The organism is Xenorhabdus stockiae, assembly GCF_002632825.1.
Lineage (GTDB): Bacteria > Pseudomonadota > Gammaproteobacteria > Enterobacterales > Enterobacteriaceae > Xenorhabdus > Xenorhabdus stockiae.
The window spans coordinates 1-57,671 of sequence record NZ_NJAJ01000021.1 but is presented as its reverse complement, the minus strand read 5'-3'; the positions used below and the strand labels follow the sequence as shown (position 1 = coordinate 57,671).

Annotated in this window: 47 protein-coding genes and 2 pseudogenes (1 of these 49 running past the window's edge); 10 read left to right on the top strand and 39 right to left on the bottom strand. The window is 46.1% G+C overall.

Features of this window, described 5'->3' with window-relative positions; translation table 11 throughout:
- The 3 genes in view from lsrD to lsrA are tightly spaced (at most 5 nt apart) and all read right to left on the bottom strand, a layout consistent with a single transcriptional unit that may run on beyond the window.
- Positions 1–164, bottom strand: partial view of an autoinducer 2 ABC transporter permease LsrD gene (lsrD, locus tag Xsto_RS12160; protein WP_280176246.1) — the 5' end (the start) only. The gene continues 835 nt to the left of window position 1, outside the view; only the first 164 of its 999 coding nucleotides appear in the window; it begins with the start codon at positions 162–164; its stop codon lies beyond the left edge, outside the window.
- Positions 161–1,189, bottom strand: a complete 1,029-nt coding sequence (gene lsrC / locus Xsto_RS12155; protein ID WP_422646198.1) for an autoinducer 2 ABC transporter permease LsrC — start codon at positions 1,187–1,189, stop codon at positions 161–163. The genes lsrD and lsrC overlap by 4 nt, the downstream gene beginning before the upstream one ends.
- 5 nt (positions 1,190–1,194) lie before the next feature.
- Positions 1,195–2,694, bottom strand: coding sequence for an autoinducer 2 ABC transporter ATP-binding protein LsrA (lsrA, locus tag Xsto_RS12150; protein WP_099125233.1), 1,500 nt, complete (start codon positions 2,692–2,694; stop codon positions 1,195–1,197).
- 384 nt (positions 2,695–3,078) lie between these two features.
- Between lsrA and lsrR the strand changes: the two genes are divergently transcribed.
- A complete protein-coding gene (gene lsrR, locus Xsto_RS12145; RefSeq protein WP_099125218.1) occupies positions 3,079–4,149 on the top strand; it encodes a transcriptional regulator LsrR in 1,071 nt (356 codons plus the stop codon).
- A gap of 166 nt (positions 4,150–4,315) precedes the next feature.
- The gene (gene lsrK / locus Xsto_RS12140) at positions 4,316–5,908 is read left to right on the top strand and encodes an autoinducer-2 kinase (protein WP_099125217.1); all 1,593 of its coding nucleotides are present in this window, start codon (positions 4,316–4,318) and stop codon (positions 5,906–5,908) included.
- 55 nt (positions 5,909–5,963) lie between these two features.
- Here the strand turns inward: lsrK and Xsto_RS12135 are convergent, their stop codons facing one another.
- Positions 5,964–6,350, bottom strand: a complete 387-nt coding sequence (locus tag Xsto_RS12135; RefSeq protein ID WP_099125216.1) for an acyl-CoA thioesterase — start codon at positions 6,348–6,350, stop codon at positions 5,964–5,966.
- A 377-nt stretch (positions 6,351–6,727) separates the two neighbouring features.
- A complete protein-coding gene (locus tag Xsto_RS12130) occupies positions 6,728–7,957 on the bottom strand; it encodes a Tm-1-like ATP-binding domain-containing protein (RefSeq protein WP_099109244.1) in 1,230 nt (409 codons plus the stop codon).
- Positions 7,958–8,204: 247 nt separating this feature from the next.
- On the opposite strand from Xsto_RS12130, the gene Xsto_RS12125 reads away from it, so the two are divergent.
- Positions 8,205–8,837, top strand: coding sequence for a TetR/AcrR family transcriptional regulator (locus Xsto_RS12125; protein WP_099125215.1), 633 nt, complete (start codon positions 8,205–8,207; stop codon positions 8,835–8,837).
- Between the two features lie 154 nt (positions 8,838–8,991).
- Here Xsto_RS12125 and gorA read toward each other — a convergent pair whose 3' ends face one another.
- A complete protein-coding gene (gene gorA, locus Xsto_RS12120) occupies positions 8,992–10,344 on the bottom strand; it encodes a glutathione-disulfide reductase (protein WP_099125214.1) in 1,353 nt (450 codons plus the stop codon).
- Between the two features lie 165 nt (positions 10,345–10,509).
- Positions 10,510–11,352, bottom strand: coding sequence for a 23S rRNA (adenine(2030)-N(6))-methyltransferase RlmJ (locus Xsto_RS12115; RefSeq protein ID WP_099109429.1), 843 nt, complete (start codon positions 11,350–11,352; stop codon positions 10,510–10,512).
- A gap of 211 nt (positions 11,353–11,563) precedes the next feature.
- Between Xsto_RS12115 and Xsto_RS12110 the strand changes: the two genes are divergently transcribed.
- Entirely contained in the window at positions 11,564–11,917 is a 354-nt protein-coding gene (locus tag Xsto_RS12110; protein ID WP_099125213.1) for a DUF1090 family protein, read from the top strand.
- Positions 11,918–11,955: 38 nt separating this feature from the next.
- On the opposite strand, the gene Xsto_RS12105 is transcribed toward Xsto_RS12110, so the two are convergent.
- From Xsto_RS12105 to Xsto_RS12095, 3 genes are all read right to left on the bottom strand, one after another.
- Positions 11,956–12,498, bottom strand: a complete 543-nt coding sequence (locus Xsto_RS12105; RefSeq protein WP_099125212.1) for a hypothetical protein — start codon at positions 12,496–12,498, stop codon at positions 11,956–11,958.
- Between the two features lie 614 nt (positions 12,499–13,112).
- Positions 13,113–13,469 carry a hypothetical protein gene (locus Xsto_RS12100; RefSeq protein WP_099125211.1) on the bottom strand — a complete coding sequence of 119 codons (357 nt, stop codon included), beginning with the start codon at positions 13,467–13,469 and terminating at the stop codon, positions 13,113–13,115.
- Positions 13,470–13,515: 46 nt separating this feature from the next.
- Entirely contained in the window at positions 13,516–14,373 is an 858-nt protein-coding gene (locus tag Xsto_RS12095) for an NAD(P)H-hydrate dehydratase (protein ID WP_099125210.1), read from the bottom strand.
- A gap of 285 nt (positions 14,374–14,658) precedes the next feature.
- Here Xsto_RS12095 and Xsto_RS22190 point away from each other — a divergent pair, with 285 nt between their 5' ends.
- Positions 14,659–14,871: a transposase gene (locus Xsto_RS22190; RefSeq protein ID WP_422646197.1), complete on the top strand. Its 213-nt coding sequence runs from the start codon at positions 14,659–14,661 to the stop codon at positions 14,869–14,871.
- A 54-nt stretch (positions 14,872–14,925) separates the two neighbouring features.
- Here the strand turns inward: Xsto_RS22190 and Xsto_RS12085 are convergent, their stop codons facing one another.
- The 6 genes from Xsto_RS12085 to Xsto_RS12060 form a co-directional block, all read right to left on the bottom strand.
- Positions 14,926–15,216, bottom strand: a complete 291-nt coding sequence (locus tag Xsto_RS12085) for a hypothetical protein (RefSeq protein WP_099125209.1) — start codon at positions 15,214–15,216, stop codon at positions 14,926–14,928.
- Positions 15,217–15,627: 411 nt separating this feature from the next.
- On the bottom strand, positions 15,628–15,912 hold the full coding sequence (locus Xsto_RS12075) for a hypothetical protein (protein ID WP_244590390.1): 285 nt from the start codon (positions 15,910–15,912) through the stop codon (positions 15,628–15,630).
- A gap of 128 nt (positions 15,913–16,040) precedes the next feature.
- Positions 16,041–16,217, bottom strand: coding sequence for a hypothetical protein (locus Xsto_RS21435; protein WP_169926640.1), 177 nt, complete (start codon positions 16,215–16,217; stop codon positions 16,041–16,043).
- 174 nt (positions 16,218–16,391) lie between these two features.
- Positions 16,392–16,754, bottom strand: coding sequence for a hypothetical protein (locus Xsto_RS12070; RefSeq protein ID WP_244590389.1), 363 nt, complete (start codon positions 16,752–16,754; stop codon positions 16,392–16,394).
- A gap of 102 nt (positions 16,755–16,856) precedes the next feature.
- Positions 16,857–17,237: a hypothetical protein gene (locus Xsto_RS12065; protein WP_099125207.1), complete on the bottom strand. Its 381-nt coding sequence runs from the start codon at positions 17,235–17,237 to the stop codon at positions 16,857–16,859.
- Between the two features lies 1 nt (position 17,238).
- The gene (locus tag Xsto_RS12060) at positions 17,239–17,754 is read right to left on the bottom strand and encodes a DUF3990 domain-containing protein (protein WP_169926639.1); all 516 of its coding nucleotides are present in this window, start codon (positions 17,752–17,754) and stop codon (positions 17,239–17,241) included.
- 559 nt (positions 17,755–18,313) lie between these two features.
- Here Xsto_RS12060 and Xsto_RS12055 point away from each other — a divergent pair.
- Complete coding sequence (locus Xsto_RS12055) at positions 18,314–18,514, top strand: hypothetical protein (protein WP_099125205.1); 201 nt, start codon at positions 18,314–18,316, stop codon at positions 18,512–18,514.
- A 391-nt stretch (positions 18,515–18,905) separates the two neighbouring features.
- Here the strand turns inward: Xsto_RS12055 and Xsto_RS12045 are convergent.
- A pseudogene (locus tag Xsto_RS12045) lies at positions 18,906–19,424 on the bottom strand (tyrosine-type recombinase/integrase); the annotation flags it as partial.
- Between the two features lie 95 nt (positions 19,425–19,519).
- Between Xsto_RS12045 and Xsto_RS22185 the strand changes: the two are divergent.
- A pseudogene (locus Xsto_RS22185) lies at positions 19,520–19,615 on the top strand (SymE family type I addiction module toxin); the annotation flags it as partial.
- A 163-nt stretch (positions 19,616–19,778) separates the two neighbouring features.
- Here the strand turns inward: Xsto_RS22185 and Xsto_RS12040 are convergent.
- The 22 genes from Xsto_RS12040 to tssB form a co-directional block, all read right to left on the bottom strand.
- Positions 19,779–20,162, bottom strand: a complete 384-nt coding sequence (locus Xsto_RS12040; protein WP_099125203.1) for a hypothetical protein — start codon at positions 20,160–20,162, stop codon at positions 19,779–19,781.
- 252 nt (positions 20,163–20,414) lie between these two features.
- Positions 20,415–20,795 carry a hypothetical protein gene (locus Xsto_RS12035; RefSeq protein ID WP_099125232.1) on the bottom strand — a complete coding sequence of 127 codons (381 nt, stop codon included), beginning with the start codon at positions 20,793–20,795 and terminating at the stop codon, positions 20,415–20,417.
- A gap of 1 nt (position 20,796) precedes the next feature.
- Positions 20,797–20,973 carry a hypothetical protein gene (locus Xsto_RS21425; protein ID WP_169926638.1) on the bottom strand — a complete coding sequence of 59 codons (177 nt, stop codon included), beginning with the start codon at positions 20,971–20,973 and terminating at the stop codon, positions 20,797–20,799.
- A 190-nt stretch (positions 20,974–21,163) separates the two neighbouring features.
- Entirely contained in the window at positions 21,164–21,544 is a 381-nt protein-coding gene (locus Xsto_RS12030) for a hypothetical protein (protein ID WP_099125202.1), read from the bottom strand.
- 18 nt (positions 21,545–21,562) lie between these two features.
- Entirely contained in the window at positions 21,563–26,263 is a 4,701-nt protein-coding gene (locus Xsto_RS12025) for an RHS repeat-associated core domain-containing protein (RefSeq protein ID WP_169926637.1), read from the bottom strand.
- 13 nt (positions 26,264–26,276) lie between these two features.
- The gene (locus tag Xsto_RS12020) at positions 26,277–26,732 is read right to left on the bottom strand and encodes a DcrB-related protein (RefSeq protein ID WP_099125201.1); all 456 of its coding nucleotides are present in this window, start codon (positions 26,730–26,732) and stop codon (positions 26,277–26,279) included.
- Between the two features lie 42 nt (positions 26,733–26,774).
- Positions 26,775–28,892: a type VI secretion system Vgr family protein gene (locus tag Xsto_RS12015; RefSeq protein ID WP_099125200.1), complete on the bottom strand. Its 2,118-nt coding sequence runs from the start codon at positions 28,890–28,892 to the stop codon at positions 26,775–26,777.
- Between the two features lie 26 nt (positions 28,893–28,918).
- Positions 28,919–30,280 carry a VasL domain-containing protein gene (locus Xsto_RS12010; protein WP_099125199.1) on the bottom strand — a complete coding sequence of 454 codons (1,362 nt, stop codon included), beginning with the start codon at positions 30,278–30,280 and terminating at the stop codon, positions 28,919–28,921.
- A 79-nt stretch (positions 30,281–30,359) separates the two neighbouring features.
- Positions 30,360–33,893 carry a type VI secretion system membrane subunit TssM gene (tssM, locus tag Xsto_RS12005; protein WP_193756905.1) on the bottom strand — a complete coding sequence of 1,178 codons (3,534 nt, stop codon included), beginning with the start codon at positions 33,891–33,893 and terminating at the stop codon, positions 30,360–30,362.
- Between the two features lie 68 nt (positions 33,894–33,961).
- Positions 33,962–35,443 (bottom strand): type VI secretion system protein TssA, encoded by a 1,482-nt coding sequence (tssA, locus tag Xsto_RS12000; RefSeq protein ID WP_099125198.1) that lies wholly within the window; start codon positions 35,441–35,443, stop codon positions 33,962–33,964.
- A gap of 5 nt (positions 35,444–35,448) precedes the next feature.
- Positions 35,449–36,138 carry a type VI secretion system-associated protein VasI gene (gene vasI, locus Xsto_RS11995; protein ID WP_099109461.1) on the bottom strand — a complete coding sequence of 230 codons (690 nt, stop codon included), beginning with the start codon at positions 36,136–36,138 and terminating at the stop codon, positions 35,449–35,451.
- On the bottom strand, positions 36,135–36,929 hold the full coding sequence (locus Xsto_RS11990; RefSeq protein ID WP_099109462.1) for a Fis family transcriptional regulator: 795 nt from the start codon (positions 36,927–36,929) through the stop codon (positions 36,135–36,137). The genes vasI and Xsto_RS11990 overlap by 4 nt, the downstream gene beginning before the upstream one ends.
- Positions 36,929–39,649 carry a type VI secretion system ATPase TssH gene (tssH, locus tag Xsto_RS11985; RefSeq protein ID WP_099125197.1) on the bottom strand — a complete coding sequence of 907 codons (2,721 nt, stop codon included), beginning with the start codon at positions 39,647–39,649 and terminating at the stop codon, positions 36,929–36,931. The genes Xsto_RS11990 and tssH overlap by 1 nt, the downstream gene beginning before the upstream one ends.
- A gap of 9 nt (positions 39,650–39,658) precedes the next feature.
- Positions 39,659–40,438 (bottom strand): type IVB secretion system protein IcmH/DotU, encoded by a 780-nt coding sequence (icmH, locus tag Xsto_RS11980; RefSeq protein WP_099125196.1) that lies wholly within the window; start codon positions 40,436–40,438, stop codon positions 39,659–39,661.
- Between the two features lie 15 nt (positions 40,439–40,453).
- Positions 40,454–41,806 carry a type VI secretion system baseplate subunit TssK gene (gene tssK / locus Xsto_RS11975; RefSeq protein WP_099109465.1) on the bottom strand — a complete coding sequence of 451 codons (1,353 nt, stop codon included), beginning with the start codon at positions 41,804–41,806 and terminating at the stop codon, positions 40,454–40,456.
- Positions 41,807–41,808: 2 nt separating this feature from the next.
- Positions 41,809–42,366, bottom strand: coding sequence for a type VI secretion system lipoprotein TssJ (gene tssJ, locus Xsto_RS11970; RefSeq protein WP_099109466.1), 558 nt, complete (start codon positions 42,364–42,366; stop codon positions 41,809–41,811).
- Positions 42,350–43,645, bottom strand: coding sequence for a type VI secretion system-associated FHA domain protein TagH (tagH, locus tag Xsto_RS11965; protein ID WP_099109467.1), 1,296 nt, complete (start codon positions 43,643–43,645; stop codon positions 42,350–42,352). Before tagH ends, tssJ begins: the two co-directional genes overlap by 17 nt.
- Before the next feature lie 5 nt (positions 43,646–43,650).
- Positions 43,651–44,703 (bottom strand): type VI secretion system baseplate subunit TssG, encoded by a 1,053-nt coding sequence (gene tssG, locus Xsto_RS11960; protein ID WP_099109468.1) that lies wholly within the window; start codon positions 44,701–44,703, stop codon positions 43,651–43,653.
- On the bottom strand, positions 44,667–46,502 hold the full coding sequence (tssF, locus tag Xsto_RS11955) for a type VI secretion system baseplate subunit TssF (RefSeq protein WP_099120309.1): 1,836 nt from the start codon (positions 46,500–46,502) through the stop codon (positions 44,667–44,669). The genes tssG and tssF overlap by 37 nt, the downstream gene beginning before the upstream one ends.
- Positions 46,503–46,943, bottom strand: coding sequence for a type VI secretion system baseplate subunit TssE (gene tssE / locus Xsto_RS11950; protein ID WP_099109470.1), 441 nt, complete (start codon positions 46,941–46,943; stop codon positions 46,503–46,505). It abuts the gene before it with no gap.
- Positions 46,944–46,945: 2 nt separating this feature from the next.
- Positions 46,946–48,424: a type VI secretion system contractile sheath large subunit gene (tssC, locus tag Xsto_RS11945; RefSeq protein ID WP_099109471.1), complete on the bottom strand. Its 1,479-nt coding sequence runs from the start codon at positions 48,422–48,424 to the stop codon at positions 46,946–46,948.
- A 19-nt stretch (positions 48,425–48,443) separates the two neighbouring features.
- Positions 48,444–48,941 (bottom strand): type VI secretion system contractile sheath small subunit, encoded by a 498-nt coding sequence (gene tssB / locus Xsto_RS11940; RefSeq protein WP_099109472.1) that lies wholly within the window; start codon positions 48,939–48,941, stop codon positions 48,444–48,446.
- Between the two features lie 933 nt (positions 48,942–49,874).
- Between tssB and Xsto_RS11935 the strand changes: the two genes are divergently transcribed.
- The 3 genes from Xsto_RS11935 (at position 49,875) to Xsto_RS11925 (ending at position 57,299) form a co-directional block, all read left to right on the top strand.
- A complete protein-coding gene (locus tag Xsto_RS11935) occupies positions 49,875–50,393 on the top strand; it encodes an Hcp family type VI secretion system effector (protein ID WP_086954674.1) in 519 nt (172 codons plus the stop codon).
- A 716-nt stretch (positions 50,394–51,109) separates the two neighbouring features.
- Positions 51,110–52,783, top strand: coding sequence for a ShlB/FhaC/HecB family hemolysin secretion/activation protein (locus Xsto_RS11930; protein ID WP_099125195.1), 1,674 nt, complete (start codon positions 51,110–51,112; stop codon positions 52,781–52,783).
- A gap of 100 nt (positions 52,784–52,883) precedes the next feature.
- On the top strand, positions 52,884–57,299 hold the full coding sequence (locus Xsto_RS11925; RefSeq protein WP_099125194.1) for a hemagglutinin repeat-containing protein: 4,416 nt from the start codon (positions 52,884–52,886) through the stop codon (positions 57,297–57,299).
- Positions 57,300–57,671: the final 372 nt, after the last annotated feature.

Here is a 57,671-nt window from a genome sequence, read left to right as displayed (position 1 = left end):
AGCGGCAGAGCCACAATACCAATACAGATAAAGTCACTGGTACTGAACAACAACACATTGATATCCAGCATACGTGGATTGGCTATGCCAAATAACAGAATCTCCAGTACCAGCAAAATAGCGAGGGCCGTTTCCCATCCATGACGTTTAATCGCACTTATCATGATGTTCTCCTGCCTGCTTCCGATGAATGAGCTACGGGTTCATCGTCGGGTTTAAGAAAACTGGCATAACGTTGCTGACGTAGGTTCTTTTCAACGGCGCTGCGCAACCGGCCATCAAGTACCAACACCAACAGTAAAACCAGACCGGCAATAAAATCGTTCCACCATGCCGGCAACCGGAGTAATACCAACACACTGTCGATTTGTGTCAGGAAGTAAGCACCGAAAATCGCCCCTATCACGGTTCCCACGCCGCCCAGCAAACTAATACCCCCCAACACACAGGCAGCAATTGCTTTCATTTCCAGCCCGCTTCCCGTCTGATTCGGAATAAATCCAATCTGAGCCACAAATACAATGCCAGCCAGTGCCGCCATCACACCATTTGTGGCAAACGCAGCAATACGAATGTGATTCACCGGCACACCAATCTGTCGCGCCCCTTGCAGATTGTCACCGGTAGCATAGAATCCGCGGCCAAAATTCGTGATTTTCAGCATCCACGTCATTGCTAAAACCAGTAAGATCAACAACCACCCGATGAACGAGATGCCCAATAAAACAGGTCTGGCAAGTTCTTTTACATCAGCTGGCAGGCCCTCGATCCATTTCCCGCCGGTCAGCAGTAACATCAGACCCCGATATAAACCCAGCGTACCTAACGTAGCGACAATTGCCGGAATTTTCAGCCAGACCACCAGCACACCATTTACCAGCCCCGCGGCCATACCCACCAAGAGTGTTATAAGGCAGGCTATCGATAGAGGAAAACCGGCATTGAGTGATATCCCCAGCACCACAGCGCATAACCCAGTGGTCGAACCGACAGAGACATCGATATTACGCGTGAGCATCACCAGCGCAGCGCCCATTGCCAGCAACATCAGGATTTGCGCATTCGCAAAAATCATGGTGACAGTCTGGAAACTAAAAACATCGTGCTCCAGACTTCTTAGCAGGGCAAACAAACCTAAAATAGCGAGCAATGCGGTAGCTTCGCGATTGTTCTGAATAAAGGTCTGGATGAATTTCAACATAGCGCCCTCTCACCAAACGAAAGATGCATAATGGCATCTACACTCATATTGGATTTATCAAGGTGGCCACAGATTTCTCCGTGATGCATCACCAGCGCCCTGTCAGCGAGCTGCACAATTTCATCAAGATCAGAGGAGATAAGCAGAACCGCCACTTGCTGGCTGGCAATACTGCGGATCAACTGATAAATATCAGTACGCGCACTGACATCAACACCCCGTGTCGGTTCATCAATAATCAAAACAGCGGGTTTCGCCTCCAGACATTTCGCAATCAAAATCTTCTGCTGATTCCCACCAGACAAAGTACGTACCGGCTGACTGGTATGGCTGTAACGAATATTGAGTGCCCGGCGATAACGCTCAAGCACAGCGGCATCATAGGCAGGACGAGCCCAGAAAGCGTTCTGGTTGTGAGTCAGTGAACACACATTCCAGCTCAGGGAAGCATCAAGAAATAACCCCGATGCCTGCCGATCTTCCGGCAGATAAACCAGACCACACCGCAATCGGGCTGCGGTATTCAACGAATTAAGTACCTGCTGACGCAAACGGATCTCACCACTCACCACTGGCCGCAATCCATATAACGTTTCCGCCAACTCCGTACGCCCGGCCCCTACAACACCCGCCAGACCGACAATCTCTCCGCCTTTCAGTGTCAGGGAAATATCCCGGAAACCTTCACCATACAAAGCAGTCACTTCAAGCATTGGATCAGCGTGATCACCAATGTGCTGAAGATTTCCGGCATCCAACCATAACTTCTGCGTTTTTGTTAATACAGAATCTTTTACCGTGGGCGTTATTGCCTGAATGATAGTTTCTGTTGAAAAACCCGCCATTGCACCGCTAAGAGCAATCATTCCATCCCGCATCACACTGACATAATCAGCAATCTGACGAATTTCAGGTATTTTATGGGAAATAAAAATGATCCCAACCTGTTGCTGCTGTAATTCCCGTATCCGTTCAAACAAACGTTCTGTTTCGGCGGGTGTCAGGGAGGCTGTCGGTTCATCAAGGATCAGAATACGGGAATTGCGCATCAGGCCACGCATGATTTCCACCATCTGCTGATCCACTACATCCAGACTTCCTGCTGGTGCACTCAGGTTTAACCGGCAGTTCAGCTGTGTCAGCAGTTGCTGCATCCGGCTTTTACTGGCTAGGTGCTTAGGCAGGCGAAACAGAATATTTTCCTGAACAGAAAGATTGGGGAATAACAAAGGTTCCTGCGGTACCAGATAAATGCCCAATTGGTGCGCTTTAGCCGGAGTCAGCTGACTAATGGCGTTTCCTTCCATCATCAGCGTCCCTGCATCCGGCTGCTCAAGGCCCGCAATGATCTTCATCAGTGTTGATTTACCCGCTCCATTTCCTCCCAATAAGGCATGAACCTGCCCTGCCATCAGAGTGAAATCAATCTGCTTCAACACGGCTAAACCGGAAAACTGTTTAGCGATCCCTCTAACAGCCAATAGCGGTAACATAGGTAATGTATTAGCGGCTTGATTTTGTAACGAATGTTTTTGTGACGAATGCTGTTGTGATGGATGCCTTTGCAATAAATGAGTTTGCAATGAATCATTGGCGGAATTGCTTTGTGACATCATGCTACCTCAGGGTGTTTATGATTTTGCTGCTGCTTTCCGTCCCAATTCTGACACTGACTCCGATACTCAATATGAACATTTATAAGATTAAAAATCTTTTGTTCATGACTCTAATTCATATTATGAAATATTTGCAAAATTTTGATCACATTTTATGAAAAAATTAGATCTTCATTAAGATATGTTCAATTTTTGTGGAATACCTCTGGCACGACAGAGGCTTTCATGCTTAATTCTTTTTCAGGGAATAAATAAGTTGTTATGACAATCAAACCAAACAAGAAAAAATCAGCATCAGAAAAAAACGTGTCATCCGAGGATCTTCATTATTCGGGTAATGGCTATACCAGCCATAGCTATTCAGAAAATAGTTATCCAGAAAACAGTTATCCAGAAAACAGCGATTCAGGAAACAACATGAGTGAAGAAGAACTACTGGCCCGGGTTGCCTGGTTTTACTATCACGATGGCCTGACACAGGGAGACATCGGTGAATTGCTTGGTCTGAGCCGGCTTAAGGTCTCCCGTTTGCTGGAAAAAGGGCGGAAATCCGGTGTGATCCACGTTCAGATAAACTCTCGCTATGAGGGCTGTCTGGAGCTGGAAGATGCTCTGAAAAAACGTTTTAATCTGAATAAAGTGCGTGTTCTTCCCGCCCTTGAAGGCATTAACCTGAATACCCGGTTAGGTACCGGAGCGGCCCATCTACTGATGTCACTGATTGAACCCCGACAGCTTCTGGCGATCGGTTTTGGTGAAGCTCCCATGTGCACTTTACAGCATCTGAGCGGTTTTATTTCCTCCCAACAGGTACGTCTGGTAACACTATCCGGTGGTGTTGGCTCTTATATGACCGGTATCGGCCAGCTTGACGCAGACTGCCCTGTCAGCATCATCCCTGCACCACTTCGGGCATCAACCCGGCAGGTTGCCACAACATTCCGTGAAGAACGCAGTGTGCGGGATGTCATACTGACTGCCTGTGCTGCTGATATCGCCGTTGTCGGCATTGGCGCCATCAACCAGAGGCAACAGGCGACCATCATGCGTTCCGGCTATATCAGCGATGGTGAACAACTGATGTTCGGGCGCAAAGGCGCTATCGGAGATATTCTCGGTTACTTCTTCAATGCTGAAGGTGAATTGGTCAGTGATATCGATATTCATCAGGAACTGATCGGCCTCTCACTACCAGAGCTGAAAACCATACCGAATGTGATTGGTGTCGCTGGTGGAATTGAAAAAGCCGATGCCATCGTTGCGGCGCTAAAAGGCGGCTATATTAATTCACTGGTCACGGAAGAAAAAACCGCAAGGGCGATGCTGATGTGATTGTCTAATATACACAATGGATTTCAAGCAATATCACGGCAGCAAAGGAATGCAGCCAACAAAGAGGTAATTTAAAGAGACGAAGAGTATAAATTCCCGTGCCATATCGTAGTCCTTAATCAACAACCAGCAGGCTAATGAGATAACGACAAACGAGGATAGCATCATGAACCAACGCACTCATGCTCACTCATCAGGGAATTATCTGATGGCGCTTGATGCAGGAACAGGCAGTATACGTGCAGTCATATTTGATCTGGAAGGTAATCAAATCTCTGTTGGGCAGTCAGAATGGGTGCACCAGCCTGTACCGAATGTCGCAGGCTCAATGGAATTTGATCTGCAAACCAACTGGCAACTTACCTGCCAATGTATCCGGCAAGCCTTGCAAAAGGCTGAACTACCAGCCAGCGCAATTCAGGGAGTTGCGGCTTGCTCAATGCGGGAAGGGATCGTCCTGTACAATCGGAACGGCGATCCCATTTGGGCATGTGCCAACGTTGATGCCCGTTCCAGTCATGAAGTCAGTGAACTGAAAGAGCTGTACAATAATACGTTTGAATATGATGTTTATCGCTATTCGGGCCAGACATTAGCGCTGGGAGCAATGCCCCGCTTATTATGGCTTGCTCACCACCGTGCCGACATTTATCGACAAGCCAGTACGTTAACGATGATCAGTGACTGGCTGGCCTATATGCTAAGTGGTGAACTGGCCGTTGATCCATCCAACGCAGGCACAACCGGCATGTTGGATTTAGTGAGCCGCGACTGGCGCCCCAGCCTGCTGGAAATGGCCGGATTGCGTTCTGATATTCTCTCTCCGGTTAAAGAAACAGGCACATTACTCGGATACATAACAAACAAAGCGGCAGCAGAGTGTGGTCTCGACAGCGGAACACCGGTCATTATGGGAGGTGGAGATGTTCAGCTCGGTTGCCTTGGTATTGGTGTTGTCAGGCCCGCTCAAACCGCAGTGCTTGGCGGAACATTCTGGCAGCAGGTCGTTAACCTGCCGGAACCGATGACCGACCCCAACATGAACATCCGTATTAATCCTCACGTCATCCCCGGCATGGCACAGGCAGAATCAATCAGCTTCTTCACCGGCCTTACCATGCGCTGGTTCCGCGATGCTTTCTGTGCCGAAGAAAAACTGATGGCAGAGCGGCTGGGTATTGATGCTTACGCTCTGCTGGAAGAGATGGCGGCACGGGTTCCCGCCGGATCATATGGTGTAATGCCAATCTTCTCCGATGTCATGCGCTTTAAATCTTGGTATCACGCTGCGCCTTCCTTCCTCAACCTGTCGATTGATCCGGAAAAATGCAACAAAGCCACTCTGTTCAGAGCACTGGAAGAAAATGCGGCTATCGTCTCAGCCTGTAATCTGGATATCGTTGCGACATTCTCGGGTGTTCAGCCAGATTCTCTGGTTTTTGCTGGTGGAGGCTCAAAAGGCAAACTCTGGAGCCAGATCCTCTCCGATGTCACCGGATTACCGGTAAGAGTTCCCGTCGTTAAAGAAGCTACGGCTCTGGGATGTGCTATCGCCGCAGGCGTCGGGGTGTCATTATATGACTCCATGCCGGAAACCGGGGAAAGATTAGTGCGCTGGGAGCGGGAATATCTGCCGAACTCAGGCCACTGGGATGTTTATCAAAAAGCAAAAAAAGATTGGCAGGCAGTCTATGCTGATCAACTTCATCTCGTCGATGATGGGCTGACAACCTCGTTGTGGAAAGCGCCGGGTTTGTGATTTTTTTGTTGAGTGGCCTCTTATTAATCAGAGGCCAGAATAGACACGATTATCTTTAGTCTTCAACCGCATTCATCACAATTTCAGGTACAGTCGGGCGCCCATTCACTAAACAAGTAGCGACAAACGTCGCATCAGCATACACAATGCCATCAACCAAAATTTGCTGCTCAAAATTAATCCGGTTACGTTTTTCATTTCTGGCGACTTTGCAGGTCACCTCCATCTTATTCCCTTTCTGGAGGCTTTTTCTAAAACGCAGACTATATTCAATAATGACGTGCATCCGCCCGGCTTTGAATTCTTCTTCTAAATCCAGACCTAACGCTTCTTTCATAAACGCATGCCGGGTCCATTCCAGATAGAACGGATAATAAAGTCCATCAACAACACCTTGAAAATCAACGTGCTGATCGTCCACTAAATACTCTTTAGAAAACATCACAGATCCTTAAAATAATTTAACAGAGCAAATCTCATCGGAAAAAATAAGTCTTAGTTTATTGAAGACATTATTTATATTATTTCTGGGAATATTATCTCATACAACTGTGCATCCATCTCCTATCATTTTTATAATAAGAGCACAAAATTTCCAATTAATTAATAAACCGATCTGATAATAAAGTTAATTGATAAATTAAACAATAAATAAAAACACGCCTGTGGATATTTCCACAGGCGTGCCTGGTGTTGGTAATAAAGTAAATCTTCGTTTTAATTATAAATTCACACAGTTGATTATTATGTTATTTACCGCGACATTTAATTGAATCAATATCATTGAACAATGGGATTAACTAATTTATTAAGAAATTACTAAACTTTTATGCTATTTATCATTTCCTTATGTAACTGAATAACTTGTTCACAAAACTCTGTTGAATTGATGTGGTATGGACTAAAAATAAGTTTTCGTTTTTCCGTTATTTTATAATTAGTTGAAAATGACTGAATGAAAGCATTATTAGCATCTGGAGACCAGAAAACTCCACCTTCAATATCTAAAGCAGAAAAACCACCTGTTGGAATAATAAAACGAATCTCCCCTTCACAACGGTTAAGTTTTTCAGCAAGCCACATCCCTAATTGATGATTCTCTTCTCGAGTCGTCCTCATCAATGTTACCTGTGCGTTATGATGATAAAGTTGACGATTTTTATATTGTTCAGGTATTGTCGAGGAGTGTCCAAAATTAACCATGTCTAGTGCACCACAAGATATAACACATGGAGTTTTTGTCTGAGCAATACTATCAAAACGATCTTCATCACAAGCCAAAACACCACCAAAAAGATAATTGCATACCTCAGAAATTGTAATATCCAGCACAGAATGTAATAAATTACTGTCTACCAGCTTTTCCATTGCTTTACCGCCACTCCCGGTGGCGTGAAATACCAGACAATCATAATCGTTCTCTAATTTGGCAGTAATTTGCTGGACACAATGTGTTGTTACTCCAAACATAGTTAACGCTACTGCTGGTTTCTGCTGGAAATATATATCTTCCTGATCATTAAAATAAACTGATCCAGCAATCTGATAAGCCGCATTTCTCAAGATCTTTCGAGAAATAAAGTTTAGGCCTGAAACATCAGTAACTGAATACATCATAGAGATATCACTTACCCCGATATAACCTGAGATGTTACCCGATGCCATCGTTGAAACCATAAGCTTTGGTAAACCTATAGGCAAAGCCTGCATTGCAAGGGTAATCAACGCTGTGCCACCAGAGCCACCTAACCCTAGAATCCCAGCAATATCGGTTTGTTGCTGTAAATAATTACGAAAAGCAATTGCCATTGCCGCAATAGCTTCTCCTCTATCACTACAAAATACGGCTTGTTTCCCATCAGGGTGATAACCTGCAATTATCTCTGAATGAACATCTGCCTCATGAACTAACTGGTTAGGCTTTGTTGTTAAATCAACAATACGGACAACAAGACCGATTTTTTTTATTAGTTCACTTACATAAAAAACTTCTGTACTTTTAGTATCCAATGTTGCGGCAATATAGACAAATCCTTGATACTTTTTCATAAGAAGACCTTTACTCGCCACAACTCATGATGTAAAAAGCAAGAAACTATTTTTATGAGACTACAGTATCATTTATCAATCATATATAATGAGACTGCAGTCTCATTTTAAAATTTATCTAATCAATAAAGACGAGAAAGATCACAAGGACAATAATAATATTAATATAAAACAACAAGTTGATTGAATTACAAAAAATAATAACCAATTAAAAAATAAAATAATTTAATTTTAAAAGGGCTCAGTGATGCTGCCTATTCACACATTTCCGAACTATACAGGTACTCGTAAGCGTACTTATCAATTACTCATTAACACTGCTCTAACTCTATTTGAGCAAGGGATAATGCCATCAATATCAGAACTGGCTTTAAAAGCAGGCGTTTCCCGAGCAACAGCATACCGTTATTTCCCGACACAAAGTGATCTGATTGCTGCTACTGTCAATACTAGCTTAGGGCCAATTCTTACCTGGCAACCTAGAAGTGAAAAGACAGAAGAACGGATAACTGAATTGATGGATTTCGCTTATCCTCGAATGTTTGAATATGAGGTAGCACTTAGAGCTGCATTGCAAGTGTCATTACAACAATGGATAGAAAGGCGCTCTTTATCTTCTAAGCCCAGAGAAAAACAATTGGAAAGAGGGAACCGAAAAGAAACTTTATCAATGGTAACATTGCCGATGAAAAACTCCTACTCTCCTGAAATTATTGATAAGGTAATAAAATCTTTTTCTATTATTTATGGATCAGAAATTTTTTTAGTATTGAAAGATATTTGGAAGATTAATAATGAACAAGTTATTGAAATAGCAAAATGGATGGCAAAAGCTATTATGAATCAGGCAATTGAAGACAATAAGAGCAAAGAAAAATAAGATACTCCATCCACTAATAAATAGATAAAAAATTCAGTAATGATGAAATTATTCTCAGGGAGAACATCCATCTTAGCCAAAGACTAAGATGGAATGTCTTTTTGTCCAAATACCATATATGCAGTATATTCTACATATTATGACATCCACACAATTATCTCATCGTAACAAACTCTTCCGCCGCAGTCGGATGAATAGCCACTGTATTATCAAAGTCTTTTTTCGTCGCACCCATTTTCAGGGCAACGGCAAAGCCTTGCAGGATTTCATCCATACCAAAGCCTATTCCATGAATACCGACAATCTTCTCATTTTCACCAGCACAAACTAGTTTCATACGGCATGGCTGACGGTGCTGCGTCACTGCGGTATACATTGCGGTAAAGGACGAAGTATAAACTTTAACCTGATCATCACCGTATTGGGCTTTTGCCTGTGGCTCCGTCAAGCCGATTGTACCGATTGGCGGATGGCTGAAGACCACTGTTGGCACATTGGTATACTCCAGATGTTCATCCGGCTTATTATTAAACAGACGCTCTGATAAACGACGACCTGCCGCTACCGCAACGGGTGTCAGCTCCACAGCACCTGTATTATCGCCCACAGCATAAATACCTTTTATATTGGTATTCTGATACTTATCAACCTGAATATAGCCTGATTCATTCAATGCCACACCAACAGCGGACAAATTCAGATTATCTGTCGCAGGTTCACGCCCAATCGCCCAAATCAGAGTATCAACCGTCTGTTCTCTGCCATCTTGTAATTGCAGAGTCAGGCTGCCATCAGCATTTTTTATCACAGCCTTTGGTACAGCTTCCGTATGCAGAGTCGGCCCTTCATTGTTGATAACTTCCAGCAATGTATTTACGATCAACGGATCAAAAGAACGCAAAGGGGCATGTTTGCGTACAAACAGATGCGTTTCGCTACCTAATGCATTCAAAACACCGGCTATTTCCACCGCAATATAACCAGCACCTACGACAGCAACACGTTTAGGCATTTCATCCAGCTCAAAGAAGCCATCCGAGTCAATACCGTATTCCGCACCGGGAATAGCCGGGTTTTTAGGGCGGCCGCCAGTCGCAATCAATATATGATCTGCGGTAATTATTTCGCCGTTCACTTCAACAGTTTTCGCATCAACAAAACGTGCAAAACCCTGAATAACATCAACATTGTTGTTATCCAGCACACGCTCATACGAAGAATGGATACGGTCAATATAGGATGTACGGCTGGCAATCAGTTTTTTCCAGTCAAAACGATTGATAGTGGCATCAAAACCATAATCAGAGCCATATTGATGAATAGATTCCGCAATCTGGGCAGCGTGCCACATCACTTTCTTCGGTACACAGCCCACATTAACACATGTTCCACCCAGTGCTTTTGCCTCAATAAGGGCACATTTCTGCCCATACATAGCCGCACGGTTAATGGAGGCAATACCACCGCTGCCGCCACCAATTGCAATATAATCGTAATGTTTACTCATCTTAGGCACTTCCGTCTAATCAATTAACCTACTGACTACAATTTAATCGTAACGTATATTATGACAAAAAGTTATCACTATGCATGATGATTGTGGCTTTCGTTGTCATAGGCTAGAGCTATCAAATTGATGCTCCATGCTGCAATATCACGCTGAAAAATAGTCTTATTCCGGTACAATCCACTCTACTGAGTTATGCCCTGTGCCTTCAGGGATCAGTACCTGCTGTAACCAAGGCAGCACAGCTTTCATCTGCTGTTCCAGCTTCCACGGCGGGTTGATCACAATCATGCCGGATGCCGTCATACCGCGCTGATCACTATCCGGACGCACGCCAAGCTCAATCTGCAAAATTTTGCGGATCCCGGTTTTTTCCAAATCTTTAACTAAACGCTTAATCTGCTGGCGTAGAACAACCGGATACCACAACGCATAAGTACCCGTCGCAAAACGTTTATACCCTTCCAGAATACCCTTAACCACATTCTGATAATCCGACTTCAGCTCATAAGGAGGGTCTATCAGCACCAACCCACGGCGAGTTTTAGGAGGTAATTTTGATTTCAGCTGTTGATAGCCATCTTCACGCAGAACACGGGCGCGTCTGTCACGGGAGAACTCACTACGCAATAAAGGAAAATCACTTGGGTGCAGTTCACTCAGGTTAAGTTCATCATATTCGCGCAATAAGTGACGGGCAATTAATGGCGAACCGGGGTAATAACGCAAAACACCATGCTGGTTCAGAGCCTTCACAACTTTCATATAGCCTGACAATTCCTGAGGAATATCATCACGCTGCCAAATACGGGCAATCCCTTCCAAGTACTCGCCAGTACGTTCGGCATGCTCGCCACTGAGCTGATAACGGCCTGCGCCTGCGTGGGTATCCAGATAAAGGAAAGGCTTCTCTTTTTCCTTAAGTGACTCAATGATAAGGCTTTGGACAGTATGTTTTAACACATCAGCATGGTTGCCTGCATGGAAGCTATGACGATAACTTAGCATTCGATTTTCAAACCCCGGGAGAGAAATATTGATAACTTGCCTGATGGCTGATCAGACAACAAAAAAGCATTATGCCTCATTCTCGCGAAAAAAGATAAAAGCCTCCATTCTGCACCTCATCAATTGTAACTAACGTCTAATTTTCAGGAACAAATCCCGATCAGCATATAAAATTTTGAATAAGCATTTCAAATCAGACTAGGAATAGTTCATGAAGTCGAAAACTATGATCTTGGCTGTATTAGTCGTTTTCAGTATGAATATTGCCTATGCAAAACCAACTAAAGCTAGGTGCGAAAACAAACAGAAAACATTAGAGAAACAGCTCCAATATGCCAAAAATGATATGGATGAAAGATTAATTTCCGGGCTAACCAGAACACTGGAAAGCCTGAATGCAGCCTGCGAGTGGGAAAGACGCCTGAAAGCTGCACAAGAGCAACGTTCCAAACCGAAAAATAATCCAACCTCTGCTAAGCCATCATCCCAAAAAAATTCACAAGCCCGTTCAGAACAAAAAGGAAAAAATAAAATTAAAAAAGTGCAGGCCAAAAAGAAGAAGTAGACCTGCACTGAAGCACCAACCAATAGTAGGATATATATTTACAAATTTTTCTCTTTCACCTGCTGTGAATTAGAAGGAGATAGCTTATAGTAAACTTTATCGTCATCTGTGAGTGGTTTATTCTCAATCTTCATTGAAAGGATCGCATTATCTTTAGAGATCGCATAATAGTTGAAATAATTTTCTTTACCATCATAAGGATACTGAAAGTCTGGTTTCAATAGTTTTTTTTCATAAGATCTTATATAGGGATCATATTCATCTTCATAAACTACCTGTTTGTTTCTTACAAAAATAATCTTATAAAAAAAACTAGCTTTTCCTTTAAATGCCGCTCCGATAATATCCTCAATATCCTTATGCCCCATTCCTTTATCAATAATATACATTTTATCCCAATCAAAAGGGACGATTTTATTCATATCAATCAGACAATCCGTGTTTTTCTGGCAATGTCTATCAGCATAATCGATAATACCCAATTTACTGTTATTATATGATAAAGAAAAAAAGAAAACGACAACACCCAATATTAACGAAAGTGCAACAATATTATTTTTGTTGATAACGTGGAAAAGCATCATTCCCCCTTAACAATCAAACCAGATATGAGAAAAAGGTTTTTAAATTCCTAATTTGATAATCAACCAGTTAAATTTCTATATAAATTTCATCGTAGTATCACAATTCCATAATTAATCTCATTTATCGATAAAAGTAGTAAAAACATTCCTACCTGCTCTCAATCAGCAGCTTTTTTTAGTAAATACATAATGATGTTATGAGGATCTAACTTTATTTGTGGATATGGATCCACATCACTCATAGTAAGCGACAACGGCACACTACTATTTCTTGTTGTTACTGAGGATTTATAAAGTAACCAACCTCTTTTTATTATTTTCAGCATAAAAAGCACTATGCAGGGGGGGCTTTATGCAAGGGAATAGTATATTAAGTTTACTGACAATTTTTTAGGTTTCAAATAGAAAAATTTGATAAACAAATCGTAAATGAGACGAATTGTCGCTAATATAATTTAGTGGTAACTCTTAATCAATTAATTTAATTATATTTTTTTAGTTATAAAAAAACAATAAACCATTATATAAAGCAGAAGCAATAAGTAACGTTACCAATTAAACTGGTGATATTTCTAATATACATTAACGATCATAGTTAATAACACTGAAAATCAATAATTAAATACACCATTCTCTGAAAAAACCAACTTTCCATTTTTTGAAATATATAAAATCCCTTGTTGGTAAATGGTATATTTCATATTTTTATTAGTAAAACTATATCCATAGAAAGAACAGCTCCCTGTGTCACAATCTCTATTCATAGTGTGTCCTTTCATTGTCAGTGAAGTATGATCTTTCTTATTTGTCACAACAGACTCCACATCCTCGCAACTTACATACCCCTCAGGGCAAAAACTATAAATAGCAATATGATACGTCTTTGTCTCAAAAATAGTTGCATCATCTGCAAATGATACCTGTGAAAATACGAAGAGAGTACAAGCTAACAGTATTTTTTTCATCATTGTCGTCGGCTCCTTAATAGTCAGTTTTTAATTCAGCCATCATATATCAATAACTAATTATTTGATTTCTTATCTTTCTTACGTAATCAATAATCTCATGGGCGGTCAGACCTATCGGCCCAATCCCATCCGCAACCAGCATATCAGCCGCTTTACCATGTAACCAAACTCCTGCTCGTACCGCTTCCTCAAATGGAATACTCTGAGCAAGCAGACTCCCGATAATACCGGAAAGTACATCCCCACTACCAGCAGTCGCCAAGCCACTATTACCTGTTTCATTTACCCACGTTCGCCCATTCGGTGCAGCAATTACGGTTCGATGACCTTTAAGTACCACCCAGCAATCATATCGGGCACTCAAGGCCAGTGCCGAACCCAGCCTGTCAGACTGGATAGATTGGGAGTCTGTCTGTAACAGCCTTGATGCTTCTTTCGCATGAGGAGTGATAACAGTTTTGTCCGAAAGCGCAATTTTGCTTGGAAATTTTGCCAAAATATTTAAACCATCAGCATCAACCAGTACTTTTTCACCGTGATGGATATAGTTGATCATTTTCTGTATAAAACGAACCGCCTCAGCAGAAGTCCCTAACCCACAACCAATTACCCACGCAGATGGCAGTTCGCCTTCAAAAAGCTGGCTTGCTTTATTCAATATCAATTCCGGTACAGTATCTATCAGTTGGACAGCAAGGGGTTCCTGATTAAAACCGATAATAACCTTCCCACACCCACTTTTTAACGCAGCGGTACCTGCAAGAACACAAGCGCCACCCATAGTTTCTGCCCCGCCGATAATATTCAGAGTCCCGAAAGTACCTTTATGACTATCTTCAGGCCTGGGTAATATTAGTGTTGGAAACCAGCCAGATACTTGCTTTTTTTCATCCTGAGTTATCATTCATGCACCTCTCAATTTATGTTGCTCATTACCACACGACCCAATGTAATTGTATGAAAAAATAACTCTTGTTATCCGCTATTTTTAATGAGTGTGATGTGATTGATATCCCTATTCACAGGGTAAACCCCATGAGACTGAGCCTCAAGACCATAACAGACGGTCAGTTCTGGGGGCGTTAAATTACACGGACAACACGCTGTTTTACCAGACAACGTCAGGCAGTATCACACGAGCTAATGTGATTGATTTTTTTAGCAGGTCGCCAAACAAGGAGAAAAACGCCTGACATTTTTAGTGTTGGATAATGCGCGTATTCACCATGGGAGCGAGGAAAAAATCAGAAATCGCGGGTTACGAGAACACAACATGCTTTTACTTTATCTTCCTGCTTACAACCCCGAGCTGAATCTGATTGAAATCATCTGGAAACAAGCTAAATATCACACTGGCGACGTTTTATCACTTGAACTCAGGATACAATGGAGTATGAGCTAAATACTCTATTGGAAGGTTATGGTAATTAATTTGCAATTAATTTTTCTTGATTACTTATTTTTTATATATTACCGATGTATATTCTGGTGGTATATTGCTTAACCCCTCTAATAAGTCTTTTTCTTCGTCTCGCCACCAATACTCTTGATATTTATCTGGTTTTTTAAATTCATATATAGATATGATTCCAAGCAAGCCGCAAGGAGAATCCGCCATGAAATCCCAACCATCTTTTTCGGCGCAATACATATCTAACTTATTGTTATACCAAATATTATATCCTTTCTTATCTAGAATATTAAATACGGTATTTGTTACATTAGAATACTCTGATAATGCTGGCATACTTTCTCCTACTTTATAAGTTCAATAGCCTTATGGGGGAATTTCACCTTTGAATAAACCCTCCACTGCTCTTTTGGCATCTTTTCTATTTTTTAATGTACCCAGGGCATTTACTGTTTGCATAACATTTTTATGAAGAATATACGGCCTTTCACTTTCCTGACCATACTTCCAATTATGCCAACACCAGATAAACCCAGTGGATCTATGAATCCCGTCGGGTTCCCGCACCATCAAGAAACAGAGTGAACGCCAGCAAGACCAGCTCAGTGAGATTAAGCTTCACATGCGGGAGCTGATTGGAGATTATCAGGCCGGATGATGATAAAAAGCCGGAAGATCACAAGGATTTTTCAGCTTTTTGTTTCTGAGTTTAGGGAGACAGGGTTTTAATTCCATTCCCCTCTGTTATCACTCATCAATATAATCAAAACTAAATTCCGCTAGACCATGGTCTTTTCTATGTTGCTCTTCCCATTCATCAAAACCTTCTGGTTCATAAGCTGGGATACCTCTTTGCCAATATCCATGGCCATAAACTATAGCCATTGCCCATTCGTACTCAGATTCGTGACTGAGTGTCGCAAGGCTTCTACTACTATTTCTGGGGAGATAAACAGCGGGATGATTTAAAACAAGCTGTTCTGCCTCACTTTCGGATTTATTACCATATTTGACAATAATCGCTTTCAACATTTCAACATTTCAACATTTCAACATTTCAACATTTCAACCCAGGTATAAAAATTAAAAATAACCTTTTCATTGGGATTATCTTCATCTGCGAAAACAATCCCATCAATAATATTTTTTTATCAATCATGTTATGGACACTCATCAACTATTTTTCCATTAGCAATTCGTTTAACCGCAACTAAATGCGCATCAAATAATTTCGCTGATTCTGGCGTATAAAGGGCCAATTGGTGACCTTCAATTTTTGGAGGTTGACCCTTTTTAACACCATTTGGGCTTCTTAAATATGGATCGCTACCCGACACTGACGACACCCGCACCCAGCTCAGTGAGATTAAGCTTCGAATGCGGGAATTGATAGGGGATTATCAGGTAGGATGATGATAAAGAGCCGAAAGATCACAAAGATTTTCCGGCTTTTTGTTTCTGAGTTTAGGGGGTTGCGGTCTTAATCGTTTTAATCCTCTTTATCCCTGTTATCACTCATGAATATACTCAAAACTAAATTCCTTCAAATTATGTTTTTTTCTATACTGTTCTTCCCATTCCTCAAAACCCTCCGGCTCCTGAGAGGGGATCCCTTTTAGCCAATATTCATGACCATAGGCTATGAACATCGCCCAATTGTATTCAAGGTCATGACTACGTAATCCAACGGACATATAATCATCAATAGAGCTACAGACTGCAGAGTGGTTTAAAACAAGATACTCTGCCTCACTTTCTGATTTATTAGCGTATTTGATAATAATGGCTTTCAACACCTCAACCCAAGAATAAAAATTAAATATAAGCTTTTTATTAGGGTTATCTTCGTGTGTGATAATAATTCCAATCGACAATATTTTCTTTAGAAATCATTTTATGGCCTTATATTTCAATTATTATTGAATATAAAAAGCAGGTAAATAGTAATACCTGCTTGGAGCATAAAATGCACTATACTATTCATCACTATATACAAAGCAATCTTCTGCTAGTTTATGCTCCTTTATATAGTTTTCTTCCCACTGCATATAATCTTCTGGTAGCCTAGCTGAAATACCTTTTGTCCAATATTCTGGACCATAAGCTATCAACATTGCCCAATGATATTCAAGTTCATGACTAAAAAAATCAACATCTCGAAAGTTATTAATCGGCATATGGATCAGAGGATCATTCATAATAAGATGTTCAGCTTCATTTTCTGATTTTTTAGCGTAATTAACAATAATTCCTTTTAGAAGTTCAACCCAAGTATAAAAATTGAAAATTACATATTTATCTGGATATCTAACATCTTCAATCAGAATCCCATCAACAATATTTTTTCTATCAATCATTTTATTCACACTCATCAACTGGTAGTTTAGTAACTGAAACTAAATGTCTATCAAACATTTCTGCTCCCTGTTGTGAGAAAAGGGCTAATTGGTGACTTCCCCCTTCTACAAGTCTTGGTTTTTTTCCTTTTAATACTGATTTAGGATTTCCCAGCATCGGCCCATCAACTCCATCATATGGTTGGTCATATATAAGCGTCCCCTGACGCCCTTTTGTTACAATATCTGACCATTCTTGCATGCCACTATGGGTATTTAAATCAATATATTTAATATTCAATTTAGCTAATTCTGAATTTGGCACTTCAAATTTATATAAAGAAACACCAGAATCCCATTTCAGTTTCCTATAATACCAATCTTCAGCCTGCTCCCTTATTGTAGTAACATAAAATCCTCCTTGACCTTTAGGATCAAAGTCAAGTACATCACGCCCCACATTTGGATCAATTGGTCCTTTGATATTGCCCGCATGATAGAACGTCGTTGTCCCCGACGATAACCCATACGGATCCACGAACCGCACCGGGTTGTGCACGTAGCCGTACGGGTTAAACCCGCCGCCCAGGTTCAGTGGATCTTGAGAACGATTCCGGCACAGTCATACTTTTTTAAGCGATTTTTTCCTTTACTATCATCATATTAAGCAGTCACTTTTACCTGTTCCGCTCATCACCGCGAACCTAAAACGCCGATATGCACTTTCAGGATTTTTTGCCCTGTCGCTCTGATGCCCTTTTTACCCGGCAACCACCATGACCTGTGGTGCAGTATAGCGGCGGTGCCCGGGTTTGGGCATGGTGCCGAGGCGTTTTGTGGCGGATTTCTCTTTCGGCAACGGGCGAACGTCGCCCAACTGGTTTGGGCGGCGGGCGGCCGTTCTGCGGGTGCGGGCGGCATAGAGCCTGCCAGCGGCGCCCTGCGACGCCCTGGGTCACTGGCGTTTCAGATTGGGCACGGCTTTGCATGACCGTACCGTGTTTACAAGGGAAGCCCCCTGCGGGGGCTGCACGGGGCGGAGATGGCGAGCACGGGAACGAGCAAGAAGCGTAGCGACCGCGAGCCGGGCGCAGCCAGTGCAGCGGGGTTGGGGCGGGGGAGGTAAAACAGCGGAGGCCGCAGGCCGACCTGCCTACAGGGTTGTTGGCCGGACGGTGGCATGGCAGCTAAAGAAGAACACGGGTTTTTGTCGAGGACTGGCTCCGGTGCTGACAGCAGAAGGCGCAGCCTTGTGCGCCACACCCCGCGAGGCTGACCCGCGGGGGCGCCAGACATAATGTGTATTATACGCTGCGAACCGCTGCACGGTGTGGATTCGGGCAGCGGAGCCGCCCGGGTGAGTGGTGTATAATTCCCCCACATTATGTTGAGTGGGCTTTGGGCGGCCTGCACTGACTAAACGGGGACACCACAGCTTAGGCCGACCATTGCCCACGTACCCCCGCAAGCACGGGTGCTAACGAGCAGTCCGGCCACGGTCTGCCCCCGCACTGAACCCAGCAGGCTCAACGGGGATTATCGGGCTGTCTGCCTGTTCAGGGACTTTTGTCCACTGCCGGACGCTCTACAGCCCCCTGTCAACTTCAGATAATTATACTTATGTGGAGTTGACAGGGTTATGACTTAACAGGGCTACTGTCTGATATCGTGTGTTCCGCTTACTCTGTGTTAGCGGCTCTTTGGCGGCTCGGTGTTGGCGTCCGGTTGTTGATTGTCCATTTGCACGTTGCCAGAGCGTTCGGCCGGGTGGGTTTGCTGATGCACTTTCTTTAAGTGACTGATAGCCACCCGCGTGTAGATTTCGGTGGTGTTGAGCTTCTCATGCCCCAGTATCGCCTGAATATGGCGGATATCCGCGCCGTTATCCAGCATCTGCGTGGCCATTGAATGCCGGAACAGGTGACATGCCCCCGGTTTGTCCAGCCGCGCCTGTTCCCGGATAGCGCTGCCTGCGATATGGGTCAGCATCCCCAGACTGAGGGACCTGCCCTTTTGCGTGATAAACAGATACCCGCTGTCATGCTGTTCAGCCAGCCTTGGCCGGACGGACCGCGCCAGATAACGGTTTAACCAGCCCAGCGCCCGCTCACCAATGGGCACCACACGGTCTTTATTGCCCTTACCCTGCTGCACGGCCATCGTGCCCCGCCCCAGGTCAATATCACCGGGGCGCAGGTGACTCAGCTCACTGCGCCGTGTAACACGCTAATATTTAACGCGTTATGTCCGTGTTGGAGCACAGCCAGAACGCTAACCACAAGCAACTAACAAGGAGTTGAATGATGGCTAAAGCGCATTCTAAGCAAAACCGGGCGGTAAATAAAGCCGCCAAAACAGAACGTTATTACACCGTGGGATACGTGCCGCAAAACGACAAGGCCAGCGCCAGCAAGACCAGCTCAGTGAGATCAAGCTGCGGATGCGGGAACTGATTGGGGATTATCAGGCCGGATGATGATAAAAAGCCGGAAGATCACAAAGATTTTCCGGCTTTTTGTTCCTGAGTTTAGAGGGACAGGGTTTTAATTCCATTCCCCTCTGTTATCGCTCATGAATATACTCAAAACTAAATTCCTTTAAATTATGTTCTTTTCTATACTGCTCTAGCCACTCATCAAAGCCTTCTGGTTCATAGGCAGGAATACCTTTTAACCAATATTCATGGCCATAAGCTATCAGCATTGCCCAATCATACTCAGGCTCATGATTAAGCAATGCAACAGACATATAATCGTCTATAGGGCTGTAAACTGCCGGATGATTTAAAACAAGCTGTTCTGCCTCACTTTCTGATTTATTGCCATATTTGACAATAATGGCTTTTAATATCTCAACCCAAGTATGAAGATTAAAAATAACCTTTTTATCGGGATTATTTTCATCTGTAACAACAATCCCATCAATAATATTTTTTTTATCAATCATGTTGTGGACACTCATCGACTATTTTGCCATTGGCAACTCGTTGAACTGAAACCAAATGCGTATCAAATAATTTCGCTGCCTTATCAGTAAGTACCAGCAAAACCAGCTCAGTGAAATTAAGCCGAAAATGCGGGAGCTGATTGAGGATGATCAGGCCGGATGATGATAAAAAGCCGGAAGATCACAAGGATTTTTCAGCTTTTTGTTTCTGAGTTTAGGGAGACAGGGTTTTAATTCCATTCCCCTCTGTTATCACTCATCAATATAATCAAAACTAAATTCCGCTAGACCATGGTCTTTTCTATATTGCTCTTCCCATTCATCAAAACCTTCTGGTTCATAAGCTGGGATACCTCTTTGCCAATATCCATGACCATAAACTATAACCATTGCCCATTTGTACTCAGATTCGTGACTAAGTGTCGCAAGGCTTCTACTACTATTTCTGGGGAGATAAACAGCGGGATGATTTAAAACAAGATGCTCCGCCTCACTTTCTGACTTATTGCTATATTTGACAATAATAGCTTTCAATACTTCAACCCAAGTATAAAAATTAAAAATAACCTTTTCATTGGGATTATCTTCATCTGCGAAAACAATCCCATCAATAATATTTTTTTTATCAATCATGTTATGGACACTCATCAACTATTTTTCCATTAGCAATTCGTTTAACCGCAACTAAATGCGCATCAAATAATTTCGCTGCTTCTGGCGTATAAAGAGCCAATTGGTGACCTTCAATTTTTGGGGGTTGATCCTTTTTAACACCATTTGGACTTCTTAAATATGGATCACTACCCGACACTGACGACACCCGCACCATCAAGCAGCAGGATCAGCTCAGTGAGATTAAGCTTCGAATGCGGGAATTGATAGGGGATTATCAGGTCGGATGATGATAAAGAGCCGGAAGATCACAAGGATCTTCTGGCTTTTTGTTTCTGAGTTTTAGTGGAACAGAATTTTCATCGTTTTAATCCTTTTCTCCGTTGTTATCACTCAGTAATATACTCAAAACTAAATTCTTTTAAATTATGCTCTTTCCTATACTGTTCATCCCATTCATAAAAGCCTTCTGGTTCTTGAGCAGGGATTCCTTTTTCCCAATATCCATGACCATAAGCCATTAGCATCGCCCAATCATATTCAGTTTCATGGCCAAGTAATGTAACCGACATATAATCGTCTATAGGGCTGTAAACTGCCGGATGATTTAAAACAAGCTGTTCTGCCTCACTTTCGGATTTATTACCATATTTGACAATAATCGCTTTCAACATTTCAACCCAGGTATAAAAATTAAAAATAACCTTGTCACTGGGATCATCTTTATCTGTGAAAATAATCTCATCAATAATATTTTTTTTATCAATCATGTTTTTTTACTCATCATGTTATGGACACTCATCGACTATTTTTCCCCCTGCAACACGTTTGACTGAAACTAAATACTTATCAAATAATTCCACTGCTTTAGGTGTATAAAGGGCTAGTTGATGACCTTTCATCTTTGGTGGAGCGCCTTTGTATTGAAATGGAGTTGAGTTGGCTAAATAAGGTCCGCTAACACCGTCATAATTATGAACCAGTGTTCCTTCCCGGCCTTCTCTAACATATTGCGACCATTCTTTCCTATCTGCAGGTGAATTAGGATCAAAGACTTTAATATTTAATTTGGCTAACTCCGAGTTGGGTACCTCAAATGTAGCCAGTGTTGGAAGGCCTCTTCTTTTAGCCCAATCAAGCGCCTGTTCTTTCGATGCCGTCACATAAAATCCTTTTTGTCCTCCCGGATCAAAATCTTTTCCACCAGTTCCTTTTGACAGATCTATCTTCGTGCCTTCCTCAAAACGCCCCGCATGATAAAACGTGGTCGTCCCCGACGATAATCCCAACGGGTCCACGAACCGCACCGGATTGTGCACGTAGCCGTACGGGTTAAACCCGCCGCTCAGGTTAAGCGGATCAGGCGTGAGGTATTGCCCTGTTTCATGATCATAATACCGAAAACGGTTATAGTATAACCCCGTTTCTTCATCCGCATACTGCCCCATAAAACGCAGGTTGCAGTTCACATGAGCGTCTTCATGATTTCCGGCCACAGCTGGCCAGGTATCCAGCCTACCCCATGTACTCAGCCGACCAGCCCAGATCAGTTGGCCTTCTTCGCTCAGTATCTCTCGCACCGTACCCTGATGGTCACTGACGGTATAGTGCAATTTACCCCGCTCATAACGAGCCCACGGAGTTAACGCTCCCGGGGCGTATAGCCAACGGATACTACGATCATAGGCCGGTGTACCATCTGCATAAATCGGCGTTTCCTCGATCAGTTGATCACCACTCCACAGGAAATCGTGTCCGATGATAGCATCAGATTTAAGTGTCAGATCCGGCTTACCATTCAACCATCGCTGCAAATTGGCTGCTGTCAGTTTACCATCGTGGACTTTAAGTTTTTGGATACGTCGTCCAAAAGCATCATATTTATACTGCCAGCGGGAGCCATCTGGTGTTTCACAGTGGGTAAGCTGATCCTGAATATCCCAACGGTATCGCCAAATTTGAGGACGAAAACCATCTCGAAGTTCAGTTTTTTCCACTAACCGCCCATTCAGATCATAGCGGTAAGTGACATCACCACGATGCACTACTCGCCCCGCCAGTTGACGCTGTTCGACTTGCTTTAAAGCATTTTGAGCATTATTAGGTAGATGGCAACTCAGGTTGCCCTGTTTGTCATAATGGAATTCTTCTTCAAAAGCTCGGAATCCTCCAAAAGAAGCATGAATTACCTGATCATTTTGATTATAACGATAACGGGTTTGCCCCCAGATACCGTCATCAATCACCTGTACATTAAATGCACGGTCATACTGCCAGCTACGGTTAACTGCTGTTGCCTGTGGTGGGAAGTGTGGGTCATTTTGTTGCAATGTATCACGGAAAAATGCCGTAGCCCGTCCGGCTGACTGATGTTCCAATTGCCCAGTAGTCGTATAACGACTGGCCATGATGAAGCCTTTTGCACTTTCACGTACCGTTTCACGACCGAATGGATCATAGTTCAGAATCAGTGGATCATGCTGACTAAACTGGAAACGAGTAAGTTGACTCGCTCGGTTATAACTGAAGTTCAGTGTATGCTCACCCACTGTTTCCGCTGTAGGCAAGCCACTTTTCATATCCCACTGACGGGAGATCTCCCGACCATTCACCCGTTCGCCTATCAGATGCCCAGCTTCGTTATATTCGAATTCTACTTTCGCATCCGGTGATATTGCGCAGAGCAGCCGTCCCATCGGGTCATAGCGATATTCAATAAATACCCGCAGTTCACAGAAGGATTCCTCTACTTGCCAATGTTCCCGTCGACGAATTTGATCATCATCGTTGTAACAAAGACGGGTTAATTGGCCGTTTGGATAGCGCACTGAGGTACGACGACCCGCTAAATCATAAGCGTATTCCAGAGTCCGGCCAGTAAAGTCAGTTTCACGGACAAGTTGATCAGCAAAATCATATTCGTATTGGTAGGTTTCTCCCATCGCCGTCGTCACTTTTTTCAGACGAAGCGAACGGTCATAGTCAAAGTTCAATGTGGTGCCATTTGGGCGAGTCATGCTGGTCAGCAGATTAAATGGACCATAGGTGTATTGGGTAACTTGTCCTTCGCCGTCTGTCACTGCTGAAATTCGTCCAGCCTGATCATAGGTGATCTGCTGTCTGATACCATCCGGCTGAGTAACTTCGGTAACACTGCCGTTAAGGCTGGCATGGAAAGCACTGTGCTGGTAATGTGTTTTCTGCCCCAGTGAATCCGTCATACTACGCAGACGACCTAATCCATCCTGATCATAACAAGTTGTATAGCCCGTCGGCGACAACACCTGATACAACCGATGCTGCTCATACTCATAGCGCCACTCAGTCCCATCAGGCAGTATCTTACGGAGTAATTCACCATGTTGGTTATAACGATATTCCTCCCGCCGTCCCAAAGGATCAGTGACAGAATCAGGTTCACCTGCATCATTGTAATGAAAACTCCAGCTCTGACCATCGGGCAATTTGGCCTGTAATAACTGACCGTATTCATCATAATTATAGGTGAATGTTTCACCAGAAGGCTGAATCAGCTTAGTAAGCTCCCCATAGGAGCTATATTCAAAGCAGGTCCTGCGCCCCAATGGGTCAGTTTCCGACACCATATTGCGCAAATCCCACTCCATCAAGGTTTCCCGCCCCAAAGGATCAATGCTGCGTACCACATTACCATCTTCGTCATACCAATAGCGGGTACACCCTCCTTCAGGATCCAGATAGGTGGTAACACGCTCTGCATCGTCATACTGAAACTGGGCATTCCAGTAACCCTGCGGCGTACTCACAGCTACTACACGCCCATAAGTATCATAGTCAATAGAGGCATCAGACCCACTATTGCTTCTCCAGCGGGTCATTTGACCGTAATCGTTATACTCATGCCAAAGGTGATAAAACTGGAAGGTTTCACATTCCACTAAATATCCTCGGACATCATAGTGGCAGGTCACCAGCCGCTGGCGAAGCTCATCCGTGATATATTCAATTGTGGTCAGATTCTTTTGATCGTAACCAAGCAGTAATCGGTAGCCATCTGAATGCGTTATCTGTGATAACCGTAAAACTCCCTCATCGAAGGGATCCTCATAATGAAAAAAGATACGATTACCATTGCGGTCACTTATTGCAGAAATTCGTTGATAAACCCCATCTTTTTGCTCAAAACTCAGGGTAAGTTGGCTGCTACGATCAAACAAATGCAAGCCATGATCACGATCACCGAATAATAAGTAATGTCCAGCTTTCAGGTTAACCGCAAATACCTTCTTTTCCGTCACTGGGGTATGAAATGTGTAAATAACCCCATCATCGTCAGTGAAGTAGGTAGCATCACCGTCAAGTAAAAGATGCCGTGACCACCCATCTGCCCATTTAGGACCAAACAGGCCGGAAAAATTTTCTGTTGAACGGTAAGTACGTACCAAAGAAAGGGGCACAGTGCCGGGCAGAGAGAGCATCGGCTTTTGCTGCAGAAAGTCCCCTGTAGTTAAATCTACAGGATCGTTTTTACATTTTTTCTTAGAAGGAGAGCAACTTTTTGCATCCACCGATTCCTTAGGCTTGTCAGACTTAGTTACCCCTTTCTTATTACGTGGAAATGGCATCAGACCGGCGATAACCACCGCCCATTGTAGTGCTTTGTTGTTTTCCTCCATGATGGGAAGTCTGTCACCCGTTTCCTTAGTAATGGAAATCGAGCCCGCGGCGCTGTTGATATTTGCATCACAAGTAGTACGGTGTCCTAAACGAGCAATTCCCTTACCATTGGCAAATACCGTCTTTGCCCCTTCAGCAATAGCCCCCGCTCCCAGATGATCACTACATACAATAGGATCCCCAATACGGGCCACTGGCTTCCCTTCAAAATACACATTGGGTGATCCTTTTATAATAGTGCCTTTATTACTGCCATACTGGCCGATAGCGGCTCCAATGCCCGCACATGCACCACCCACAAAGCCACCAGCCGCTGCCGCGGCTGCAACGGCAACCAATGCAACACCTCCTGTTGCAACCACCAAAGCGCCCACTGCTAGCGCTGTTACCGCTCCCAGCAGTATTCCACCTAATGCTCCCCACAAACCAGCACTTTTATTCTGGTGAGCTATCGCATCTCCCTCACGAGCTGGATTTTCTCCCTCTGTCGCCACAGTGCCCATACCCATGCCTGCAGCAATTGCATGACCAATTTTATCGCCGACATAGGCACCTGCAGCACCACCAGCCATCCCTGCAGCCACACCTACAGCAAAAGGTGTAGCTGCACCGGTAGCAACAGCATAAGCCCCACCAGTTGCCAAAGTTGCCATTTCAAAAGTGTCACTTTGCAGGAATTCTAATGCTTTATCAGAGGTTGATTTTTCTGTACGCGGAGGGATCGGAGCTGGCCTGCCTCCTTGGGCAGGCGATGTACTATTGTTTGCTACAGGTGTTTGATACGGTCGTTGTACCGCCGCGGCACCCATCATCACATTCTGTGAAACACTCATGTTTCGCTCCCTGTTATTTGTTATCCTTCTGCTCATCGCGCAGCTGGAAAGTGGCCATCATGGCCTGCATCTGCTCCTTTTGGATTGACGTCATTTCTCCCTGACAAGTGCCCGTAAAAATCAACACCTGTTTTGTGGTATTCAACAACATCATTAATTGATGCACAGCCCCACTTGGAGCACGCCAGCGAAATTCGAAAGTCTCGGTTTCTAACCCATTCAATTCACCAGATTCATGAGCAATTGCCTCATAATCTTTCAGTTGTTTGCCAATCGCGGTCATTTCCCGTTCTGCAAACTGACTGAATGCCAAACCCCACGGCAAGTTGTCGCGAGAAATAGTGAAACTGGTACCGTTCTTCTCATCAGGGCTGTTCAACACCAGAATACTTGCATCCTGCCAATTAGCTGGCAGCATGATGGTGCCTTGATTGAAACGGAATGGGGACAAATCAAGTTTATCGGTCATGGTCAATCCTTGTTTTTCTGTTTTCAACAGGAAAATAGTTTTTTATTTGTTCAAGTTAATATTGCCGCCCAGCACCGTGACACCCCCAGCATTCAATTCAATACTGGAACCACCAAATGAAATTTTGATATTCGCTTTCGTCATCTGGATTGTGCCTTCACCCACTTTCAGGGAAATGTCATCCTGTGCTTCATATAGTTGCGTTCCAGCTCCGGCCTTACCTGCCACTGCTTTCACCTGTATTACATTCGCTTCGGTACTACGTTTCTGGCTAATTTTCTCTGTCAAATTACCCTGTGATACGGTTTTGTGTTCATCCCCCGTCTGAATCGTCAGCGTCCTATTGCCCTTTTCCACCACCAAGCTCTGGTTGTCTTTCACCACCGTGCTCATATCCTTCTGCGCATGCATGGAAAGCAGTTCACTGCCTTTTGCATCTTCAAACAGCAGTTCGTTATAACCTTCACCTTTGTGGGTTTTGGAACGGAATGCCATCTGGGTTTTGCTGCCCGGTAGGCCGCCCGGCGGGATGTTGCTGGCGTGATAGGTACGACCGGTGACGATGGGCTGATCCGGATCGCCGTGCAGGAAATCCACGACGACTTCCTGTCCGATGCGCGGTATCGCCAGCATTCCCCAGCCCTGTCCTGCCCACGGTTGAGTCACCCTGATCCAGCAAGAGCTTTGATCGTCGCTGCGTCCGTAACGATCCCACGGGAACTGGAGGCGAATGCGACCGTATTGGTCACAGAAAATTTCTTCTCCTGCTGGGCCGACGACTTTGGCAATTTGAGGGCCGTCAATCACGGGCTTCGGTAATGGAGTCGGACGCCAGCTCTGATTGTGGCGGATAAAGTGGAAGTGACTGTGCAGTGTTGTACCCGTATCACCACTTGCGGTTTCCCGTGCTTGCGGCTGGCTGCCTGAATGGCTCGCCCCCACGACTTGCCACGGTTGGTTAAGGTCAGGGCGCGGGTGGTTATACAGAGTGAATAAACGGCCCGGTTGGATGGCGATAGCGTTGCCACTGCCCTGTCCCATCACGGCATCGTTACGCAGAGCTTCAAGGCGGTAGCGGGTAAAGGCTTCACCGTGTGTTTCATCTTTAAAACGACCGGGATAGTCATAATGCTCGTAATACATCTCCTGTAAGGTGTCTTCCTTCATCTCTGCCCGGAATTCAGCGGGCCATGCCGGGTTTTTGAAGGTGTAGTCTTTCAGTTGCACCTGTGCCGGTCGTACCTGTGCGCTGCATGTCAGGCTGCTGATGGCTGGTTCTCCAATGGTGCTGACTTCACCGGGCTGGTAAGGAAGGACGATGCCCGGCGGTACAGAACCGGCATCATCGGCAAAGACCAGCGTATTACGGCCATTACCGCACTCGAAGAAGTAGAAAATTCCCTCTTCTGCGGTTAGGCGTTGTAGGAAATTAAAGTCACTTTCCTGATACTGCACACAGAATTCGCGCTCAGGGTGAGGGTGACGCAGGCTGAATATGACATCACGGATACCGTGCTCTTTCAGGATGGTGGTGATAATCGCCTGAATATCCAACTGCTGGAAAATGCGCGAGTTCTGTCTCAGGGTCGTGCGCCACAAGTCAGGGCGGATGCTCATCTGATAAGTGGTCTGGTGCAACCCGGTATCACCCTGCTCAAAGCGGGAAACGATCCCTGTGATACTGCGCTGCTCAACGCCATCCTGCAAAATGGTCAGCGTGGCGGTGCGATCCAGAACGGTCGGAAAGTCGATAGCAGGATCGGCACTCGCCAGCCCGACACTCAGGGTGAATGGCTGGGAAAAACTTTCATTCAGTGCGAAATCGGTGACAACAAAAGTCTGCGGCGGTAAGCCTCCGGCGGTTAACGTAAATTGCAGGCCACTGGGGTTACTGCCTCCGCCGCCCAGTAATGCGCTGGCTTGTTGCAAGGCTTTAGCCGCTGCGTTATGACCACTTGCTGCCTGCTTCGCTAATCCCTGACCACCTGATGTTCCCTGTCCGCCGGTAATTCCCTGAGTATGCGGAAGAGCCTGACCACTACTTTGTCCGCTCCCCCCCAACATGCCCGCAGCTTGCTTGGCCATTTGAGCGGCCTGTTGCCCCTTTTGCACAAGGGCCTGTCCTTTCTGCAATTTAGCTATGCTCTTCTTAATTGACATGGTATGTCTCCCTGATTGTTCGCCACTTACATGTTTGTATGTTTGGTGGCACGGTCACGCTGTTCAGTTACATGACGCAGGCGGTCATAACGGCCGAGCAGCGCGTTAAAACGGTCATCAATTTCTTTCATCAGTACAGGAGAAACAGCTTCGCCTTTTTCCGCATGAACATTCAGTTGGCGCAGCAACTCTTCCAGCGGAATTTCGCTGCCGTGGTTGCGCTGAATGTCATAAATGGCGGTTTTGAGGTAAGAAAGGGTGAAGCTGCCACGCGTGCGTTCCTGCAACAGAATTTTGTCTGCCAGCTGCTGGAGTTGATCGCGAGTGCTGTACCAACTGCCTTTTAACGGTACGCTATCGATGCGGATGGTCATCTGCTGTTGCCAGTTACGGGTAGCGTTAACTTGTTCCGCTAATTGTGGCCACTGTTTTTCTGCTGTTGCGGTCAGTGTTCGTGCAGCATCCCATGTTGCCAGTGGAGATGTTTCTGCCAAGCGCTCAAGCTGGGATGCGTAGTTTGCCAGTGTCGGCTGATACAGCCATGCCAGCCGTGAACCTGCGGGCTGTTCTGTTATGGCGTTCAGTTGCTGTTGCAGCGGCTTATAAAGTAACAGCCAGCTCCCTACCAGCACCAACAATCCCAGAAATGCCCCAATTCCAAAGCCCTGCCATGCGGTCAGTCCACGTTGTGGCTGTTCTGGAAACTGTACTCTGACCCGTTGCTGGCTTTCGTCCGGTGCAATTTCAGGTTGCGGCTGTGGTGGCGGGGAAGGTGGTGGCGTTTCCGGCTCAGATTCAGATTTAGACAGGTAAACCAGCGGCGGCATTTTCACCGGCTGTTGTGCAGGTTTCGCAGCCTGACGCGGCTTCTCCAGTTTTTTCGCTGCATTCTGGAAGAACCACAGCAGGTTCTCTACTCTCGGCAAACGTTTCAAATCAGATTGTTGTAGCTGATCAATGATGAGCTGAAGTGCCCGCTCCGCGCGGTAAATCATCCGTAGATCGCTGGCGGCAAAATCCAGCTGGCGCAGGATACTCCCCGTCCGGGTGTGGAACCATTCCAGCAAATCAGTGCGTACCTGTGGTTGTGACGGCCACAAGGCATCCCATTCACTGACGATAACTCCTGCCAACAGTTCACAGCCTTCAGTAAACCCAGCCAGACCGTTCAAGTGCATTCGGGCTAAGGTGTAATAAATCGCTGTCTGTAAATCGACGCCGTTGGTTTTGAACAGGGTCAATGACAGTGATTCCACCAGCATCCAGTTGACTTCAGGTTGTGATGGGTGACTGGTTTTGTTGATTTCATCACGGATAACGGCAAATTCCGGCAGGTTCAGCGGGCTGCCTCCCGCCCGGATAATGAGGTTTTCAGGGTGTCCGCTCATATCTGTTTTTTCTCCTTAAAAAAACCCTGCCCGAAGGCAGGGGAAGGTTTTACTTTCAAAACTAACCCACACCTTCGCCTCAATAGAGGGTGTCCGGTAGTTTGAAATGACTGAACAGCCCACCGGCAAATGGGTTGTCTGATTCGTCCACGTAGATGCGATAGGTCATCTCGCCGCCATCCACGCTGAAACGCACATCAAAAGAACCGGATTGGATGTTGGTCAGCTTGCCGCTGTTAATCAGCCGCAACTGTGCCCACGGCCCCATATAGCTGATAGAGCGCGGAGCCTGATTACTTCTGTCCGGCATCAGGGTCAGCTTGCTTTCTGTGCCTGCACGCATAGAGTTCGGCCATATCAGACGTGCAACATTGCTGCGGCCGTGGGTGTAATCCACCAGCTGTCCATCAAGGTTCAGCAAGGCGCGGCGTTTGTTACCGGTCAGGCTGACTGGCTCAATGGCAAACTGTGTGCCCAGCCCGTTCTGCGGTGAGAAGAAAGTGGCACGGATACGGTTAGCATTTTCCAGTTGTTTCAACACATCCGGACGGATAAGCGTACGACCGTCAGTACCCATCGTCAGTTTGTGTTCCACAAATGGTTTCAGGCTCTGTTTGTAGAAGGCATCAAGCGTGCCATCCGGGCGGAAGAAACGCTCAAACTCGCTTAGCGGGACTTCTTCTTTAGCATTCGGATTGAACGGATAACGGCCTGCCAGATAGGTGTTGTACTGTTTAACAACCGTATCCTGCCATTCCACTTCCAGAGAACGGACCGCTTCCATCATCACTACACGCCACGCCTGATTCGCCAGTTCTCCAACCCAGCGATTCAGGGGTTCAGGCAGGTTTTTCGCCATCTGCTGGACTTCAAAGATCGCATCGCTGTTGTTCTTATCCAGACGCATCTGCACAGCCTGAAGTGCTGATTTACCCGGTGTTGGTGAGTTTTGGATAGACAGCAGATAACGATGCAATGCCATCAGTTTCTGGTAAACACTTTGCAGCGTGCTGCCTTTATCACCATGTTCGATCAATACGCCGGTTTCCTGCGCAAAACCACGGCTGATGTCAGTCAGGAGTGTGTAATCCTGCTTATCTAACAACGCCTTTCTTTCCGTATTACTCAATGAGCTATCGAGCATCGGAGGGTTGGTGTTATCACTCAGGATTTGTAACGCGCGTTTGATCGGCTGTTCACCACTAATTACCTGTTCAATGGCATTGATAGCCTGTGGTAAATCCTCAAAGTCACGGATTTCGAGGTTATTCATCGCGGCACGCCATGTTGCGGTGTAATCCGCCAGATACAGCTCAGTGATTTCGCGCTCGATACGCTCCCGATCCGGTTCACTGTAATTGTCTTTACGTGGTGCGGATTCAGACTCTTTGTACAAACCTTTATTCTTCGCTAAGTTGAGTACCCAGCTATCCATTCCGGTCAGCTCGACCAACTCGCCGCTCTGCTGAATAAAGTAGTCCGTCAGACCCTGACGGGTCAGGAACTGAGGCACCACCAACCGTTTTTCGTTACTGGCGACAAATACACTGTCAAAACTCGGGCCAATCTGGTCACGCAGGTTGATAGGTGCTGGCAGAGTATCCTGAGCCTTGATACGCAAGTTTTGGTAAACACGCTGTTTGACGGAGAGCTTGCTCAGCTCCAGCTGTGCTTCCCGGATAGGTTTCGCAAACGGTGCAAAACTATCAATCGCTTCCTGATCACCGGCATCACGTTTCTCTTTCCAGTCGGTACGATCCAGTGCGTAATTCAGGTGGCTCAACAGCGCATCCTGCACATCACGCTGACCGTAGAAGGCTTTACTCCAGCGCTCACGCATATACTGTGCGACCAGCCCTGCATTACGTTTGCTTTTATCTTCCATCATGCGCATCACACGCAGGATTTCGAGTTTTTCCTCACTACCGGCAGGTGCCTTATTCAGGTCATCCAACAGTACGTGCATCAGGGACGGCAGGAATTTTTGCTCCAGCAGATTCAGGTAAGTGTTTTCCACTTTTTTCCCTACCAGACCGCCCTGATATAACCCCATATCTGTCAGGAACGATTTTTTCTCATGGTAATTACCGTAAGCCAGTGTTGCGTCACGGATCGGGTTCAACAGTGGCAACTGGAGGCTACCGTAATTGTCATCCCCTGTCGGAGCCGGTACGGAGAGGAATTTTTTCGCCTCTGCCAGTACTTCTTCTCCGGCACGGTAGTTTTTCTGATAGAAGTAATGCCAGCCACCCCACATTGCCAGTACGACCAGCGCACTCACGGTGGAGAAGGTGTATAACTGGCGACGGTTGCGACTCAGCCAGATTCGGTTTTCAGCGGCCAGATTCGGCTCCGCCAGTAACACGTCTTCGAACAGGGTCTGGGTAAAGAAAGGCAGAGTGTCTCCCGCAGGCCATGTCGGAAATGCCTGGGAACCGAGGTGATACTGCGCCGAGGCCGACTGCGTGAACATGTCATCCATCTGCCCGACCTGATGGGCGGAAGTCAGGTACACACCGCGCAGCATTGGGCGGTGGTTTTCATCGTTGTACAAAATGTCTTCCAGCATCTGTACGATATAGCTGTACAGCCCCTGAATCTGGCGGGTGAAACTGAACAGGGCGCTACGCTGATTAGCATCAACGCCGTTCAGCATCATATCCGGCATGGCGCCATTCAGGTTGTTCATCCACTGTTGCCAGAACTGTTCCAGCTCACTGCGCCACGCTTTTTCGTCGCGATTGTTGAGGCTGAAAGTGACACCCAGAATTTGGTCGCGCAGTTTGCGATCCAGTGACTGATACATCGCTTCAAAACCGTGCAACAGGTCAATCTTGGTCATCACCAGATAGATAGGTAACTGGCTGTGGAAAGTCAGGCGAATTTCCTGCAAACGATGATGAATTTCCCGCACGTAACGCTCACGCTGTTCGCGGTTATCCGTCATCAAACGCAGGGTATCCACGGTCAGAATGATCCCGTTAAGCGGCTGGCGCTGGCGGTTTTCTGACAGCCAGTTCAGCAGGGCTTCCCACAGACGACTGTTGATTTGCGGTTTGTCACTGTTCAGCGGAACAGGCTGGTCAATCAGGCGGCCTTTCGGGTCGATGATGACGGCTTTTTCTCCCAGCCAGCAACGCAATAACAGGGAGATATCCCCATCCTGACGCAAATATTCCGGCGCAGCAATTTCAGACAGCTTATAACCTTCTTTGATCAGCGAGGTTTTACCGCTCATCTGGCTACCGATCACCATGTACCACGGGCGTTCGTATAGATAGTTGTAAGAATCCAGATGACGCTGTAACTGAGATTTCCAGTGGTCAAGGTAACGATCCTGATATTCAATATCCATGCGGACCGGATCAACCACTTTCAATTCAACATCAAGGTTCAGTTTTTCAAGCTGGCGCAGACGACGCCACGCTTTCACACCGATCCAGCCCAGCACTCCCATAATGATGAGGGCTGTCGCCAACCAGCGGGCGGCAAGGCTTTCCAGCGGATAATCCTCACGGATTTTCAGATCAGGCCCCCACCACCAGACTGCGATGAGCAGCACGCAGGGGATAAGCGCCAGAATAAGCGCTATCGCTGCCTTAAAACGCGGCATGGATTTAAATTTCCCCACCGCCGGCAGCACCGATTTCAATTGAGCGATTGATGACAAAGAGGGCCATTTCATAGGTTAACGCTCCTGTTTGAAGCAGTATCCTTATCAAGCGAAGGGATTTTTTCAGCGCCTGTTTTTTCAACGCCTATTCTTTCAGCTAACTGCGTCAGCAGGCTGGGTTCCCATTGGGTCAGTAACATGTGTTGTCCCGTGTGTAACAAGTTCCGGTAATGCTGTTGTGCCAGTGCTGTCATGCCCGCTTCTTCAAGCAGTTGAGCATTGAGCAACTGACCATAGAATTGATCTCGAGGCTCCGTGAGCTGCTGCTGGTGCTCTTCCAGCATTTTCAGGGCGGCTTCCAGCCCTTGTTGCTGGAAACATTGCCAGATGGCTTCCTGATCAGCAGAAACCGAACCGCCTCCCGTTGATGAAGAGGGTTCAGGTGCCAGCCAGTCCAGAGTCTCTGGAGAAATAAACGGACTCATGTCAGAAAAACTTAAGGTTTTTAATACGGGTAGCCGTTCCAGAAAGGCATTCAGTTCGTGGCGAATGGACTGGGCAACATTCTTGTAGCCCAGTTGGGCTGCCGCCTGAGCAGCAATGGCATGACCATCCAGCCAATAAGGTGCAAGTGCCAGACTCTGTTCGATTTGCGCCAGCAGTTTGTTATCTGCTGTCGGCAACCTCGCCAGATAATCGGCTGTGCGATCCGCTGAGGCGGGTGCCAGCGGAGTCTTGCCCATTGCCCCCGCCATCGGCGCTGTGGTGATGGTGTGCCAGACGGCATGGCGGCGCAGACAATAACCGACCGGTGATTCCGGGTAGCGTTCACAAAGCAGATCAGAAACCGTCATCAGAGTCTGTTTCCACGCCTTGTCGCTGGAACTGTTAACGTCTACTTCCGGCATCGGCGCAGCCGTATTTTCCTGCGTAGTTCCCTGAGAAGATTGTGGTTCAGCCGGAGTCTGAGACGTTGCCGCTGCGACAGGCTGTGAAGGTGCTGCTCCGGCTTCTGGCTGACGGTTATAGCGGGTGCGCAGTTGGTCGATTTCTTTTGCGAGTTCCGGTTCACTGCTATGCCAGCACTGTGCAAGATGAGCCAGTACTCCCTGTGCATCATCCCGCTGACCTTTACTGGATTTCTCGGTAAAGCTGTTTTGGGCAGAATCAAAGCGTTTGAGCACCTGCTGCGCGAGACGACGTTTCAACACCGGTTTATTCGGCCATGCTTTTTCCCAGTAGTTTTTTACGTACTCCGTCAGCAACTCCATCGCTAAAAGCAGCTCAGCCGGCTGACCGGCATGTTGCAGGGTACGCAACAAATGCACCATCAGCCGGAAATCCTTACTGGTTTCGCTGAAAAGTTGCAGTGCCTGCCGCTGGATCTCTTCAACATCCAGCGAACCGTGTGACAGCGAGCCGAATTTAATCATTTCGCCATCGATAAATTCCCATGAGGGATCATTGTCTCCCAGTGCTTTGCCTGTCTGTTCGTCGGACAGCGGGGCCAGCAGAGAGCCGAACCAGTCAAATTGTGTTCTGATGTCCATGTCGATTACCAACGACAGGCTTCGCGCAATGGTTTCGCGGCCTGCTCCAACTGAGAAATGTTAAAAGTGATCTGACTGCCTTGTTCTGGGGTGATGGTCATATGTTCGCTGCCCATTAAGCGTTTGATTTCATCAATCCCCGGCAGACCACGGCTGGATTCCCATAAGTAACCACTCTCCCGCAGGAACCATTCGGTTTTGAACAGGGTTTTGTTCGTCGTGACAGTCACCGCACCGGATTCCGCAGGCTTAGGCAAAGCAACCTGCAAACGGGTGATGCGGTCAATACAACTGAGCATCAGAACTGGGCGCGGAGGGGGAACCCCAACAGCAGGGGTTGTCAGAATGATCCGGGTTGTGCCGTTTTCTCCCCGCGAGACAATGAAGCCAGTCGAATGGTCAGTTCGCTGCATCTCCTGCTCCATCGCCTGCCGCCACATAGGCCCCATATTTTCCAGCGTAACTGGCACAGTACCGATTTTAAGGTTATCGAATTCCCGGTCATAACATGCCAGTCGGATAAGAGGGGAGCGCTCAAAGCGACATTTTTGCAGCTCATCCAATTGTTTTTCCTGTTGTAAAACCACTTCCTGTGGTTTGGACGCTGCGGTTTTCTGTGCTTCTGCTATCTCCGCAAGTGTGGGACTGCCTGCCAATGACACCAGTAATGAACTGATAATTAAAGAAATATTCATAATCTACACCCGTATTTAGCCAGTTTGTAAACCAACGTCCGCTGGGCGATTCCCAGACTTTGCGCGATCAGTCTGGTATCGTTGCCAAACTGGCGCTGACGTTGAACTAACACGGCACTTTCAAATTCTTCTATGGCCTTTGGCAGATTATCGATGTGACTGTAATCCACGGAGATACTGCCTGCTCCTGCGTTTTTGGATTCACTCAGGGAAGCAAGCAGTTCATCCAGTTGTTTTTCTTTTTGACGCTGAACCTGAAATACCTGACGGATTTGACGTAACTGCCCACGCAGTTGTTCGAGTTCCTGCAACTTTTTAAGTCGGTGCTGCATCACGTGGCAATAAATGCCGAACATGTTTTCATTGTTGGTAAAATGACTGACATTTTCGGCAAAAATAGCCACGACACCGCAGGCCTGCCCGTTGCAGTCAAACAGTGGGATGCCATACAGCCCGCAGTTATGCGGTAGTTCGGCAATGAATGTACGGAAGTGAGGATCGTCAATGCGCGCACCGTGATTCAGGGAATCCCACACTGTGGGAGTTCCCTTGCGCATTACCTGTATCAACGGGTTATTGACGTCATCAATATCCACATACAATCGGCGTGAGCTGATTTCATCAGGTTCTGGCAAATTACAGCATTCCAGCCTGTTTTCATGGATGTTAAGCAGGAAAACCAACAGGGCATCAAAACGCGGGTTTTGGCTCACCAGCAAAAAGTGGTCAACCAGTTGTTCAATAGTGTCATCTTCCAATAACGCTAACGCGCTTTTCAGCCGCTGTTTCATTATTCTGCCTCCTCAACCTCTGCCTGAAACTCATGCTCTGCTACGGTTAAACGAATGGCACTGATCGCGGTGCCTGCGGCCATTTTCTGCAACAGCAGTAATGAAACCGGCGGTAACAGCGCGCCATCAATAATCGACTCCAGCATACGGGCACCGTTTTCAGCGCGGGTAGCGCGCAGCAGGATCTCTTCTGACACGTCATCGCTGATGGTGACTTCGGCGTTGAAGCGTTGAGTCAGCAGTTTATCCAGTCGGGCCAGTTTGCCCTGAATGATGGTTTTCAGAGTTTCATGACCCAGTGGCAGATACGGGATCACTTCCATACGTGCCAGCAATGCCGGTTTGAAGAAGGCGGCCAGTTCTGGGTAAAGCTGATCGTTGATCTGCTCAGGCTGCTCGGCATAATCCACAATGGTCTGGTAACCCAGATTAGAGGTCAGGAAGAACACGACGTTTTTACAGTCGATGATGCGCCCTTCACCGTCTGCCAGTTCACCTTTATCAAAGGCCTGATAGAACAGGTTCAATACGTCCGGATGCGCTTTTTCTACTTCATCCAGTAGAACGACGGAGTAAGGTTTCTGACGAATCGCTTCGGTCAGTACACCGCCTTCGCCATAACCCACATAACCCGGAGGAGAACCGATCAGGCGTGAAACGGTGTGTTTCTCCTGAAACTCCGACATATTGATGGTGGTGAGGTACTGACGGCCACCAAACATCAGTTCGGAAATTTGCAGTACCGTTTCGGTTTTACCGACACCACTTGGCCCTACCAGCAGGAAGGCACCCAGAGGGCGGCCCGGACGGCGTAAATCAGCGCGGGCAGTCAGCAGGTGTTTATGCAGGCACTGAATGGCAACATCCTGACCTTTGATGCTCTGCCCCAGATGAACAGGCAACTCAGTCACGATTGACAGTTCGCTCTGTGACAAGCGGTTCAGCGGAACACCCGTCCATTCAGCGATAACACCGGCAATCTGAGTTTTGTCGACATGCGGGGAAACCAGCGTTTGTTTTTTCTGAAGTTCTGCCAACTGTTCATTGAGTTCAGCCAGTTTTTCGATCAGAGACTTCACATCAGCCGGTTCAGTGACCGTTTCTTCCTGTACTTCTTCTTGCTCAGTCGCATCATGTTCTTCTGAGTTGTCAGAAACTTCATCCGCAGCCTGTTTTTCTATATCGGCATCTTGGCTGGCTTCTTTATCATCAGACAGAAGCTGGCTGCGCAGTTCGATGACCTGTTTCACCAGTTCCTGCTGCTGTTGCCAGTCGCTTTCCAGAGCGGTCAGCTGTTCCTGAATTTCCTGCTGCTGGTTTTGCAGTTCTTCCAGTCGTTCGGAATGCTCGTTCAGCCCCATTCGCTGCTCTCTTTCCAGCACATCGATTTCCATCTGCATCTGGTGCAGTTCGGTTGTCAGTGAGGAGATCTGGCGCGGTGGCGATGTCAGGTTAATGGCTACGCGGGCGCAGGCGGTATCCAGTACGTCGATGGCTTTATCCGGTAGCTGACGGCCGGAGAGATAACGGTCACTCAGTACCGCCGAGGCTTTCAGTGCTTCATCATCAATCAGGACACCGTGTGCCTGCTCGTAAATGGCTCGCAGGCCACGCATGATGACCGTCGCTTCTTCTGCGCTCGGTTCAGAAACTTTGACCAACTGGAAACGACGGGACAGTGCCGCATCTTTTTCGAAGTATTTTTTGTACTCGCTCCATGTGGTCGCAGCGATGGTTTTCAGTTCGCCACGAGCCAGTGCAGGTTTCAGCAGGTTGGAAATATCCAGTCCACCAGCCTGATTACCTGCACCAATCAGCGTATGAGCTTCATCGATAAACAGGATGATAGGTTTTGGTGATTGAATAACTTCAGCCATAATGCCTTTGAAGCGTTTTTCAAACTCACCTTTAACTGCTGCACCTGCCTGCAATGCCCCCAGATCCAGTGTCATTAATTCACTGTTACGCAGTTTTTCCGGGACGCGATCGTTGATGATGCGCAGTGCCAGACCTTCAATCAAAGCACTTTTACCGACACCTGCCTCACCCACCACAATCGGGTTGTTTTTACGGCGACGGCAGAGAATATCGATCATCAGGTCAATTTCATTATCACGGCACAATACCGGATCAAGTTTTCCCTGACGCGCCTGCTCCGTCATATTCTGGGTAAAACGGGCCAGAAGGCTGTCGCTGTTTGCCGGATGAACGCCCTGCCCTTCTTTGTCACCAGCACTGAAAGGCTGTTCGGCAGAGCCGTTTGTCCATTCAGCGAAATTCTGACGCAGCAGCTCACGGTTAATACCCGCCAGCAGGCGCGCAGACTGTGGAGCCAGATAACGCAGCGGGCTGAACAGTAATGCGATCAGCAGTACACCACTGCGCAGTTCGGTATGCTGCATTTCAGTGGAAGCCAGCAGCCAGCTATCCTGCAACCATTCCACCAGCATCGGGGAGAAGTTAGGGTAAGTCTGTACAATCGACTGATGATGAGTCATCACCTGATCGAGTTGTTCTTTCAGCAGATCTTTATCGATCTCTGCTTTGTTCAGGATCAGACGCACATCACTGAGTGGTGTTTCGATCATCTGAAGCAGCAGTTGAGCCACAGTAATCTCTGGCTGTTGCTGACTGACGCAGGATGCCGCCGCCGCTTCCAGTGCATGGCGGGTCATCGGGTTTAAACGGTTTACAAGAGTGGGCAGATCAATCTGAATCATGGCGACTTCCTATCTTAATAATTTATTTAGCTGCTCTAATATGTACTGGGTCTGATCACCGAGGCGTATGGCATAAAAACTATAAATAGCAATCAGCAGACCTATGCCTATCGCAAACAGATGTTTGATCTTCCAACGCCGGATCAGGCGATAACGTGCATCGCGCTCGTTGACGTTGACATACAACGTGGTCGGCGGAGCATCTCCACGCAATGAGTGAAGCTGTTGCTGCAAGCGGCGGAACAGGCGATCAAAATCATCACTTTTCTGGGTGCTGACTTTGTAACGCCCGCGATAGCCAAGACAGAGGCAGAGGTAAATAAACTCCAGCAGATGCTGGTAGCGCTGAGCCTCTCCCATCAGGCGTTCAAGCAATACAAAGACTTTTTCTCCCCCCCACGTTTCATTGTGGAAGTGCACCAACAGTGATTGCTTCAACCAGCCATTCTGGCTGTTCCAGCCATGCCCCAATGCGGTTTCATCAATGAAGGTGCACAGTACGTAACGGAATGAAACAATCGCACCGGGTTCATAGCCCTTGGTTTGCAGAAGCTGCTCAATAGCACGAATGTCAGTAACAACCTGTTGGTAAAGTTTATCTGGCAGCGCCTGATCACTCATGTCCTGCAAACGCAGGACCATCCCCAGTAAAGGGGTGGCTGCATCGATCATCGGATTGAGGCTTTCACCACGCAACGGGAGCTGGTACTGGCGCTGAAACGTTTTCAGTGTTTCAGCCTGTTTTTCAAATTTTTCCAGTGACGGACTGTCAACATTGATATCACTCATGCCTAATCCTCATAACTAGTCCTTACCGCCCCTGATAGCCCAGAGCTGCATATCTAGGTCAGGGAAATCCCCTGAGACGTGGAATGCAATGGAATTACCCTGTTGGATCTCTTTCCATGCCGGGCTCTTCTGATCCAGACGGAAATAGGTATACCCAGAGTGATATGGCAACTGGCGAGGAGCGGCAGACAGCGCAATCAGTGGTACACCCGGCAACTGGACGCTGACCAGATCGCGGATGCGTTCCATTGAGGTGACTTTGGTCTGCTGGACGAACTGACGACGCAGCTGTTCCTGCGGAGTGCTAGCGCTGATAGCCAGAACAAATTCAGCTTTGCGCAGCAGGTCGTTATCGTGCAGCGTGGCAACGCGAATTCCACCTTCGTTCTGTTTCAGGGCAATCGACGTTGCGCGCGGTGTCAGAACAACGTTCAGTGCATCACGGATGGCGTGCATGGCATCCTGAAAGGTATCGGTCAGGTTATTGTGGTCATAGGCCAGAATATTGCCCGGCAGACGGCTGGCATCGGTAAAGGTTCTCAGCTCGCCGCAGGTCTGGATCAGCTGGGTGTACAAATGCAGCGGATGCAGAACGCTCTGCTTAGCATAATGGTTGTACAGCGGCTGAACGCGGTTCAACAGTTGGAGCATCATAAACTCAGCCACATCTGCAATCCCCTGCTGGCCCGGCGAACCGATACGCTTCGCTAGCGTTCTTGAACGCTCTGTCAGCAAACCATCGATTTCCACCATGAAGCGTTTGAGTTTGTCAGCAACGAAAATGGACAGACAGGTCGGGATAAACTCGTTATCCAGCACGATAGTGCCATCTTTCTGCTTTTCTTTAATGCGGCACAGCGGGATCGCCGTGTAAGCACTCATATCCTCAGAACCCTGCATCAATACTGGTGTCAGCTGAGCAAGATTCAGGATGGAAGAGTCACCACCTTTGGTATGCAAGTCACGGATATCACTCGGCAGTTCGCGATAACGCACTGCGCTCTGGATTTCAGCATCCCGATCAGCCACTTCACGAATGGTGTCGCTCGACATGGGTAATGCCAGATAGATATCTTTACTTTTCAGGTCATTGATGTTTTCGATATCCAGCGGCTTTGGCAGCAGATCCTGACTGGGTGCGGCGAATATGGTGCCGTCCGGCATAATACCGCTGGCTTCGGTAATACCGATGCGCCCCAGCTTGAGCAAATCATCATTGATACTCATGGAGCTGAAACCATGACCGTATGCTGTCAGTACAGAGACGAGGCTGTGGGCCAGATAATCATTATGTTTTTGTTGTTGTTGGAAATGCTGTGGCTTGATGAATAATCCTTCGTGCCAAATCACCCGATTCTTTCCTGGCATGATTACTCCTCCTCCTCTTTTCTAAGTTCGACGTCGTTATTTCTGACATGCACCAAGATGTTGTAATGGCGTCCCATGTCTTTTACCCGGATGATCTTTTTCCATTCAGACTGATTGACATCTGCATAGTGGACGATGACACCGATATAACGGTTTTTCTTTTCCAATGTGATCACTTCCAGCGGCTTGTATTGCCCCGGCAGCAGGGTGTAATCCTGATGATCGATGTAGTTTTTCCCCAACGCCTTTTCGAGTTTGTCACTTTCAAGCTGGTCATAATCGGCAGCCAGAAAACGTGAATCCTCACTGAGATAAACCAGATTCATCTCAACCGGTGCCGGTTCACCACTTTCATTGGGGTTAATGTTGGGTTCAGCCAGTAACGTGATATTGGCAACAGAAGCCTGATCACTCGGCCTTCCTACCGGCGTGGAAGGGTCCCAGATGACCTGACCGACTTTTTTGGTTGCGTTCCATGCACTGCTACAGCCGTTCAGTAACATCGCTGACAGTAATAAAATCCCTACCGACCATATGCGCTGACTACCGGAACGTTTCATCACTGGCGTCCTCTAAGCCCTGACGCAATGCGCGGTCATAAGCCTGCTCGTACACCTCACGGAAAAGCTTTTCAAACCCCTGCTGGCGGCTGGAAGCTAATTCACGGTAGTAGTTGGTATACATTTCCCACGCCCATGAAGCATCTTTGTTCCTGACGTCACTGCTGCGGCGATAGTGTGAAAACCGGCGGAGCAACTGCTCAGGAGAAAAGGCTTCCAGCATGGTATCCAGCGCCGCAGAAATAGCTTCTCGGTTGGCCTGATAATGCAGTTGCAGGTTATGCAGGCTTTCTGCGACAGCTGCGGGAGCTGACAGGTGAACCGGACTTTTCTGCTCGGAGAACATCACCTGCATCGTAGTGTCGTAATCCATATTCAGGCGCAGTGGGTTGTCTTCGATCGGACGAAGTTGCTTATCACGCAGCCCGTGCTGTTCACGCTGGAGAGCCAGTAACCCTTCGATTGCCGCTTTCATGGTTTTACCCATTTCCTGCAAGAAATCATTGGCCTGCTGCGTGTCATGCAGAGGCAACTGCGTATCCAGCCCGCGCATCAAAGGCGTAATTGCGACATGGTCAACATCCATATCTTCATAGTGCTGCTCGGAAACGATATCCGGTAAATCAAGGAACTCCTGATCCATAACACTGCCTCGGTTATCAGAAATAGGGTTAGCAAATGGAGGGGATTGATAATGATCCGGGGGCAGAAGCTGCTCGGTATCATCAGCGTCAACCTGCTGTTTCAATGTGGTCAGACTTTCACTGTCCAGTACTCTGAGAGGGTCATCGCTGAAACGGTGCATCACCGTCGGAGCAACGCTGTCATCTTTGGCAAATGCAGACTTTTGCAGTGAAACACCTTCCATCATGGCATCCAGTGGATTGCTGTAACTGGAAACCAGTGATTCAGGTGATACTGTTGAAGGATCGACCCGATCTGACTCAGAGAAGCTGATGTGGATCTTGATCGACAACTTGCCGACTTTAATCTGATCTCCCTGCTGTAAACGGATCAGGCTGGACTGTGGTGTTAATGTGGCATTATTGATCTGCACAGCATCAGACAGCACTTGCAGGCAGAATGCACCATCACGCCACTGAATAGAGAATTGTGACGGGTGGATATTGCCCTGACTGTCCTGAACAGACCACAGGTGACTTTCACTACTGCCGACCGTACCGCCCTGTGGCGAAAACTGGCAGCTGGCGGCTCGGCCACTCTCCAGTTGCTCACTGTTGATAACCCGCAATGAAAGGGTTGGTTGATGTTTTTCCATAGTCGTTATTCCATAACTGAAATTGTGACAGAGGGTTTCTTTTCCGGCTCACCGAGAAAACTGGTCCATCCCAGATGGTTATGCTGTTTTGCACCCAGAATCATGCCGCCAACCTGATTTTCCGCCAGCCCAAGACGCAGCTCCCACGCAAACTGACTACGCATGACGAAGGAAATAAACATCACTAATGGGAGGTAGTTTTTTCCGTCCGGCAGGAATGACAAGAACCGATCACGGGGCAGATTGTTGATACTGAGCAGGAACTTCCCGCTGTAGTCCCCGATCCATGAACCGATGGTGAAGTTTTGTCCTAATACTGACAGCTCGGTATCACCAATCGTTTGCCCTTTATTGGTGCCACCCAGACGATTTTGTTGATCAACCGGGATCGTGACTTTTCTGAACTGCCAGCCGTGCAGAGTGACATCCTGTAAGTCAAAACAGTGGGAAACCAGACTGCATATCACTTCCGGTGAACGGCCGGGACTTGCCAGTAACCCGGCATAGGCCAGCATTTTGCTGTGATTGATATTCAGCATCCGACGGTTAACGTCACTGCCTAACCCCACCAGCGAGAACATGCGCTGGGAAAAACCGTCTTCCCCGCCTTTCTTAAAGCAGATGTAATAGCGGTACTTCCGCCAAATCTGGTGCAGAAGAGTGATTAAGCGATGGTTAAACAGGTTGAGAAAATCCGTCAGCCGGTTTTCACCCTGTGCGTCTTCCCATGCCAGTGAATCCAGGTAATAACCCGGCATCGGGGACTGGCTGCCATGTAGCCCCATAAAAGAGACTTCCAGCTCAAAATACCCCTGTTTGGATTGCGTCAGTGAAACCACATCACGGGTAGGAAATGCCAGACTGGCGCTGGATTTGAAGCGGACAGACTCACGTTCAGGCCGATCCGTCTCTCCGGTTTTTTCCCACGCTACCGCCAGCTGATTGAGCAGCTCAACCAACTGGTAAAAGTTGTAGCGTGAGATGTCCAATTCCAGCGCGTTGGCAGGACTCTGCGCTGTGATTACATCAACGAGTGTTGACCTATCTGTACCGGCCATTCATAACATTCCTGATTATCTAGATTGATTACCTTCAACATATGAAAAGCGTTGACGCTGGCATACAGTGAGAAAAACCGTGACAAAATCGTACTGAACAAATAAAGCTCACCTTCTGAGCTGAATGCCTGCTGCCGGATATACAAAGTAGAGCGCAAACCACGTACCGGCTGGCCCCGGAACAGACGATCCGTCGGCTCTGTCTCGATTTTTTCAATAGCATCAAGCCGTTTCTGTGATGATCGTTTAGACTGTCGGTTGTGAATACTCGGGAAATCGTAAGTACGCAGCACCTGTTTCAGTGCATCTCTATCCAGCAATGACATGTAGTTCAGCGACATGTTCGACAACAGCGACCAGTGCAGTCCGCCGTCCAACAACGGGTAAAGCGGCACGGACGGGCGTGTGATATTGCGGAATGTCGCAAATGACGGGCTGCCGATAGACGGGTAATTAATGTCGCCGACACGGAGTTCCAGCGGCAGTTCACGGTTGGTACACGTCAGGCTGACGGAAACATTCTCTTTCAGTCTGAGCCGCAGCAGATCAGATTCATCGCCACGGACAAATGAGATGAAATGTTCCAGCCCTCTGCGGAAAGGTGACTCTTTCACCCGCAGACGGTAGTAACGCATTGAGCGTTCATCTTCGTTATCAATCTGGTGATTGAAACTTTCGAACGGGGTATAAACCCGCTCACCGACACGTGCCCGGCTGCGCTCACCATTCTCTCCCGTCAGCCAGCTTTCTACGCCGTCGATAGAGAAAATATCGTAGTTATCCGGGAAGCTATAACTGGCCTTCAGCGGGTATTCTGTCTGGCTACCATTGAGTTCAATCGCTTCGCTGTCCATCGGGAACAGGTTAATCGCCGGTGTACAGTGCAGACGGAAAGTGTCATGGCGGATCTTAGCTTCGGGTGGCAGTGCCTGAGAAAAATGTAAATTCAGTTTGAAATCTTTGGTCTTGAGATCTTCAGGCAGTTCCGGCAAACCTTTCACGTCAAAAAACAGGAAGCTTTCCGCAAAACAGAAATATTCCTGCAAAATGCGATAACCCATGTAGGCATTTTTGGGATAAGGCAACAGTGCATCTTCCCGCTCAAACCCAACCGGTACAAAGTCAAAATCCGGCAAAGGGATCACCTTATCACCGATCACCAGTTCCGCTTTTCTGAAGTAGTAACAGAGCCAGAAATAGAGTTGCGAAGTGGTATAGTCATCACCACTGAGGTAAAACCGTAATTTATCCAGTTCCAGTTCATGGAGATTCAGTTCCGTTTTTGAGGCAAAGTTCAGGCCAATGATCCCCTGCTCATTACTGTTATTTACGGAAATATCCTGAATAGAAAGTGGGAAAAGCCAGACATCACGGCATAAGGTGAAGGTACAGCGGCTGTGATCATCCCTTTTGCCATTCGACTGCTTTTCATTCGAGTAAATATCATCATGAGCTGCCAGCGCATTACTCATAATCTGTGTGCCACGTTTAACCTGTGTCGCTTTTGTCACCACACTCTCATCAGGGGTATATTCGATGATGGTCATGCTGGGAGTCGGACGCAGATAATTGGGCCAAAGCATATTAAGCAGGCCATGAGTCAGTTCAGGGAACTGATCATCAATTTTTGCCCGCAGATTGCCTGTCAGGAATGCAAAACCTTCAAGCAAACGCTCAACGTCGGGATCTGAGCCTTGTTCAGACAGAAAAGCGGCAAGATGAGGACGCTCAACTGCGGCTTCTTTCCCCAGTTGTCGCAAATAGTTCAGCTCATCTCTGAAATATTTTTCAAATGACATTTATTGAGTTCGCTCCAGGCAATAGCGCCGGTTGTTGTCCAACTGGATGCTGAATTCCACAACATCGTTGATATCATCCAGGGAAACTTCCGCACTGATATGAAAGCTCAATAACAACGGATCTGACTCATCATTGATGGCGCTGACTGACACCGCTGATATTCTGGGCTCATAATTTCTGATGCACTCTTCTATCGCCCATTCGATACTTTGCTTGAAATCCACTGAGGTTGCGGTTGCGTCATTAAGGTCAATGACACCCAGTTCAATGGCACTCTGGCAGGCACCAGGGCGCGAATTAAGCACTTCATTCAAATGTTTCTTTATAGAATCAAGCAGAGCACGCATCCTTGACTGACGGGAAGAGCCGGAGCTCTTCCCTTGAATGCGCTCGAACAGACTGGCAGAGCTGCCTCTGTTCCAACTGTACAGCGCAGCCATGATTATTCCTTATCCAAACGTCCGACCAGCGACAGTTCGAAACTCGCACCCATGTATTTGAAGTGTGGGCGAACCTGCATCGCAACCTGATACCAGCCTGGATCGCCTTCAACGTCCAGAACCTTGATTTCAGCAGCACGCAGTGGGCGACGGCTACGAACGTCAGTTGGTGGGTTTTCCTGATCAGCAATGTACTGTTTCAGCCACATGTTCAGTTCACGCTCCAGATCCTGACGCTCTTTCCAAGAGCCGATCTGCTCGCGCTGCAACACTTTGATGTAGTGAGCCAGACGGTTGATGATGAACATGTATGGCAGCTGAGTACCCAGCTTGTAGTTAGTTTCCGCAATGTTGCCTTCACGGGTGTTCGGGAACACTTTTGGTTTCTGCACTGAGTTTGCAGAGAAGAATGCTGCGTTATCGCTGCCCTTACGCATGGTCAGGGTGATAAAGCCTTCTTCTGCCAGTTCAAATTCACGGCGGTCAGTGATCAGAACTTCTGTTGGGATCTTCGCCTGTACCTGACCCATCGCTTCATACAGATGAACCGGCAGATCATTCACCGCACCACCACTTTGTGGACCGATGATATTCGGACACCAGCGGTATTTAGCGAAGCTGTCTGTCAGGCAGCTTGCCAGCAGATAAGCGGTGTTACCCCACAGATAGTGCTCGTGGTCACGGCTGACATTTTCCTGATAGTTGAAGTTTTTGATTGGGTTTTCAACGGAGGAATATGGCAGACGCAGCAGGAAACGAGGTGCAGTCAGACCCAGATAACGGGAATCTTCAGATTCACGCAGGGCACGCCATTTGGTGTGTGAAGGGCCTTCGAAGACAGATTTCAGATCTTTGATAGCTGGCAGATCAGTAAACTGGTTCACACCGAAGAATTCAGGTGAAACAGAGGAGAGGAATGGAGAGTGAGCCATTGCTCCCACTGAGCTGACATACTGCATCAGTTTGATATCAGGCGTAGTGTTGTTGAAAGCGTAGTTACCGATGACAGCAGCAACAGGCTCACCACCGAACTGGCCGTAACCTGTAGAGTAAACATGCTTATAGAAACCGGACTGAATAATTTCTGGAGAGAACTCGAAGTCTTCCAGCAATTCGTCTTTAGTCGCATGGATGATGTTGATTTTGATGTTTTCACGGAAATCAGTGCGATCAACCAGCATTTTCAGTGAGCGCCAGGAAGATTCCAGCTCCTGAAATTGCTTAGCGTGCATGATTTCATCCATCTGCTCACTCAGCTTTTTATCAAGCTCGACAATCATTTTATCAACGAGGAGCTTATTGATAGGTTCTTCGTTAGAACCTGTATCCAGAATACTGCCGATAAAAGCGGCAACACCCTGTTTTGCAATGTAGTAGCCGTCATTTTCAGGAGTCATTCTCGCTTGAGACATAATTTCATCAAGCAGAGAAGTGGTTGCGCCAGAAGCAAGTGCTGTGCTGTTTTCTTCGTGCTGAGCCATTTAGAATTCCTTTAACGAGTTATTTTTTATTGATGATTTCAAGTTCTTTCAGGAGTTGTTCACGAACGGATTCATCATCCAGCAGTGACTGCAGGCGAGCGCGAAATGCGGGGATATTTCCCAGAGGGCCTTTTAATGCAACTAATGCTTCACGTAGTTCCAGAAGTTTATTCAGCTCTGGTACTTTCTTGGCGATATTATCCGGTGAGAAATCACTTAGGGATTTTATTTCCAGATTAACTGGTAAATCTTCTTCACTATTTTCATCGAGGCGATTAGGGACGTTAAAAGTCAGGTTGATATTCGCCTCATTCATTACGGCATTGAAGTTATTTTTATTAACAGAAACTGTTGGTCTTTCTTCAATTGGCGTATCTTCTGTTTTGCCTTTCAGGTCACCTACAACCAGAAGATTCAGTGGTAATTCAACTTCTGCGGTCTGATCACCGGTATTTGGAACATATTTAATATTAATTCTTTCTTTAGGAGCTACGCTACCAGGACTATTTTTACTCATATTTCAACCCTTTGGCTAATACAACCATGAACTGTCTAACAACCCATTATTGGTAAGATAATAATTACAATGTTATCCATATAACAAATACAGCAGAGCTTCCTAAAAAAATAGGTATAGGAAAACAACTGTATTTGCAGACATAAGTAGACTTTTATATATCACCATATAGATAAATATAAGAAAGACTCTAACCAGTCGTGGAAATAACATCGATATAAAAAATCGTCAATAGCGAGTTTGACACTTTATTTTTTTGATGTAAAGCCAAAACACTAATTGATAACACCCTCTATTCTGGCTTTTAATACTTTTATTGTATTTCTTGAAAATTTATAATTATTTTTCTCTTACTAAATAGATAAAAGTTTGGTTTTACTCTTTATAGGTGTATATAGACCGATTACCTATCAATTGTATAAAAAGAAATATTTTTCGTATGTTATGAATAAAATATAATCACCAAATTAGTGACCTGAGATTATCATAAAGTTCATTTTTTATTTCATTCCGATTAATTATCCCCCACAAAAACCCTTTCTTAATTCATTTTTTTGACATCCGTCACACTTTATTAATGATCATGAAAAATAAATAATTTAAAAATAAAAAATCATTATTTATCAATTCGTTATAAAAATCAAAAACTTGGAGATTAAATTTCGCACAGTAATATAAGCTTACCGTTTATAAAAAATCAGCCATAAATCTCATAACGGCAATGATTATAAAATTTTTATTTGTCATTGAATTTAAGCTCGCCTTGCAATTTATAAATAACTTTGCATCAGAGAAATTCGGCCTTATTATTCGCTCCGAGTGTTCGGCATCGCTAATTTTATTTCATTTAGTGGGCATCATTTAGTGAATGGAATAATCACGCAAGGAATGAGCACTTACACTTATATTGGTAAATTTTTATAGGATATTCATATGCCAACTCCATGTTATATTTCCATCAACGGAAAAACTCAGGGTCACATTACTGCTGGCGCATTTACCGCTGAGTCAGTAGGTAATATCTTTGTTCAGGGCCATGAAGACGAAATGCTGGTTCAGGAATTTGACCACATCGTTACTGTTCCGACTGATCCACAGTCAGGCCAGCCTTCTGGTCAACGTGCACATAAGCCATTCCGCTTCACTGTTGCACTGAACAAAGCCGTTCCACTGATGTACAACGCACTGGCTTCCGGTGAAATGTTACCTACAGTAGAACTGAAGTGGTACCGTACTTCTATCGAAGGCAAACAAGAGCACTTCTTCTCTACTAAACTGGTAGACGCAACTATCGTTGACATCGACTGCAAAATGCCACACTGCCAGGATCCAGCAAAAGCTGAATTCACTCAGTTGGTTCGTGTTTCTCTGGCTTACCGTAAAATCGAGTGGGAACACACTACTGCTGGTACTTCTGGTGCTGACGACTGGCGTGCGCCAATTGTTGCTTAAGATCTTATTTATCAGATTTTAGATAATAAGTTTTAAGTAATAAATATTCAGCCAATGGGTATTATCCATTGGCTGAATTATATTCCCCAAATGAACACCCTCCTGTTAATTTGATTTAAATCTCCTTTTTCTCATTTATATTTTATTTTTTGTCTTTTTCTGCAAGAAAGATTTTTAAATAGTGATTATTTTTATAATAAATAAAAATATATAAATTAATAATAACATGTTTTATTAATAACCAATGTCACTTTCTGTTGAATCTATCTTTATAAAAAACAGCCTATACCTCCCTCATTAATTATTTGAAATTTTAGTTAATTCTCACCACTAATTTGAGTTAATTCCAAACCATCCAACAAAACATAACCAAAATGGGTTATGGTAAATAATTAAGTTAAATATATAACTATAAATAATCAAATAGAACGAACGACAACCAGTAATCAGAGCAAAATAAAATAATTTATATGCTTTAATGATTAATTAGTAAACCAGAATAACTATATATACCTAAGGGTTTTTCAGAAATATACACAATGGATTTCAAGGTGCATCGCGACGGCAAGGGAGAGAACCCCCAGAAGCATAGATAACTATGTGACTGGGGTGAGTGAGCGCAGCCAACAAAGAGGCAACTTGAAAGACGAAGTGTATAACTTGAAAGACGAAAGGTATGCGCAATCCAACTCAACCATAGCCATTTGGGTGCTACGATGTTCAAAAGGACGGCAGTTTTTATTTTATTATCTGTATCCCTTCAGGCCAGCGCACTGCCAGAAGCACCTGATGCTGTATTATCTATAGACGAAGCCAGAAGAACCTTACAGGATAGTTCACGGGAAATAGACCAGCTCATTGAACAGCGTCGCTACCGGGGATTTATCGAACGCTCTGATGCCCTTTCACCCGAAACAGTTTCCCCAGTGCTAACTGAAGCCCCCGCATGTCTGGATATCAGCGGAGTTTATCTTCAGGGCATTACCCTGCTTTCTCTGACTGAACTGGATGCACTCAGCGCACTGCCCGAACAATGTATTACCAGCAATGACATTAATAGACTGACAGCAGAAATCACTAATCTGTATATCGCCAAAGGCTACATTACTGCCAGGGTGCAATTCATTCCCCCTAATTATAATAGGGAGTTAGGACTCAGTGTCATTGAGGGTTTCGTCGAAGCCATCGAAGGTGGTGACCGCTGGGTTAATAGCCGGATGTTATTCCCCGGGCTTATTAATCAGCCACTAAACCTGAATCAGCTGGATCAAGGGCTGGATCAGTCAAATCGTCTGCAATCGAATAAAACAACACTCGATATTCTGCCCGGCACAGTAAGTGGCGGGTCTATCGTCAAGCTGCATAACCGACATTCCACACCGTGGCATATCTCCGCAATAACAGATAACTACGGGCAGAAAAGTACCGGTAAATGGATCAGCAGGCTGAATGCCAGCTTTGACAGTCCGTTCGGGCTATCAGATTTTGTCAGCGTCAATGGGGTCAGCACCATTGATAAACCCAGCACCCAATATAATCGGGCTGCAACATTGTTCTATTCGCTGCCTTATGGTGCTGTCACTTTCAGCGGTTTCACCAGCTATTCCCAATATAAAAACCCGCTAAAGTTGCGGCTCAAGTCATTAAAACTGAGCGGAAACTCTCAGCAATCCGGTATGCGCATAGACTGGCTATTTCACCGCAATCAGTCACAGATTTCGACGGTGAATACCCAATTCGTTTACAAGGATTCCAACACCTATTTCGATGAATCCAAATTCAACGTCAGTAGTCAGAAACTAGCGGTGCTCTCACTGGGAATAAACCACTTACAAATTATTCCGAATGGTCTCATCACGTTTGACACCGGCATTGAGCAAGGAACACCGTGGCTCGGCGCCCAGACAGTCACTCATAATCTGAATACGCGATTCACCAAAGGAAAGCTGTCTGTCAATTTACACCAGAATTTCAAACTGTTTGCTGTGCCGTACCGCCTTAACAGCCAGTTTTATACCCAATACAGCCCAAATGGACTCCCCGGCGTTGAGTGGCTCAATATTACCGATCGCAATGCGGTACGGGGGTTCAGCAAAAATACCCTCTCCGCTGATAACGGTTGGTATCTGAGAAACACCTTATCTTACGCAATACCTTTGCCTGAAAGTTCACTGACTTTGCGTGTCGGAGCCGATGTCGGTCAAGTTAAAAGTCATAACCGGAAAGAAGCATCGTGGAGAAGCAACGCAGGATTCAGTGTCGGAGCGGCCTTACGCCATCAACACTTTCTGGCGGATATTGAGGTGAGCCGTGGCAAAACATTATCTCATCAGGACAGAGATAAAAGTGAGCCTATACAGCTATTAACCCGCTTTTCTTATTTATTTTAACCACCTGAATAATAACTATTTTTAACCGCAGCCAATCAGGGAGAAATTCTCCCCGGGATGCTGCACATTCACATGACAGAAAGTAAATAGAGGTAATAGTATGAAAAGAAAAATATTCAGATTATCTCCTACGGGAAAACTTGCGGCATCAATGGCGATAATTCTGGCTACCTGTTCAACCAGCTTTGCCAGTGGCATCACTCCCGGTGGTGATGTAGCTCATCGACCGGACGTCAGCATTGCTGAAACAGGCGCCACGGTAATCAATATCGTGGCACCTTCCGAATCAGGACTATCACATAACCAGTATCAGGATTTTAACGTCAACCAAATGGGTGCGGTGTTAAATAACTCACTGGCTAATGGACAGTCAGAATTAGCCGGACAATTATCGGCTAACAGTAATTTGAACGGACAGGCCGCCAGCGTCATTCTGAATGAAGTGATCAGTCGTAACCCTTCACTCTTACTCGGCAAACAGGAAGTTTTCGGCATGGCTGCCGACTATATACTGGCAAACCCCAACGGTATTACCTGTAACGGCTGTGGCTTTATCAACACCAATCAGGCTTCGCTGGTGGTCGGTAATCCGTTGGTTGAGAATGGCATTCTGCAAGGGTTCAATAACTTCAATAATAAAAATGCCCTGAATATCAGAAATGCGGGGCTGACCCACAATGATGTACTGAACCTTATCGCGCCCCGAATCGATATCAGAGGAAAAGTTATCACGCCCAAAGCGCTCAATATTACCACCGGAAATAACCAGATTGCCGCAGATGGCAGAATATTGGATTCAAGACAGGCGGGTGCTGGAGCGCTCGACAGCTATTACTTCGGTAGTATGCAGGCTGGGCGTATCCGTCTGATGAATACCGCAGAAGGCAGTGGCGTCAATCTACGGGGCAAGATGCAAGCCGGTGATGATATTTATATTGCCTCCCACGGTGATGTGGAATTAGAAGCGGCAAATTTACAGGGTGGCGATATCACATTACAGGGTAAAAACTTGCGGGCGCAGGGGCATCTCAACCGATCATCATTACAAAAAACAGGGGAAGGTAATCACCAAAGTACTTTTAGCGGTGCGCATACCTCTCAGGAACAGATTAATGAGTCCATTGCCCGTACTCAATTGACCGGTAAAAACATCACACTGATTGCCCGCAAAGATAATCAGATAATGGCAACCGATATTGATGGAGATAACATCAAACTCACTGGCGCTAATTTGAAACTGGACGGTCAGCAGCTACACCAACGTGATCAAAGCACCGATAACAACTGGCAGTTATCCTGGCAGAAGGATGTCACCAATGAGAGTGAAAAGTATCAGTATGAAGGCAATACTCTCAATGCACAGAACAATGTTCACCTGACTGCCAGTGAAGGCAATGCAGAAATATTGGGCAGTAAAGTGACCGCTGGCAATCAGATTTCAGTTTCTGCTAAGCAGGATGTAAAACTGGCTGGTTTAGTTGAGTCAGAAAGAAAACTCGAAAAGGGTTACAGAAAGAACGATGGAATGGGATTACAAACCGGCGATTGGGCAACTATCGACACAACCCAAAGACTTGTCAGCAGTGAACTGAATGCAGGCGGCGATTTAGGCATCAACGCAGGTGCCAATGCTGAAATTATCGGCTCTAAAGTACATTCAGACAAAAACATGATTGTTTCGGCGGGGCAACAGACAAAAGTGACTGTGCAATCCCTCGTTGATGACCATGTTATTGAGAAAAATAAGCGTAAGTGGGGTGGCCTTGCCGGTGGCAGCAACAAAGACAACCACGATAAAGTAGAAACACACCATGCCTCTGATCTCAGTGCAGACGGGCATTTACTGCTGAGTGGAATAGATGGCGTCACCATTACCGGCAGCAAGGTAAAAGCTCGACAGGGGGCTTATGTTGAAGCTAATGACGGTGATCTAACCATCGATAACTCCGTCAGTAATACCTATAAGAAAGTGGATGAAAGAAAAGGTACCATCTTTAACATCACCAAAAATTCCAATCAGGAACAGACAAACCAGCAAACCAGCACCGGTAGCCAGTTAACCTCTGATGCTGACCTGAAATTAATCAGTGATAAAGATATCAATGTTATCGGCAGCCTGGCGAAAAGTGCTGGTGAGCTGAATATCAATACATCCGGCAATATCAACGTGCTTGCCTATGGTGAACAAAGTGAACATCAACAGGAGAAAAACAACCTTGACTGGCAGTATTACGCTCATAACACAAAAGATAAGCAATACCGCGCCGGCGCAGGTTTTGAGCATACCCTTGATAACCAAAAAACCCATACCACCACACAGCAACAGGCTGAGTTAAATGGCCGCACAATTACCATTAATTCAGGTAAAAATGTTACTTTTGATGGCACAAAATTGGTAACAACGCAGGGTGATGCCAGAATTGCAGGTAACAACATTGCTCTGACAGCCGCAGAAAACAGCACTGCCACCAATAATTCTCAGGCTAAAGTGCGTGGCGGTGTCTTTGCCACCGGTGGTATGGATAAATTCGGCGGCGGGGTTGAAGGTGGTTATTCTGATAATGGTCATTCCCAAAACCGCACTACTGCGGTGGTTTCAGAAGCACGAATTAATGGCAACCTTGAACTGAATGCTCAGGGAGAACTGAAACAACAAGGCACTCAATATCAGGTACAGGGAACTTATCAGGCGAATGCCGGCAGCATCCGAAATGTAGCAACAGCCAACACCGAATCAGACTCCACAAGACAAATGCAGGTTGGTGGCGAAATCAGCGGTTCAGCCGATTACAGTGCCACAACCCGCCCTATGGAAAAAACGGCGAAAGCAGCAACAAACGGAAAGTTGGATACTTCCATTGCAAAAACCGGATTACCGAATGTCGGGCTTGAACTGGAGATGAACGGAAAAAGTCATTACTCCAGCAACCATCAATCAAACGCTGTCGTCACTACCGTTAAAGCAGGCGACATCAGGATCAATACCAACGGCGATCTTTACGATCAAGGGACAAAATATCAGGCCAATAAAGGTAATACATCCCTGACTGCCGGTAGCCATACCAGTGAAGCCGCCTACAACCAGCAGAACAGCAGTTCATCAAGTACCGTTGGCGATGCCCGTATGCGCGTTTACACCAGCACCGGCAGCGATCTTTCTGTCAACGGCAAAGGTAGCGGCAGCTATCAGGCGGAATCCACCCATAACAGAAACGCGGTTGGCAGTGAAATCAACGCCCAGAATGGCATTAACGTTCAGGTCACCAGAAACGCACACTATCAGGGCACTTCCATGAACGGTGGCAGTGGTCAGACAAACGTTAATTCCGGCGGAAATATTCAGTTCGAACAAGCCACCAACCGTGAGGAAAAAAACAGCCGTGGTTATAACGGAGAGCTTTCTCTGACTGTAGGGACTAATCCGGATGGCAAAAACTTCAGTGGCAGTGCGGGTGCCGGCTATAACACCAGCCAGCAGAATAGAAACACCGCTCAAACCGGCACAATTACAGGCGGACAGAGTGTAAACCTGAATGCTGCGAATAACCTGACTCTGCAAGGCACAAACGTTTCTGGCAAACAGGTCGATATGACAGCACAACGTGGCAGAATTGAACTGGCCTCAGCTCATGATGCAGTCAACAACAATGGCTGGAACTTTGGCGCTAAAGGCAAAGGCGGTATGGCTAACACAGTGCGTAATAATGAAGGCGGCGATGGCAACGCCGGCAATGGAGAGGCCGGTAACAGCATCATCGATAACAAATACAATATAGGCGGTGAAGTTAAATTCGGTGTTGATAGACTGAATAAAGTGACTTACCACAACAATCAGGTTACTGGTGGTAATGTCACACTGACCAGTGCCCGGGATACCTCACTCAAAGGCAGCAACATCAACGCAGATCAGGTCACGGGTAATATTGGTGGCAACCTCAACGTTGAAAGTCTGAAAAATAAAACCGACAGCCTGAATATCGGATTAGATAGCAGATTAGGGTATAGCAGAACAGTCAAAGGTGATAACAGCCATAAAGCGACATTACCGATTGCTGACAATAACTCTGCGGAAATCGCTGCAACTAACGATGATAAAACAAACACGGAAGCGCCAAGCCTGACAGATCGTCTGACTGCTGCTTTTAAAGATTACAACGGAAAACTGAAAAGCAATTACGACACACTTGATCAGGAAACCGTTGGTGAGCAATCAACCCTGAACGGTGCTAACGGGGTTAATCTGAATGTCGCGGGCAGAACCTATCTGACCGGTAGCCGGATTGACAGTACTCAAGGAACCGTATCCGTGAATACGCAGCAAATCGCTCACCAATCCATAACAGGCCACGACAGAGGCAAAAACATGGGAGTTAACTTACCTGACTCAATTGCAGATTTCACCGGAGCAGCCCAGAAAGATGTCTTTTCGGGTAAAATTCCTTTCGTAAAAAACGAAAATCACAATACAGAAACGCCAACCACATATAGTGGAATCAAAGGACATCAACTGGATTAACTGAGCACACTCTGAGTTATATTCGCGAATCTTAATACAAACGGCATCATAAACATGATGCCGTTACTCATAGAAACAAAAAAAACATATAAATAAACAAATAAACATCATCATTAACTCATTTATTTTACTTGAGTTTTTCCAATGATTATATATGTGAAAATGAAATTGAAGACACTACGTTTGCGTAGTAATTTCTCAGTAAACAAAAAATATACAATAATGGGATACATGATGAAAGTTAGCCTGAGAAAAATAATTGGAAACTGGAAGCTAAATAACTTTTCATAATAGTGAGACACTCGATTTACTTTCTCTGAAAGAGTCTATTTGCAGATTTTTTCAAGAATTTTTTCACATTACTGAGCAGTT

Coding starts and splice junctions, on each gene's coding strand:
- lsrA (WP_099125233.1), bottom strand. CDS start 2,694: ATGTTACCGCTATTGGCTGTTAGAGGGATCGCTAAACAGTTTTCCGGT.
- lsrR (WP_099125218.1), top strand. CDS start 3,079: ATGACAATCAAACCAAACAAGAAAAAATCAGCATCAGAAAAAAACGTG.
- lsrK (WP_099125217.1), top strand. CDS start 4,316: ATGAACCAACGCACTCATGCTCACTCATCAGGGAATTATCTGATGGCG.
- Xsto_RS12135 (WP_099125216.1), bottom strand. CDS start 6,350: ATGTTTTCTAAAGAGTATTTAGTGGACGATCAGCACGTTGATTTTCAA.
- Xsto_RS12130 (WP_099109244.1), bottom strand. CDS start 7,957: ATGAAAAAGTATCAAGGATTTGTCTATATTGCCGCAACATTGGATACT.
- Xsto_RS12125 (WP_099125215.1), top strand. CDS start 8,205: ATGCTGCCTATTCACACATTTCCGAACTATACAGGTACTCGTAAGCGT.
- gorA (WP_099125214.1), bottom strand. CDS start 10,344: ATGAGTAAACATTACGATTATATTGCAATTGGTGGCGGCAGCGGTGGT.
- Xsto_RS12115 (WP_099109429.1), bottom strand. CDS start 11,352: ATGCTAAGTTATCGTCATAGCTTCCATGCAGGCAACCATGCTGATGTG.
- Xsto_RS12110 (WP_099125213.1), top strand. CDS start 11,564: ATGAAGTCGAAAACTATGATCTTGGCTGTATTAGTCGTTTTCAGTATG.
- Xsto_RS12105 (WP_099125212.1), bottom strand. CDS start 12,498: ATGCTTTTCCACGTTATCAACAAAAATAATATTGTTGCACTTTCGTTA.
- Xsto_RS12100 (WP_099125211.1), bottom strand. CDS start 13,469: ATGATGAAAAAAATACTGTTAGCTTGTACTCTCTTCGTATTTTCACAG.
- Xsto_RS12095 (WP_099125210.1), bottom strand. CDS start 14,373: ATGATAACTCAGGATGAAAAAAAGCAAGTATCTGGCTGGTTTCCAACA.
- Xsto_RS12085 (WP_099125209.1), bottom strand. CDS start 15,216: ATGCCAGCATTATCAGAGTATTCTAATGTAACAAATACCGTATTTAAT.
- Xsto_RS12075 (WP_244590390.1), bottom strand. CDS start 15,912: ATGTTGAAAGCGATTATTGTCAAATATGGTAATAAATCCGAAAGTGAG.
- Xsto_RS12065 (WP_099125207.1), bottom strand. CDS start 17,237: ATGATTGATAGAAAAAATATTGTTGATGGGATTCTGATTGAAGATGTT.
- Xsto_RS12040 (WP_099125203.1), bottom strand. CDS start 20,162: ATGATTGATAAAAAAAATATTATTGATGGGATTGTTGTTACAGATGAA.
- Xsto_RS12035 (WP_099125232.1), bottom strand. CDS start 20,795: ATGATTGATAAAAAAAATATTATTGATGGGATTGTTTTCGCAGATGAA.
- Xsto_RS12030 (WP_099125202.1), bottom strand. CDS start 21,544: ATGATTGATAAAAAAAATATTATTGATGAGATTATTTTCACAGATAAA.
- Xsto_RS12025 (WP_169926637.1), bottom strand. CDS start 26,263: ATGAGTGTTTCACAGAATGTGATGATGGGTGCCGCGGCGGTACAACGA.
- Xsto_RS12020 (WP_099125201.1), bottom strand. CDS start 26,732: ATGACCGATAAACTTGATTTGTCCCCATTCCGTTTCAATCAAGGCACC.
- Xsto_RS12015 (WP_099125200.1), bottom strand. CDS start 28,892: ATGTCAATTAAGAAGAGCATAGCTAAATTGCAGAAAGGACAGGCCCTT.
- Xsto_RS12010 (WP_099125199.1), bottom strand. CDS start 30,280: ATGAGCGGACACCCTGAAAACCTCATTATCCGGGCGGGAGGCAGCCCG.
- tssM (WP_193756905.1), bottom strand. CDS start 33,893: ATGCCGCGTTTTAAGGCAGCGATAGCGCTTATTCTGGCGCTTATCCCC.
- tssA (WP_099125198.1), bottom strand. CDS start 35,443: ATGGACATCAGAACACAATTTGACTGGTTCGGCTCTCTGCTGGCCCCG.
- vasI (WP_099109461.1), bottom strand. CDS start 36,138: ATGAATATTTCTTTAATTATCAGTTCATTACTGGTGTCATTGGCAGGC.
- Xsto_RS11990 (WP_099109462.1), bottom strand. CDS start 36,929: ATGAAACAGCGGCTGAAAAGCGCGTTAGCGTTATTGGAAGATGACACT.
- tssH (WP_099125197.1), bottom strand. CDS start 39,649: ATGATTCAGATTGATCTGCCCACTCTTGTAAACCGTTTAAACCCGATG.
- icmH (WP_099125196.1), bottom strand. CDS start 40,438: ATGAGTGATATCAATGTTGACAGTCCGTCACTGGAAAAATTTGAAAAA.
- tssK (WP_099109465.1), bottom strand. CDS start 41,806: ATGCCAGGAAAGAATCGGGTGATTTGGCACGAAGGATTATTCATCAAG.
- tssJ (WP_099109466.1), bottom strand. CDS start 42,366: ATGAAACGTTCCGGTAGTCAGCGCATATGGTCGGTAGGGATTTTATTA.
- tagH (WP_099109467.1), bottom strand. CDS start 43,645: ATGGAAAAACATCAACCAACCCTTTCATTGCGGGTTATCAACAGTGAG.
- tssG (WP_099109468.1), bottom strand. CDS start 44,703: ATGGCCGGTACAGATAGGTCAACACTCGTTGATGTAATCACAGCGCAG.
- tssF (WP_099120309.1), bottom strand. CDS start 46,502: ATGTCATTTGAAAAATATTTCAGAGATGAGCTGAACTATTTGCGACAA.
- tssE (WP_099109470.1), bottom strand. CDS start 46,943: ATGGCTGCGCTGTACAGTTGGAACAGAGGCAGCTCTGCCAGTCTGTTC.
- tssC (WP_099109471.1), bottom strand. CDS start 48,424: ATGGCTCAGCACGAAGAAAACAGCACAGCACTTGCTTCTGGCGCAACC.
- tssB (WP_099109472.1), bottom strand. CDS start 48,941: ATGAGTAAAAATAGTCCTGGTAGCGTAGCTCCTAAAGAAAGAATTAAT.
- Xsto_RS11935 (WP_086954674.1), top strand. CDS start 49,875: ATGCCAACTCCATGTTATATTTCCATCAACGGAAAAACTCAGGGTCAC.
- Xsto_RS11930 (WP_099125195.1), top strand. CDS start 51,110: ATGTTCAAAAGGACGGCAGTTTTTATTTTATTATCTGTATCCCTTCAG.
- Xsto_RS11925 (WP_099125194.1), top strand. CDS start 52,884: ATGAAAAGAAAAATATTCAGATTATCTCCTACGGGAAAACTTGCGGCA.